Annotated in this window: 56 protein-coding genes and 4 tRNA genes (2 of these 60 cut by a window edge); 28 read left to right on the top strand and 32 right to left on the bottom strand. The window is 68.1% G+C overall.

Going from position 1 to position 55,553, the window contains the following annotated elements:
- Nucleotides 1–475 carry the 3' portion of a hypothetical protein gene (locus BLV57_RS42975; protein WP_143047163.1) on the top strand. 158 nt of this gene lie to the left of the window's left edge, so only the last 475 of its 633 coding nucleotides appear in the window; its start codon lies beyond the left edge, outside the window; the stop codon is at nt 473–475.
- 141 nt (nt 476–616) lie between these two features.
- Here the strand turns inward: BLV57_RS42975 and rplL are convergent, their stop codons facing one another.
- Nucleotides 617–1,003 (bottom strand): 50S ribosomal protein L7/L12, encoded by a 387-nt coding sequence (rplL, locus tag BLV57_RS27455; protein WP_091293558.1) that lies wholly within the window; start codon nt 1,001–1,003, stop codon nt 617–619.
- A 51-nt stretch (nt 1,004–1,054) separates the two neighbouring features.
- Nucleotides 1,055–1,609: a 50S ribosomal protein L10 gene (rplJ, locus tag BLV57_RS27450; RefSeq protein WP_091293556.1), complete on the bottom strand. Its 555-nt coding sequence runs from the start codon at nt 1,607–1,609 to the stop codon at nt 1,055–1,057.
- Between the two features lie 291 nt (nt 1,610–1,900).
- Here rplJ and BLV57_RS27445 point away from each other — a divergent pair, with 291 nt between their 5' ends.
- Nucleotides 1,901–2,734: a hypothetical protein gene (locus BLV57_RS27445; RefSeq protein WP_091293554.1), complete on the top strand. Its 834-nt coding sequence runs from the start codon at nt 1,901–1,903 to the stop codon at nt 2,732–2,734.
- Here the strand turns inward: BLV57_RS27445 and BLV57_RS27440 are convergent.
- The 6 genes from BLV57_RS27440 to BLV57_RS27415 all read right to left on the bottom strand — a co-directional run bounded on the left by BLV57_RS27440 (nt 2,731) and on the right by BLV57_RS27415 (nt 6,279).
- Entirely contained in the window at nt 2,731–3,504 is a 774-nt protein-coding gene (locus BLV57_RS27440; RefSeq protein WP_091293552.1) for an alpha/beta fold hydrolase, read from the bottom strand. The genes BLV57_RS27445 and BLV57_RS27440 overlap by 4 nt on opposite strands.
- Nucleotides 3,505–3,587: 83 nt before the next feature.
- Nucleotides 3,588–4,301, bottom strand: coding sequence for a 50S ribosomal protein L1 (gene rplA, locus BLV57_RS27435; protein ID WP_091293551.1), 714 nt, complete (start codon nt 4,299–4,301; stop codon nt 3,588–3,590).
- 87 nt (nt 4,302–4,388) lie between these two features.
- On the bottom strand, nt 4,389–4,823 hold the full coding sequence (gene rplK / locus BLV57_RS27430) for a 50S ribosomal protein L11 (RefSeq protein ID WP_091293549.1): 435 nt from the start codon (nt 4,821–4,823) through the stop codon (nt 4,389–4,391).
- A 79-nt stretch (nt 4,824–4,902) separates the two neighbouring features.
- Complete coding sequence (gene nusG / locus BLV57_RS27425; RefSeq protein WP_091293547.1) at nt 4,903–5,706, bottom strand: transcription termination/antitermination protein NusG; 804 nt, start codon at nt 5,704–5,706, stop codon at nt 4,903–4,905.
- Nucleotides 5,707–5,781: 75 nt separating this feature from the next.
- Nucleotides 5,782–6,180, bottom strand: coding sequence for a preprotein translocase subunit SecE (gene secE, locus BLV57_RS27420; protein WP_091293545.1), 399 nt, complete (start codon nt 6,178–6,180; stop codon nt 5,782–5,784).
- A gap of 26 nt (nt 6,181–6,206) precedes the next feature.
- A tRNA-Trp gene (locus BLV57_RS27415) sits at nt 6,207–6,279 on the bottom strand.
- 294 nt (nt 6,280–6,573) lie between these two features.
- Between BLV57_RS27415 and BLV57_RS27410 the strand changes: the two genes are divergently transcribed.
- A complete protein-coding gene (locus BLV57_RS27410) occupies nt 6,574–7,473 on the top strand; it encodes an SGNH/GDSL hydrolase family protein (RefSeq protein WP_091293544.1) in 900 nt (299 codons plus the stop codon).
- Here the strand turns inward: BLV57_RS27410 and BLV57_RS27405 are convergent.
- From BLV57_RS27405 to BLV57_RS27380, 6 genes are all read right to left on the bottom strand, one after another.
- Nucleotides 7,470–7,874, bottom strand: coding sequence for a MaoC family dehydratase (locus BLV57_RS27405; RefSeq protein ID WP_091293542.1), 405 nt, complete (start codon nt 7,872–7,874; stop codon nt 7,470–7,472). The genes BLV57_RS27410 and BLV57_RS27405 overlap by 4 nt on opposite strands.
- Nucleotides 7,871–8,320 carry a MaoC family dehydratase N-terminal domain-containing protein gene (locus BLV57_RS27400; protein WP_091293541.1) on the bottom strand — a complete coding sequence of 150 codons (450 nt, stop codon included), beginning with the start codon at nt 8,318–8,320 and terminating at the stop codon, nt 7,871–7,873. Before BLV57_RS27400 ends, BLV57_RS27405 begins: the two co-directional genes overlap by 4 nt.
- 128 nt (nt 8,321–8,448) lie before the next feature.
- A complete protein-coding gene (gene rpmG, locus BLV57_RS27395) occupies nt 8,449–8,613 on the bottom strand; it encodes a 50S ribosomal protein L33 (RefSeq protein ID WP_091293539.1) in 165 nt (54 codons plus the stop codon).
- Nucleotides 8,614–8,703: 90 nt separating this feature from the next.
- A tRNA-Met gene (locus tag BLV57_RS27390) sits at nt 8,704–8,776 on the bottom strand.
- 51 nt (nt 8,777–8,827) lie between these two features.
- Nucleotides 8,828–8,900: transfer RNA gene (locus BLV57_RS27385), tRNA-Thr, on the bottom strand.
- A 79-nt stretch (nt 8,901–8,979) separates the two neighbouring features.
- Entirely contained in the window at nt 8,980–11,664 is a 2,685-nt protein-coding gene (locus BLV57_RS27380; RefSeq protein ID WP_091293537.1) for a putative bifunctional diguanylate cyclase/phosphodiesterase, read from the bottom strand.
- 239 nt (nt 11,665–11,903) lie between these two features.
- Between BLV57_RS27380 and BLV57_RS27375 the strand changes: the two genes are divergently transcribed.
- The 3 genes from BLV57_RS27375 (at nt 11,904) to lon (ending at nt 16,211) form a co-directional block, all read left to right on the top strand.
- Nucleotides 11,904–12,854: a GNAT family N-acetyltransferase gene (locus BLV57_RS27375; RefSeq protein WP_091293535.1), complete on the top strand. Its 951-nt coding sequence runs from the start codon at nt 11,904–11,906 to the stop codon at nt 12,852–12,854.
- Nucleotides 12,855–12,896: 42 nt separating this feature from the next.
- Complete coding sequence (locus BLV57_RS27370; protein WP_091293533.1) at nt 12,897–13,754, top strand: SAM-dependent methyltransferase; 858 nt, start codon at nt 12,897–12,899, stop codon at nt 13,752–13,754.
- Nucleotides 13,755–13,838: 84 nt separating this feature from the next.
- Nucleotides 13,839–16,211 (top strand): endopeptidase La, encoded by a 2,373-nt coding sequence (gene lon, locus BLV57_RS27365; protein ID WP_091293531.1) that lies wholly within the window; start codon nt 13,839–13,841, stop codon nt 16,209–16,211.
- A gap of 46 nt (nt 16,212–16,257) precedes the next feature.
- Here the strand turns inward: lon and BLV57_RS27360 are convergent, their stop codons facing one another.
- Nucleotides 16,258–16,878: a DedA family protein gene (locus BLV57_RS27360; protein ID WP_091293529.1), complete on the bottom strand. Its 621-nt coding sequence runs from the start codon at nt 16,876–16,878 to the stop codon at nt 16,258–16,260.
- A 107-nt stretch (nt 16,879–16,985) separates the two neighbouring features.
- Here BLV57_RS27360 and BLV57_RS27355 point away from each other — a divergent pair, with 107 nt between their 5' ends.
- Both BLV57_RS27355 and BLV57_RS27350 read left to right on the top strand, forming a co-directional pair.
- Entirely contained in the window at nt 16,986–18,125 is a 1,140-nt protein-coding gene (locus BLV57_RS27355) for a sensor histidine kinase (RefSeq protein ID WP_091293527.1), read from the top strand.
- Nucleotides 18,116–18,760: a response regulator gene (locus BLV57_RS27350; protein ID WP_091293525.1), complete on the top strand. Its 645-nt coding sequence runs from the start codon at nt 18,116–18,118 to the stop codon at nt 18,758–18,760. The genes BLV57_RS27355 and BLV57_RS27350 overlap by 10 nt, the downstream gene beginning before the upstream one ends.
- Nucleotides 18,761–18,821: 61 nt before the next feature.
- Here the strand turns inward: BLV57_RS27350 and BLV57_RS27345 are convergent, their stop codons facing one another.
- Nucleotides 18,822–19,772 carry an SCO0930 family lipoprotein gene (locus BLV57_RS27345; RefSeq protein WP_091293523.1) on the bottom strand — a complete coding sequence of 317 codons (951 nt, stop codon included), beginning with the start codon at nt 19,770–19,772 and terminating at the stop codon, nt 18,822–18,824.
- 171 nt (nt 19,773–19,943) lie between these two features.
- Between BLV57_RS27345 and BLV57_RS27340 the strand changes: the two genes are divergently transcribed.
- Nucleotides 19,944–20,177, top strand: coding sequence for a hypothetical protein (locus tag BLV57_RS27340; protein WP_245757543.1), 234 nt, complete (start codon nt 19,944–19,946; stop codon nt 20,175–20,177).
- A gap of 221 nt (nt 20,178–20,398) precedes the next feature.
- Here BLV57_RS27340 and BLV57_RS27335 read toward each other — a convergent pair.
- Nucleotides 20,399–20,480: transfer RNA gene (locus BLV57_RS27335), tRNA-Tyr, on the bottom strand.
- 116 nt (nt 20,481–20,596) lie between these two features.
- Here BLV57_RS27335 and BLV57_RS27330 point away from each other — a divergent pair.
- A complete protein-coding gene (locus tag BLV57_RS27330; RefSeq protein ID WP_091293521.1) occupies nt 20,597–21,088 on the top strand; it encodes a YajQ family cyclic di-GMP-binding protein in 492 nt (163 codons plus the stop codon).
- Between the two features lie 36 nt (nt 21,089–21,124).
- Here BLV57_RS27330 and BLV57_RS27325 read toward each other — a convergent pair whose 3' ends face one another.
- Together BLV57_RS27325 and BLV57_RS44030 are read right to left on the bottom strand one after the other, a co-directional pair.
- The gene (locus tag BLV57_RS27325) at nt 21,125–21,451 is read right to left on the bottom strand and encodes a hypothetical protein (protein WP_143047162.1); all 327 of its coding nucleotides are present in this window, start codon (nt 21,449–21,451) and stop codon (nt 21,125–21,127) included.
- 420 nt (nt 21,452–21,871) lie between these two features.
- Entirely contained in the window at nt 21,872–22,063 is a 192-nt protein-coding gene (locus BLV57_RS44030; protein ID WP_245757542.1) for a hypothetical protein, read from the bottom strand.
- Between BLV57_RS44030 and BLV57_RS44025 the strand changes: the two genes are divergently transcribed.
- Nucleotides 22,062–22,262 carry a PASTA domain-containing protein gene (locus BLV57_RS44025; protein WP_245757541.1) on the top strand — a complete coding sequence of 67 codons (201 nt, stop codon included), beginning with the start codon at nt 22,062–22,064 and terminating at the stop codon, nt 22,260–22,262. The two genes, BLV57_RS44030 and BLV57_RS44025, sit on opposite strands and share 2 nt — an antisense overlap.
- Nucleotides 22,263–22,718: 456 nt before the next feature.
- Here BLV57_RS44025 and BLV57_RS27315 read toward each other — a convergent pair whose 3' ends face one another.
- Complete coding sequence (locus BLV57_RS27315) at nt 22,719–24,329, bottom strand: ABC-F family ATP-binding cassette domain-containing protein (protein ID WP_176968863.1); 1,611 nt, start codon at nt 24,327–24,329, stop codon at nt 22,719–22,721.
- Nucleotides 24,330–24,408: 79 nt separating this feature from the next.
- Here BLV57_RS27315 and BLV57_RS27310 point away from each other — a divergent pair, with 79 nt between their 5' ends.
- Entirely contained in the window at nt 24,409–25,092 is a 684-nt protein-coding gene (locus BLV57_RS27310) for a TetR/AcrR family transcriptional regulator C-terminal domain-containing protein (RefSeq protein ID WP_091293515.1), read from the top strand.
- Nucleotides 25,093–25,096: 4 nt separating this feature from the next.
- On the opposite strand, the gene BLV57_RS27305 is transcribed toward BLV57_RS27310, so the two are convergent.
- Nucleotides 25,097–25,543, bottom strand: a complete 447-nt coding sequence (locus tag BLV57_RS27305; RefSeq protein ID WP_091293513.1) for a pyridoxamine 5'-phosphate oxidase family protein — start codon at nt 25,541–25,543, stop codon at nt 25,097–25,099.
- 88 nt (nt 25,544–25,631) lie between these two features.
- Here BLV57_RS27305 and BLV57_RS27300 point away from each other — a divergent pair, with 88 nt between their 5' ends.
- Both BLV57_RS27300 and BLV57_RS27295 read left to right on the top strand, forming a co-directional pair.
- The gene (locus tag BLV57_RS27300; RefSeq protein ID WP_091293512.1) at nt 25,632–26,096 is read left to right on the top strand and encodes a winged helix-turn-helix transcriptional regulator; all 465 of its coding nucleotides are present in this window, start codon (nt 25,632–25,634) and stop codon (nt 26,094–26,096) included.
- Between the two features lie 234 nt (nt 26,097–26,330).
- Complete coding sequence (locus tag BLV57_RS27295) at nt 26,331–27,473, top strand: sialidase family protein (RefSeq protein ID WP_091293510.1); 1,143 nt, start codon at nt 26,331–26,333, stop codon at nt 27,471–27,473.
- Here BLV57_RS27295 and BLV57_RS27290 read toward each other — a convergent pair.
- The 3 genes from BLV57_RS27290 to BLV57_RS27280 form a co-directional block, all read right to left on the bottom strand.
- Complete coding sequence (locus BLV57_RS27290; RefSeq protein ID WP_091293509.1) at nt 27,470–27,814, bottom strand: DoxX family protein; 345 nt, start codon at nt 27,812–27,814, stop codon at nt 27,470–27,472. The genes BLV57_RS27295 and BLV57_RS27290 overlap by 4 nt on opposite strands.
- Nucleotides 27,815–27,895: 81 nt before the next feature.
- Nucleotides 27,896–28,486, bottom strand: coding sequence for a TetR/AcrR family transcriptional regulator (locus BLV57_RS27285; RefSeq protein WP_143047161.1), 591 nt, complete (start codon nt 28,484–28,486; stop codon nt 27,896–27,898).
- A gap of 6 nt (nt 28,487–28,492) precedes the next feature.
- On the bottom strand, nt 28,493–29,329 hold the full coding sequence (locus BLV57_RS27280) for an alpha/beta fold hydrolase (RefSeq protein ID WP_091294212.1): 837 nt from the start codon (nt 29,327–29,329) through the stop codon (nt 28,493–28,495).
- Between the two features lie 89 nt (nt 29,330–29,418).
- Here BLV57_RS27280 and rfbA point away from each other — a divergent pair, with 89 nt between their 5' ends.
- Nucleotides 29,419–30,300, top strand: a complete 882-nt coding sequence (gene rfbA / locus BLV57_RS27275) for a glucose-1-phosphate thymidylyltransferase RfbA (protein WP_091293507.1) — start codon at nt 29,419–29,421, stop codon at nt 30,298–30,300.
- Here rfbA and BLV57_RS27270 read toward each other — a convergent pair.
- The 4 genes from BLV57_RS27270 to htpX all read right to left on the bottom strand — a co-directional run bounded on the left by BLV57_RS27270 (nt 30,290) and on the right by htpX (nt 34,444).
- Nucleotides 30,290–31,606: an NtaA/DmoA family FMN-dependent monooxygenase gene (locus BLV57_RS27270; protein WP_091293506.1), complete on the bottom strand. Its 1,317-nt coding sequence runs from the start codon at nt 31,604–31,606 to the stop codon at nt 30,290–30,292. The two genes, rfbA and BLV57_RS27270, sit on opposite strands and share 11 nt — an antisense overlap.
- 1 nt (nt 31,607) lies before the next feature.
- Nucleotides 31,608–32,627 (bottom strand): LLM class flavin-dependent oxidoreductase, encoded by a 1,020-nt coding sequence (locus BLV57_RS27265; protein ID WP_091293504.1) that lies wholly within the window; start codon nt 32,625–32,627, stop codon nt 31,608–31,610.
- A gap of 42 nt (nt 32,628–32,669) precedes the next feature.
- Nucleotides 32,670–33,398: an MIP/aquaporin family protein gene (locus BLV57_RS27260; RefSeq protein ID WP_091293502.1), complete on the bottom strand. Its 729-nt coding sequence runs from the start codon at nt 33,396–33,398 to the stop codon at nt 32,670–32,672.
- A 185-nt stretch (nt 33,399–33,583) separates the two neighbouring features.
- A complete protein-coding gene (gene htpX, locus BLV57_RS27255) occupies nt 33,584–34,444 on the bottom strand; it encodes a zinc metalloprotease HtpX (RefSeq protein WP_091293501.1) in 861 nt (286 codons plus the stop codon).
- A 159-nt stretch (nt 34,445–34,603) separates the two neighbouring features.
- Between htpX and BLV57_RS27250 the strand changes: the two genes are divergently transcribed.
- Together BLV57_RS27250 and BLV57_RS27245 are read left to right on the top strand one after the other, a co-directional pair.
- Complete coding sequence (locus BLV57_RS27250) at nt 34,604–35,545, top strand: YncE family protein (protein WP_091293499.1); 942 nt, start codon at nt 34,604–34,606, stop codon at nt 35,543–35,545.
- 116 nt (nt 35,546–35,661) lie between these two features.
- Nucleotides 35,662–36,828, top strand: coding sequence for a BtrH N-terminal domain-containing protein (locus BLV57_RS27245; RefSeq protein WP_091293497.1), 1,167 nt, complete (start codon nt 35,662–35,664; stop codon nt 36,826–36,828).
- On the opposite strand, the gene BLV57_RS27240 is transcribed toward BLV57_RS27245, so the two are convergent.
- Complete coding sequence (locus BLV57_RS27240; RefSeq protein WP_091293495.1) at nt 36,825–37,799, bottom strand: DUF11 domain-containing protein; 975 nt, start codon at nt 37,797–37,799, stop codon at nt 36,825–36,827. The genes BLV57_RS27245 and BLV57_RS27240 overlap by 4 nt on opposite strands.
- Nucleotides 37,800–37,978: 179 nt before the next feature.
- On the opposite strand from BLV57_RS27240, the gene BLV57_RS27235 reads away from it, so the two are divergent.
- The 11 genes from BLV57_RS27235 (at nt 37,979) to BLV57_RS27185 (ending at nt 53,198) form a co-directional block, all read left to right on the top strand.
- Nucleotides 37,979–39,031 carry a Gfo/Idh/MocA family protein gene (locus BLV57_RS27235; RefSeq protein WP_245757540.1) on the top strand — a complete coding sequence of 351 codons (1,053 nt, stop codon included), beginning with the start codon at nt 37,979–37,981 and terminating at the stop codon, nt 39,029–39,031.
- Nucleotides 39,028–40,011 (top strand): SDR family NAD(P)-dependent oxidoreductase, encoded by a 984-nt coding sequence (locus BLV57_RS27230; RefSeq protein WP_091293493.1) that lies wholly within the window; start codon nt 39,028–39,030, stop codon nt 40,009–40,011. Before BLV57_RS27235 ends, BLV57_RS27230 begins: the two co-directional genes overlap by 4 nt.
- Before the next feature lie 20 nt (nt 40,012–40,031).
- A complete protein-coding gene (locus tag BLV57_RS27225; RefSeq protein ID WP_218134891.1) occupies nt 40,032–41,540 on the top strand; it encodes an MBL fold metallo-hydrolase in 1,509 nt (502 codons plus the stop codon).
- Between the two features lie 298 nt (nt 41,541–41,838).
- Nucleotides 41,839–45,867: a DUF4082 domain-containing protein gene (locus tag BLV57_RS27220; RefSeq protein WP_245757539.1), complete on the top strand. Its 4,029-nt coding sequence runs from the start codon at nt 41,839–41,841 to the stop codon at nt 45,865–45,867.
- Nucleotides 45,864–47,039, top strand: a complete 1,176-nt coding sequence (locus tag BLV57_RS27215) for a glycosyltransferase (RefSeq protein WP_091293489.1) — start codon at nt 45,864–45,866, stop codon at nt 47,037–47,039. Before BLV57_RS27220 ends, BLV57_RS27215 begins: the two co-directional genes overlap by 4 nt.
- Nucleotides 47,040–47,108: 69 nt before the next feature.
- On the top strand, nt 47,109–48,227 hold the full coding sequence (locus BLV57_RS27210; RefSeq protein ID WP_091293487.1) for a DegT/DnrJ/EryC1/StrS family aminotransferase: 1,119 nt from the start codon (nt 47,109–47,111) through the stop codon (nt 48,225–48,227).
- Nucleotides 48,227–49,207, top strand: a complete 981-nt coding sequence (locus tag BLV57_RS27205; protein WP_091293485.1) for a hypothetical protein — start codon at nt 48,227–48,229, stop codon at nt 49,205–49,207. The genes BLV57_RS27210 and BLV57_RS27205 overlap by 1 nt, the downstream gene beginning before the upstream one ends.
- A complete protein-coding gene (locus BLV57_RS27200) occupies nt 49,204–50,454 on the top strand; it encodes a glycosyltransferase (RefSeq protein WP_091293483.1) in 1,251 nt (416 codons plus the stop codon). The genes BLV57_RS27205 and BLV57_RS27200 overlap by 4 nt, the downstream gene beginning before the upstream one ends.
- Nucleotide 50,455: 1 nt before the next feature.
- On the top strand, nt 50,456–51,544 hold the full coding sequence (locus BLV57_RS27195; RefSeq protein ID WP_091293482.1) for a DegT/DnrJ/EryC1/StrS family aminotransferase: 1,089 nt from the start codon (nt 50,456–50,458) through the stop codon (nt 51,542–51,544).
- Complete coding sequence (locus BLV57_RS27190) at nt 51,541–52,086, top strand: acyltransferase (RefSeq protein WP_091293481.1); 546 nt, start codon at nt 51,541–51,543, stop codon at nt 52,084–52,086. Before BLV57_RS27195 ends, BLV57_RS27190 begins: the two co-directional genes overlap by 4 nt.
- On the top strand, nt 52,083–53,198 hold the full coding sequence (locus BLV57_RS27185) for a GNAT family N-acetyltransferase (protein ID WP_176968840.1): 1,116 nt from the start codon (nt 52,083–52,085) through the stop codon (nt 53,196–53,198). The genes BLV57_RS27190 and BLV57_RS27185 overlap by 4 nt, the downstream gene beginning before the upstream one ends.
- Here BLV57_RS27185 and BLV57_RS27180 read toward each other — a convergent pair.
- The 3 genes from BLV57_RS27180 to BLV57_RS27170 all read right to left on the bottom strand — a co-directional run.
- Nucleotides 53,195–53,560, bottom strand: a complete 366-nt coding sequence (locus BLV57_RS27180) for a hypothetical protein (protein ID WP_091293478.1) — start codon at nt 53,558–53,560, stop codon at nt 53,195–53,197. The two genes, BLV57_RS27185 and BLV57_RS27180, sit on opposite strands and share 4 nt — an antisense overlap.
- A 313-nt stretch (nt 53,561–53,873) precedes the next feature.
- On the bottom strand, nt 53,874–55,289 hold the full coding sequence (locus BLV57_RS27175) for a lipopolysaccharide biosynthesis protein (RefSeq protein ID WP_091293477.1): 1,416 nt from the start codon (nt 55,287–55,289) through the stop codon (nt 53,874–53,876).
- A protein-coding gene (locus tag BLV57_RS27170) for an ArnT family glycosyltransferase (protein WP_091293474.1) crosses the window boundary here: on the bottom strand, nt 55,286–55,553 show its final stretch. It continues 980 nt past the right edge of the window; the window shows 268 of its 1,248 coding nt (coding positions 981–1,248); its start codon lies off the right edge, out of view; the stop codon is at nt 55,286–55,288. Before BLV57_RS27170 ends, BLV57_RS27175 begins: the two co-directional genes overlap by 4 nt.

Raw genomic sequence — 55,553 nt, 5'->3', positions numbered from 1 at the left:
CTCTGAATCCGCAGCACAACCGGGAGTTAACGCACAAGGACGGCTTTCGAAGAAGATCGGCGAGGACGCCGGGTTCAGCGGCGAGGATGGGACTGCCCGAATCGTCACCTTCTCGATCGACAAGATCGTCGTCGATCCGAAATGCGATCAGTACATGACACGACCAGCCGGGCTGCACACTCTCGTGCTGGATATCAGGGTCGCGACCGGCAAACTGGCCGCAGGGGATATCGCACAGCTAGGCGCCACAATCAACCCGTTCGCATTTCAACAGGTCAGTGCCTCGGGCATAACGACGCCAGCACAGGCGTCCACTTGCAAGGCGACGTCCCAACGCCAACTCCCGGCAAATTGGGCGCCGAACTCGAAGTACTCGGGGCAGCTCGCATTGGACGTTCCGGAAGCCAATGGCGTGCTGGCGCTGATCCCTAGCGGTATGAGCGCACCCGGCGGCGGCTGGGAGTGGCAGTACTGATGACGATGTGGTGTTTGGGCCATCTGACGGCCCAAACACCACATCGTCGAACCTCGAGCGACACGAAACAAAAAGGGTGGGCACTCGTGATGAGTGCCCACCCTTTTCAGAAGTGGAGCCAGTCCGCCTAGGCGGCTGAAATCACTTGATGGCGATCTTGGCGCCGGCGGCCTCGAGCTTCTCCTTGGCGGCCTCGGCGGCCTCCTTGTCGACCTTCTCGAGCAGCGCCTTGGGGGCGGCCTCGACGAGGTCCTTGGCCTCCTTCAGGCCCAGACCGGAGACGACCTCGCGGACGACCTTGATGACCTGGATCTTCTTGTCACCGGCGGACTCGAGGACGACGTCGAACTCGTCCTGCTCCTCGGCGGCGGCCGGGGCGGCACCGGCGGGGCCGGCGGCGGCGACGGCGACCGGCGCGGCGGCGGTCACGTCGAAGGTGGTCTCGAACTCCTTGACGAAGTCGGACAGCTCAAGCAGCGTCAGCTCCTTGAAGGCGTCGATCAGCTCGGCGGTGCTCAGCTTAGCCATGATGGCTTCCTCTCTGAAAACGAACTAAAAGAGTTCGGGGTGGTGGGGTGTTCAGCTCTCGGCAGGTGCTTCGGCGGGTGCATCGCCGGACTCGTCCTTGCGCTTGTCTTCCAGCGCGGCGGCCAGGCGGGCGACCTGGGCAGCTGGCGCCTGGAACAGCGCCGCGGCCTGGGAAAGCTTCGCCTTGAACGCACCGGCGGCCTTGGCCAGCAGGACCTCACGGCTGTCGAGATCGGCGATCTGGGTGATCTCTTCGACAGTGAGGGCGCGGCCATCCATGTAGCCGCCCTTGATGACAAGCGCGTTGTTGTCCTTCGCGAAGTCGCGAAGCGCCTTCGCGGCGTCGACCGCTTCGCCGGTGACGAAGGCGATGGCGGTCGGGCCGACGAACAGGTCCTCGAGGCCCTCGACGCCGGCGTCCGTGGCGGCACGCTTGACGAGGGTGTTCTTCGCGACCTGGTAGTTGGCGCTGGTGCCGAGAGCAAGACGCAGCTTGGAAAGCTGGGCCACGGAAAGACCGGAGTACTGCGTGACAACGGTTGCCGAGCTGGTGCGGAAGTTCTCCGCGATCTCGGCGACGGCCGCCACCTTGTCGGGCTTCGCCATGGTCGCCTCCTCTCTTGGCTAGTGATCACTGGCCTGAAGGAGCCCCGAAACGACGAAAACGCCCCAGCGCAGACAGGCGCGGGGCGTCGAAATGCACACGTGGGTGCTAGCCTCGTTCCTCCTGCGCGGGCCGCCCGTGGCAACGGGACCTTCGTTCTCCACGCCAGGAAGCGCGGAAGAAAACCAGCGGTCTTCGGTAGAACCGTTGACCAGCATACGTCACCGCAGATCAGCCCTGTTTCGGCCCCCCTTTAACGGGTAAGCGGGCCCTGGAACGGGCATCATGTACGGGTGGCGGAACAGCGTGGAGACGACCAGCCGGGCCAGGAGCTCCAGCCGAGCACCCCGAGCTCACCGCAACCCCTCGACGAGGAGCAGCTGCGGCAATTCCAGCAGTTCCAACAGTTCCAGGACTACCTGAAGTTCACCGAAGCCCAGCGCCAAGGCGGCGGCGTCGTGCCCGCTCAGCCACAACCGTCCTGGCAGCAGGGCCCGCCCGGCGAGCTCGTGCCCGCGCCGCCACGCAAGATGAAGGCGCCGAAGTGGGCCACTTGGCTGGGCAAGAAGGTGCTGGCCTGGGTGATCGCGATCCTCCTGCTCGGCATCGCCGCCACCTGGGCGTACAACCACTTCTTCCCCAACGACGACGGCAAGACCTCCGCGGAGGTCGCCGCCGAAGGTGGCGGAACTTACAAAACGAACCAGATCCTCACGACCGCCTCGCCCTATGAGTCCGTTCGCCGGGTGTACAGCGGAATCGCGCAGCACGGCCCCGGCAAGAAGAGCATGGTCGACTACGTCTGCGGTCTGTTCGACGAACGCACGCAGCAGCAGTTCGCGAACGACCTGGGCTTCCCTGACTGCGCCCGCGCTGTCGAAGGACTCCACGCCGAGCTGCAGCCTGGCAAGGCGGACTCCTACGCGGAGTCGATCTCGCAGCGATCAGGCTGGAAGCCGGAGCCCAGCATCCCCGTCAGCTCCTGCGCTTACAGCATCTCCGGCGGCCCGGCATTGGGCGATTTCATGGTCAGCCAGGTCCAAAAGGGTCAGTGGCTGATCACCGGTCACACGCCGGGTCCCAAGGTCTGCCCGGCTCCGGCTCCGACGACCAGCCCGACCAACTAGACGTCCTGGGCCACCAGGAAATCGACCAAAGCCCTCGAGAACTCCGGCGACATGATCGCCGCCAGGTGGTCCCCCGGCACCCGGATCAGCCGGGCGCCCGCGATCGCCGCCGCCAGCCGCTCGGGCTCGGCGGCCAGCGGGTCCTGGTCACCCGCGAGGACCAGCGTCGGCACCGTGATCGCGGTCAGATCCATCTGCGTCGGCCGCGCCGCCCGCGCGACGGCGGCCAGCGCCTGACGGTCGGCGCCCAGCATGTCGGCCAGCACCCGGAAGGCCGCGCTGGCGGGCGGCAGCGAATGCGGCTCGTCGGTCAGCAAGGCGGCGCTGATCTGCTCGGGCGTGACCACGCGCGTGTCGACGCCGCCGAAGTCGACGATCCCCGAGCCGACTCCGCCGGTCGCCAGGCACCGCACGCGCTTGTCCACCGCGGTGACACCCAGCGCGATGATCGCGCCCATCGAGTAGCCGACGAGCGAAACCTCGTCCAGCTCAAGGAAATCGAGCAGCGCCGAGACGTCGTGAGCCATCGTGTCGTCGCTGTAGCGCGACTCCTCGTGTGGCTTCTCCGAACGCCCGTGGCCGCGGGCGTCGAGCGAGATCACCGTGAAGCCCGCCGCGGTGAGCGCGGCGACGACGCCCGGTCCCATCCAGTTCGCGTTCGTGTCGGCGGCGAAACCGTGCTGCAGCACCACGGGGCGGCGGCGAGAGCCGTCGCCGTCCCACTGGGTGAAGTTGAGCTGGAGCCCGTCGAACGAAGCGAAGGTCGGCATCCCTTTATCTCACACGAAAAAGGGCGGCCCCGCCGGAAGCGGGGCCGCCCTTTTTCAGTGATGTCTCTAACGATGTCTCTAACTTACGCGTCCTCGGAAAGCAGGTTGCGCGTGCGCATCGGGTCGACCGGGATGCCCGGGCCCATCGTCGTGGCGAAGGTGACCTTCTTGAGGTACTTGCCCTTCGCGGAGGACGGCTTGGCACGCAGGACCTCGTCCAGCGCGGCCGCGTAGTTCTCCACCAGCTTCTCGGTGTCGAACGAGGCCTTGCCGATCACGAGGTGCAGGTTGGCCTGCTTGTCCACGCGGAAGTTGATCTTACCGCCCTTGATGTCCGAGACGGCCTTCGCGACCGCGGGGGTCACGGTGCCGGTCTTCGGGTTCGGCATCAGGCCACGCGGGCCGAGGATGCGGGCGATACGACCGACCTTGGCCATCTGGTCCGGCGTCGCGATCGCGGCGTCGAAGTCGAGCCAGCCACCCTGGATGCGCTCGATCAGTTCGTCGGTGCCGACCGCGTCGGCGCCGGCGGCTTCGGCCTCGGCGGCCTTGTCACCAACGGCGAAAACGATGACGCGGGCGGTCTTACCGGTGCCGTGCGGCAGGTTCACGGTGCCGCGGACCATCTGGTCGGCCTTACGAGGGTCGACACCGAGGCGCATGGCGACCTCAACGGTGGCGTCCATCTTGGTCTTGGAGGTCTCCTTGGCCAGCTTGGCGGCCTCGAGCGGGGCGTACAGCCGCTCGCGGTCGACCAGCTCGGCGGCCGTGCGGTAGGCCTTGCTGTGCTTAGGCATTGCTTCTGTCCCTTAACTATCGAAACTGGATCAGTGTGGTGTGTGAGCCAGCACTTGGCTCTCCCACGTGGTGCTGGTGACGAAACGTCAGTCGACGACCGTGATGCCCATCGAGCGAGCAGTGCCGGCGATGATCTTCGCGGCCTGGTCGATGTCGTTGGCGTTCAGGTCGGTCTTCTTCGTGGTGGCGATCTCGCGGACCTGGTCCCAGGTGACCTTGGCGACCTTGGTCTTGTGCGGCTCGCCGGAGCCCTTCTCGACGCCGGCGGCCTTGAGCAGCAGCTTGGCGGCGGGCGGGGTCTTCAGCTTGAAGTCGAACGACCGGTCTTCGTACACGGAGATCTCGACCGGGACGACGTCCCCGCGCTGCGACTCGGTCGCGGCGTTGTAGGCCTTGCAGAACTCCATGATGTTGACGCCGTGCTGACCCAGCGCGGGGCCGACCGGCGGCGCGGGGTTGGCCGCACCCGCCTTGATCTGCAGCTTGATGATCGCCGCAAGCTTCTTCTTCTTGGGTGGCATTTCTGTGTGTCCTTCTTAACTGACTTGAGTCCCCCGCACACCTGCCAGTGCCCGGGGACTGCCGGCCGTCTCGCGGCCGTCAGATCTTGGAGACCTGGTTGAACGACAGCTCGACCGGCGTCTCCCGGCCGAAGATCGAAACCAGGACCTTCAGCTTCTGCCCGTCGGCGTTGACCTCGGAGATCGTCGCGGGCAGCGTGGCGAACGGGCCGTCCATGACGGTGACCGACTCGCCGACCTCGAAGTCGACCTCGACGGTCCCGCCGCCGAGCTGCGCCTCCGCCGAGGTGGTGTCGCCCTTGCCGGGCTTGGCCGGCGCGGTCTTCTCGACCTGCGGGGCGAGGAACTTCAGCACCTCGTCCACGGTGAGCGGCGACGGCCGCGAGGTGGCGCCCACGAACCCGGTGACGCCGGGGGTGTTGCGCACCGCGCTCCACGAGGCGTCGTTGAGGTCCATCCGGACCAGGATGTAGCCGGGCAGCACCTTGCGCTGCACCTGCTTGCGCTGGCCGTTCTTGATCTCGGTGACCTCTTCGGTCGGCACCTCGATCTGGAAGATGTAGTCCTCGACGTCCAGGGTCTGCGTACGGGTCTCGAGGTTGGTCTTGACCTTGTTCTCGTAACCGGCGTACGAGTGCACGACGTACCACTCGCCCGGCGCCGCGTTGAGCTCGGCGCGCAGCTGCGCGACCGGGTCGTCGGAGGCGGGAGCGGGTTCGGCGACCGCTTCGTCAGCGGCTTCCTCGGCGACGTCGGCGTCCTCCGCGGCCACCTCGACGGGCTCAGTGTGTGCGGAGTCCTCGTCGCCGAGGGCCGAGTGCACCTGCTCGTCGGAAAGCTCGGTCAGATCCTGACCGGCTGCTGTGCCGTTCTCGGAGGTCACGTTCCGTCCTCTCAACCTTGATCGCTATGCCGTGTTCGCCCCGGGCAGGGGCCCGCGTCGACGCCGCGGGCGCACTCAGCCGAACAGCCAGAACACGCCCTTAGCGAACAACAAGTCCAAACCACTGACCAGCGCCACCATGAAGATGACGAAGACCAGGACGACGGTCGTGTAGGTGACCATCTGCTTGCGCGTCGGCCAGATGACCTTGCGCAGCTCCGCCCAGACCTCGCGGGCGAACCGCATGAGGCGGCTCAGCGGGGAGGACTTCTTCTCCTTGCGGTCACGCTTCGGAGTGGGCCGGTCCTTCGCGTCGGCGCTCTTGTCCTTGGGTGCCTTGGCATCCCCGGACTTGCCCGACGGGCGCGCGGAGGCGCGGCGCTCACGCCGCTCAGCGGCGGTGGTCGGACGCGAAGCCTTGGGCTCCTGCTCCGTGTCCTTCTCGCCGCTGGTGTCGCTGTCGCTCACGACCACTCCTCCGCTTCACCACGTGGTTGACGCAGGGGTGACAGGACTTGAACCTGCAACCTGCGGTTTTGGAGACCGCTGCTCTGCCAATTGAGCTACACCCCTTTGGGACCCACCCTAGCGGTCCCGAGGACGCATTTCACCGTCCCCACCATCCTGGCGGGGATGACCGTAGTGCGTTCCAGACCAGAAGTCTACGGCAACCCGAAGTGGCCTTCGCAACCGCGCCCCACTAGCCCGCCTTACAGCAGCTCACCGGCCTGAAAGCCACATTTTTCAGACTTCCTTCCCCGGCGCGCCAGTGAAGATGCCGAGAGGGCGAAAAGTGATCGCGATCACAGCCGGTCGTCACCCGGTGCGTCGACGCGGGCGCGGCCGAGTTCGCGTAGAAACGAACGCGTGGGGAAGAAGAGCGGCGGAGGCTGCCTGCTGATCGTGGTGATCGCCGCGGCGGTGCTCGGCTTCGGCTACTACAAGTCGAAGCACGGATCCTCGGACGCTCCGCCGGACGGTCCGGCCACCGGCGGCGGCACCGGCCGGTACGTCGCGCTCGGTGACTCCTACACGTCCTCACCGAAGACGGGCGCCGCCGCGGGCACGCCCGCGGGCTGCGATCGCTCGGCCAACAACTACCCGCATCTGGTCTCGGCGAAGATCAATCCCGCCGAGTTCGTCGACGTGAGCTGCAGCGGCGCGACCACCGACCACATGGCGGGCAGCCAGGCGACCCGCAACGGCACCAATCCCCCGCAGCTCACCGCGCTGAATAAGGACACCACGCTGGTGACGCTCGGTATCGGCGGCAACGACGTCGGCTTCATCGGCATCGGCAGCACCTGCGCGACCACGAACCCGAACACCTCGCCCTGCCGCGACCGGCTGACCGCCGGCGGACACGACCAGCTCGCCGAGGGCATCGACGCGACGGCTCCGCGTATCGGCCAAGTGCTCGACAAGATCCATGAGAAGGCCCCCAAAGCCCGCGTGATCGTCGTGGGCTACCCGACGGTGCTGCCGGACGGGGACGGCTGCTGGCCGGCACTCCCGGTCGGCTCAGGCGATGTGGCGTACTTCCGCGAGGCGCTCGGGAAGATGAACGACATGCTCGCGGACCAGGCGAAGTCCCATGACGCGGGCTTCGCCGACACGGCGACGCCCAGCAAGGGCCATGACCTCTGCACGGCCGCGGACACGCGCTGGATCGAACCGGTCGTGCCCGCGGCCAAGGCCATCTCCCTGCACCCCAACGCGCGGGGTGAGCAGGGAATGGCCGATGTGGTGCTGAAGCTGCTCGACTAGAGGCGGACCACGGTCTGCGCCTTGCCGAGCACGGTCTTGCCGTCGAACTTGGCGGTGATGTCGACCCTGGCGGTGCCGTTGTCGCGGACCTCGGCGACCTTCGCGGTGAACTCGACGAGCGCACCCTCGGCGTCATCGGGCACGACGACCGGCCTGGTGAACCGGACGTAGTACTCCAGCAGCTTGCCGGGGTCGCCCAGCCAGTCGGTGACGATCCGGCCGGCGAGCGCCATGGTGAGCATGCCGTGCGAGATGACGTCCGGCAGGCCGACCTCCTTGGCGAACCGCTCGTTCCAGTGGATCGGGTTGAAGTCACCGGACGCGCCGGCGTAGCGCACGAGCTGCTCACGCGTGACGTGCACGGTCACCGGCGGCAGCTGGGTTCCGACCTCGACGCTCACGCTTCTTCCCTCCGGACCACGAGCTGGGCACGAGTCGTGCAGACGAGGTCACCGCCCTCGGCCGCGATGTCGGCGCGCAGGGTGATGAAGTCGTTGCCCGCGCGGTCCATGATGTCGTCGACGTAGACGGTCAGTGACAGCACATCACCGGCGTGGACCGGGCGCACGTGGTTGAACGACTGGTCGCCGTGCACCATCCGCGAGTAGTCGAGCCCGAGCTCGGGGTCGGAGACGACCACGTTGATCGCGGCCAGGTTGATCGTGGTGAGGAAGGTCGGCGGGGCGATCACATCGGGATACCCGGCCGCCTTGGCCGCTTCGGGGTCGCGGTAGATCGGGTTGGCGTCGCCGATGGCGTCCGCGAACTCCTTGATCTTCTCCCGGCTGACTTCGTACGTGCTGGTCGGCGGGTAACTCCGCCCGACGAATGATTGATCCAAGGCCACCCGGCGAGACTACCCGCCGCGACGTGCCCGCAAGCGGTGCGCGCTGGGCCGGTACGTCACCTCACGGCAAAAAGCCGCCCCGGTCGAAACCGGGGCGGCTCATGCGAAGCGTGGAAGAACCGCTTACGTCAGCGGGTCTCTTTGTGAGTCCGGTGCGTACCGCAGTTCGGGCAGAACTTCTTCATCTCCAAGCGGTCCGGGTCGTTGCGCCGGTTCTTCTTGGTGATGTAGTTGCGGTGCTTGCACTCTTCGCACGCCAGCGTGATCTTGGGTCGCACGTCAGTGGAAGCCACAGCATTTCCTTTTCTCTAAAGATCAAAGCAGTTCACAGCGGTCCGATGATCACTGTGGAGAAGGGCGGGGCCGTAAGGTCCTACCCAGCGTAGCGATGGCCGGACTTGAACCGGCGACACAACGATTATGAGTCGTTTGCTCTGCCAACTGAGCTACACCGCCCTGTACATGACCCAAGCCGCGACACGCGTGCGTATCGCGGCCAGATCACCGAGCCCCTTTACGGAATCGAACCGTAGACCTTCTCCTTACCATGGAGACGCTCTGCCGACTGAGCTAAAGGGGCCTGTTCTCGACTTGTTGCGCTGTAAAGATTACACAAGCCCTCAAGGCCCTTCTGCAGGGGGGTACCCATTCGAGAAACCTCAGGTCAGAAGGGTCAGAACCGTCTCCTGGTGCCTGCCGAGTGAGCGGGCCGTGCGAGCCTGCAGCCAAGCCTCCAAGCGGTCCTCGGGCAGCGGACGGGAGATCAGGTAGCCCTGAGCCACGTCACAACCCATCGCCTCGAGCTGGTCGCGCGCGACGTCCTCTTCGACGCCCTCCGCGACGACCGTCAGGCCGAGTGAGTGACCGAGTTCGACGATCGAGCGCACCACGGCGAGGTCGCCGAGGTCGGTCCCCATGCCGAGCACGAAGCTCTTGTCGATCTTCACCTGGTCGACCGGCAGTTGCCGCAGGTACGCCAGCGACGAGTAACCGGTGCCGAAGTCGTCGACCGCGAGTTCGACGCCCAGCGCCGACAGCTCGCGCAGGATCGGCAGCGCCTTCTGCGGGTCGGACATGACGCCCGACTCGGTCAGCTCGAACGTCACCAGCGACGGCGGCACGTCGAAGCGCTCCAGCGCCGCGGCGACCTTGGCCGGGAACTCCTCGTCTGCCAGGTTGCGCACGGAGATGTTGACCGCGGCCGAGATGCGCAGGCCCTCGTCGAGCCACTTGCGCACGCGCTTCAGCGACTCTTCGAGCACGAACTCCGTCAGCACGCCGATCAGGCCTGCCGCCTCGATCGCGGGCACGAACTCGTCGGGGCCGAGCCTGCCGAACTCCGGGTGCACCCAGCGCACGAGCGCCTCGACGCCGGCCACCTGGCGGTTCGGCAGCGAGATCTTCGGCTGGTAGTGCACCGAGACCTGGCCGTCCTCCAGCGACTGGCGGAACTGGGTGACCATCTGGAACCGGCGCATGAAGATCTGGCCCATGCTCGGCGCGTAGCCACGGACCTCTTCGCCGCCCTTGGTGGCACGGACGGCGACGTCGGCGCGCTGCAGCAGCACGTCGATGTCCATCAGCTCGCCCGTCTCCTCCGGCGCCGCGTAGCCGACCATCGCGTTGGCCTCGACCAGCAGCCGGTCGACCGGGTACGGCGCGGAAAGATCGTCACGCAGTCGCTCGGCGGCCTGGTGCGCGTTCTCGGGTGCGACGTCGACCAGCAGCGCCGCGAACGAGGCGCCTTCGAGCCGCGCGAGCGGGACGTCGGGGCCGAGCGCGTCCTTGAGACGGCGGCCCGCGGCGACCAGCATGCGGTCGGCCCAGGTGTACCCGAGCGCGTCGCTGACCGTGGAGAAGATGTCGAGATCGATGCGCAGCACGACCGAGTTCGGGAACTCGCGCAACGGCTCGCGGGCGACGTGCCGGAAGCCGAGGCGGTTGAGGTGGCCGGTCAGCGGATCGTGGTAGGCGTCGTGCCGCAGGGTGGCCAGCAGGCGCCGGTTGTCGAGCGAGGTGGCCAGGTGGCTCGCCATCGTGCCGAGCAGCTGCACGTCGTACTTGCCGAAACCACGCCAGCGCGAGAGCCGGTCGTGCGCCTCGACGACGCCGAGCAGCTGGTTCGCGCTGCGCAGCGGCACGACGAGTGCTTCCTGCGCGCCGCGGTCGAGCAGTGCCGCGCGGACGTCGGGATTCGCTTCGGTGATCCGGAAATGCCGGACGTGCGCGCCGGGCAGGCGCAGCAGTGGGTCGTCGCTGGCGGCGTCGCTGACCGGCAGCGCGTCGCCCGCGACGACGACGCGCATGGCGTCGGTCGGCTCGAGCCGCAGGCGCAGCACGACCCGGCCTGCGGCGAGCTGGTCCTTGATGCGTTCGGCGATCGTCGCCCACTCGCGGACGTCGACCCCGCCGACGAGGTCGTCCGACCGGCTCGCCGGGCGCGCGGCGGCCTGCTGACCGGAACGCGCGACCATCAGGCTCACGTCGGACAGCGCTTCCATATCGCGCTGCTCGCGCAGCAGATCCGAGTACGCCCAATACAAAGCGGTGAGACCGAGGAAGACCGCGAGCACGAGCGGCCAGGCTTCCGGGGTTCCGGAAATGACCAAGTAGCCGGACAAACCGACCGAAGCGTTCACGAAACCGACGACCAGGATGCGGCCGGTGAGCCGCAGCGCGGTGCTGACCCGCATCCGGCGGCGCAGCACGCGGACGGCGGCGAGCGCGAGCAGCGTGCTCACCAGCGGCGCGGTCAGCGTGCCCGCGAGCGCGGCGGGCCAAGGCATGAGCGCCGGATTGCCCATGGCCTGCTTGACCAGCCCAGCGACCGCGAAGGCGCCGGTGATCTCGAGCAGGAAGGCGCCCGCGTTGTAGAGGACGCGGCCCGCGACCTTGCGCGCCAGCAGTGTGCCGATGCCAGCGACGACATGCGCCGCCAGCACGACTTCGAATGGCGCGATGAAGAAACCGATGACCAGTGGGATCTCGGTGAACGAGATGGTCCAGGAAATGCCGCTGCGGACGTCGACGTTGATGCCGAGCTGTTCGGCGAGCAGGAACGCGAGCGCGAGCACCGCGCCGATCCACAGCAGGCTCGCGTCGCCCTTGAAGGGCAGCCAGGTGCCGACGGCGATGGCCGCGGCGATCCCGAAGGTCAGTACCGCGGCGGTGTAGACGCGAAAGCGCAGTTCGTCCGTGCGTGCTTCCGACATCGGTGCAGTTGGCGCAGGACCGGCCGCGGCCGGTCCTGGAGCTCCGGAACCTGATGTGACGGCGCCACCCCTGCTGCCCGAAGCGACCGAGGTGACGCCGGTCGGATCAGGCCTGCCGTTCAAGTCCGGCATGCGACCTCCTAACGAGGGCAATACTGTACCCCGGAGGGCGTACTCAAGTCCCTTTCGAGACAGTATGAGATCACCCCAGGGTTAACAATGGGCCAGCTGCGCTGACCTGCGTGGACCAGGGAGTGAAATTGGAGCGTTATTCGCGTTACGACGGTGGCTCGCCGTAGCCACGGCGAATCATCCGTAGGGGTGTTCTCTAGGGGCTTGGCTTCGGGTTCCGCACGGACTTCAATTGCCTCATGAAAGCCGATGTGATAGACGCGGAGCACGCGTCGAGGGTCACCAAGGTGGACTCGCTGCTCCCCGAAATCCCCGTCCTCAACGCCGATGACGTGCAGCTTGTCGGCGATCCCGAGTTGATCACGGTGAGTGTCGGCGACTCCGCGGGCTCCGGTCTCGCGACGTGTCGCTCCGTGCCGGAAGACTCGCCACGATCATCTTGGCAAGCGCTTACCGAGCACCGGCTGGAACTCAAACTGGCGGGCCCGGAACCGGTCGCGGCCATCTCCGCGCTCCTTGATCAGTGGGAAGTGCATCTCGCAAATGTCGCTCGAAAGAGTGACATCGAAACCGCCGCGGTGATCGCCAGGCCGAGCCGCGACACGATCGGCTCCGCGGAACTGCTGCAGCACGGTTTCGCCCCGGTGGTCGGGATCGCCGTCCGGCCCGCCGAACGCCTCGCGACGACCGGACCGGTCACCACTCCCGGCGTCCGCATCCGGCCGGCCGAACTCGGCGACCTGCCGACCGCCGTGCACCTGCAGCTCGAACTGCAGCGCTACGACGCGCAGTTCGGCATGACCACGATGCGCGCAGGCGCGGAAGAGATGGTCACCGAGGAACTGCGCGCGCAGCTCTCCGGCGAGCCGACCATGTGGATCGCCGAGTTGTACGGCCAGCCGCTCGGCATGGTCCGGGTGCAGTTGCCGGATCAGGCTTTCTGGATCTCCTCGTGCGTGAACGCGGCGCGCGTCGGCTATCTGTCGTCGCTGGCTGTCGCGGAGCCCGCCCGGTCGTCCGGTGTCGGCACCGCGCTGGCCAACCACGCGCACCAGGTGCTGGAAGAAGCGGGCGCGGAAGTCATGCTCCTGCACCACGCGCTGGCGAGCCCGCAGTCGACGCCGTTCTGGTACGCGCAGGGTTATCGCCCGCTCTGGACCTTCTGGCAGCGGCGGCCCGCTGTTCGGTAATCGTTGCCTGACAGGGGATTCGGCGCCACTACGCTGTCCGCCATGTCAGACCACCGCGACACCGCACCGAAGACGCCGGAGGGCGTGGACACCACGAAGCCGTCGGCGGCCAGGGTTTACGACTGGTATCTCGGCGGGACCCAGAACTGGGCCGTCGACCGCGAGTTCGGGCGGCGGGTGGAGCAGCTGTGGCCGCTGATCAAGCCGATCTCCCGGCAGAACCGGGCGTTCATGGGCCGCGTGGTGCGTGCGGCGCTGGACGCGGGCATCCGCCAGTTCGTGGACCTGGGCTCCGGCGTGCCGACGGTCGGCAACGTGCACGAGATCGTCGGCGACCGGCTCCCCGGCGGTGGCGCGAAGGTCGTCTACGTCGACTACGAGCCGGTCGCGGTCGCGCATTCGACGCTGATCTTGGAGCAGGACGAGGCCACCGAGTGGGCTGGCATCGCGCAGCAGGACATCCGCAAGCCGAACCAGGTGTTCGGCGACCCGACGGTCCGCCGCCTGATCAACTGGGACGAGCCCGTCTGCGTCCTGATGATCACGGTGATGCATTTCGTCGGCCCCGACGACGACCCCGAGGGCCTGATCGCCCAGTACCGCGACAAGCTCGCGCCGGGCAGCTGGATCGGCCTGACCCACGCGGCCTGCAAGGACAGCGCCCCGCCCGACCGGGCGGCGGAGGTCCGCCGGTTCGTCGACGCGTACAAGGACACGAGCAACCCGGCCTGGATGCGGACCGACGAGGAGATCCTGCCCTGGTTCGGCGGCTGGCCACTGCTCGAACCGGGGATGACCTCGCTCCCGGACTGGCGCCCGGTCGCCGAGCCGAACGCGATCGAGGCCCAGACCAGGCACTTCGCCTGGTGCGCCGTGGCCGAGAAACCCCGCTCAAGCTGATCGCTAGCAGCGAACACTCTTTTGGAAACAAACAGGACCTTCGGAAAGTTGAGCTAGTCAGACTCAACTACTGAGGAGTGCCTGATGAGTGAAAACCGCCTCCTGCCCGTTCTACCCCTCGACGACGACGTCGCACTGCCCGGCATGATCATCCCGCTGGACCTCTCGGACTCCGAGACGCGCGCCGCGGTCGAGTCCGCACAGGCAGGTACCCCTTCGTTCCCCGGCATCCGGTCGAACACCAAGGGCGAGGTACTGCTGGTCCCCCGCCTGCACGGCGAGTACGCCGAGTTCGGCGCGATCGCGACGGTCGAGCGCATCGGGCGGGTCCCTGGCGGCAAGACCGCCGTGCTGCTGCGCGCCACCAAGCGCGCGGCCGTCGGCCGGATCGCCGACGGGCCCGGCGCGGCGCGCTGGGTGCATGCCGACGACGCGACCGAGCTGAGCGGCGAGCGCGCGGTGAAGCTGGCCGCCGAGTACAAGGCCGTCGTGATCTCGATACTGCAGCAGCGCGGCGGCTGGCAGCTGATCGACGCCGTCCAGCAGGTCGAGGACCCGTCCGCCATCGCGGACCTGTCCGGCAACGCGCCGTACCTGAGCACCGAGCAGAAGCTCGAACTGCTCACCACGCTCGACGTCGCCGCCCGGCTGGAGAAGGCGCTGGACTGGAGCCGCGAGCACCTGGCCGAGCTCGAGGTGACCGAGACCATCCGCAAGGACGTCTCCGAAGGCATGGAGAAGCAGCAGAAGGAATTCCTGCTGAAGCGCCAGCTGGAGGCGATCCGCAAGGAGCTCGGCGAACTCGACGGCACCGCCGAGGACACGGACTACCGTGCCCGCGTCGAGGCCGCCGACCTGCCGGAGCACGTCCGCAAGGCCGCACTGTCCGAAGTGGACAAACTGGAGCGGACCTCCGACCAGTCGCCGGAGGGCGGCTGGATCCGCACCTGGCTGGACACCGTGCTGGAGATCCCGTGGAACAGTCGCACCACGGACGTCCACGACATCGCCGGCGCGCGTGCGGTGCTCGACGCCGACCACGCGGGCCTCGACGACGTGAAGGAACGCATCATCGAGTACTTGGCCGTGCGCAAGCGCCGCGCCGAGTCCGAGGTCGGCGGCCGCCGCAACGGGGCCGTGCTCGCGCTGGTCGGCCCTCCTGGCGTCGGCAAGACCTCGCTCGGCGCCTCCGTCGCGAAGGCGATGGGCCGCGAGTTCGTCAGGGTCGCGCTCGGCGGCATCCGTGACGAGGCGGAGATCCGCGGGCACCGGCGCACCTACGTCGGCGCGCTGCCCGGCCGTCTCGTTCGCGCGCTCAAGGAGGCCGGTTCGATGAACCCGGTCATCCTGCTGGACGAGGTCGACAAGGTCGGCGCCGACTACCGCGGCGACCCGACGGCCGCGTTGCTCGAAGTGCTGGACCCCGAGCAGAACCACACCTTCCGCGACCACTACCTCGAGGTCGAGCTCGACCTTTCGGACGTGGTGTTCCTGGCGACGGCCAACGCGCTGGAGACCATCCCCGGCCCGCTGCTCGACCGGATGGAGCTGGTCACCCTCGACGGCTACACCGAGCACGAGAAGGTCACCATCGGCCGCGACCACCTGCTCCCCCGCGAGCTGGAACGCGCCGGGCTGGCACCGGGCGAGGTCGTGGTGACGGACGCGGCGCTGAGCCGGGTCGCGGGCGAATACACCCGTGAGGCGGGTGTCCGCGACGCGAACCGGACCATCGCGAAGATCCTCCGCAAGGTCGCCACGAAGGTCGCGCTGGACGAGGCCGAACTGCCGGTCACCGTCGACGCCGCCGACCTGGACGGCTACCTCGGCAGGCCCAGGCACCTGCCGGAGTCCTCGCTGCCCGCCACCACCCAGCGGACGGCGATCCCCGGGGTCTCGACCGGGCTGGCAGTCACCGGCGCGGGCGGCGACGTCCTCTACATCGAGGCTTCGCTGGCGGACCCCGAGTCCGGCGCGACCGGGCTCACGCTGACCGGTCAGCTCGGCGACGTGATGAAGGAGTCGGCGCAGATCGCCCTCTCCTACCTGCGCTCGCACGGCGCGGAGCTCGAACTGCCGGTCGCCGACCTCAAGGAGCGTGGCATTCACCTGCACGTCCCGGCGGGCGCGGTGCCGAAGGACGGTCCTTCGGCTGGCATCACGATGGTCACGGCGCTGGCTTCGCTGCTCTCCGGCAGGGTCGTGCGCTCGGACGTCGCGATGACCGGTGAGGTGTCGCTGACCGGGCGGGTGCTGCCGATCGGCGGGGTCAAGCAGAAGCTGCTCGCCGCCCACCGGGCCGGGATGAAGACGGTGATCATCCCGCAGCGTAACGAGCCCGACCTCGACGACGTTCCCGCTGAGGTCCTGTCCCAGCTGGACGTGCACGCCGTGGCCAACGTTCGCGAGGTGCTGGAACTCGCGCTGGCGCCGGCTTCGGTCCCTGTCGCCGCCTAGCGGTCTGATTCGGCGGGCTTTATCCCTCGGGGTAAAGCCCGCTGTCTCATGCACGGGCCCGCAATCGTGCGGTCGCGAAGAGCGCGACGGCGAGCACGACCGCGCCGATCACGGCGTACTGGAAGTACGAGGCGTAGTCGTCCACCAGGTGCCAGTTCTGTCCCAGCAGATAGCCCGCGACGACGAACACCGTGTTCCAGCACAGGCTGCCGAGCGTGGTCAGCGCCAGGAACTTGGTGAAGCGCATGCGTTCTATCCCCGCGGGCAGCGAGATGAGACTACGGAAGATCGGCACCATTCTGCCGAAGAACACGGCTTTGGTGCCATGCCGGGCGAACCAGGCCTCGGTGCGGTCGAAATCGGCAGCCTTGACCAACGGTATTCGCGCGACCAGCGCTCGGGTGCGCTCGCGGCCGAGTAGCAGACCGAGTGCGTAAACGATGATCGCGCCAGCGACCGAACCGAGCGTGGTCCACGCGAGTGCGCCGGACAAGGTGAAAATGCCTTGGCTCGCGGAAAAACCGGCGAGCGGTAGTACGAGTTCGCTGGGAATGGGCGGGAAGAGGTTGTCGAGCCCGACGATCAGTGCGGCGCCTGGGCCGCCGAGCGAGTCCATGAGACCGACGGCCCAGCCGGCGAGGCCGCCGGGCGATGCGATGGTGTCCATGCACTCGAAGCTACGAAGAGGACCGTTCGCACACACTGCGGAACACCACAGAAAAGACTGTGGAAAACCGCAATACGCCGCCTGATCACCCCGGCTAACCTGCGGGTATGAAGGAATCCATGCCCCGCCGCGCACTGCTCGCGACCGGTGGCCTCGCGCTCGGCGGGGTCACCGCCGTCGTCGAGTTGTGCTTCCTCGTGCTCGGCGCGCCGATGCTCCTGACCTATGACGGCCGGGAGTCGCTGAGGACGAACGCGGCTGATCTGGCCAGGCTCGAGCAACGGCGCCTCGCGCGTTTCCTCAATGAGGAGCCCGCTTCCGACACCACCGACAGCCGCTCGATGCTGTACCTGGCCGCCCGGTCCACCGCCGGGCTGCTGGGGATCGGCATCTTCGCGCTCATCCTTTACGGAGCGGCTTCAGCGGTCATCCTCGCCGGGCAATACCTGAGCGGAAAGGGCCCGGGCGGCAGCAGACCCGCGGACTGGTACGAGCACCCGGTCGCCGTCGTGCTGTTCGGCCTGCTGCTGTTCTTCTTGGCGGTGCAAGGCCTTGCCGGTGTCGCGGCGCTGGAACGCAGGCTGGCCAGGTACTTCTTCGCGCCGACCGAGGCGGAGCTGCAGAACCGCAGGATCAGGGAACTCAGGATGAGCCGGATGCTCGTCGTGGACGCGCTCACCAACGAACGCCGCCGGATCGAGCGGGATCTGCACGACGGCGTCCAGCAGCGGCTGGTCGCGCTGGGCCTGCTGCTGGGCAGGGCACGGCGCGCCACCGATCCGGCGCACGCGGCCGACCTGCTGCGCCAGGCCCATGTGGAATCCCAGCTGAGCCTGATCGATCTGCGCGACGTGGCGTGGCGGGTGTATCCGATCGCGCTGGACGAAGGAGGCCTGCACACCGCGCTCGAAGCGCTCGCCGAGCGCTGCGGCATGCCGGTCCAGCTGAACTACGACCTCACCGGGGAGGTGACGCAGGCCATCGAACGGGTCGCCTACTTCGTCGCGTCGGAGGCGGTCACGAACACGGTCAAGCACGCGGCCGCGACCAAGGTCGAGATCGGGGTGTACCGGGCGGGTGACCGGGTGCACGTCCGGATCACCGACGACGGCCGAGGCGGCGCGATGACTTCGGGAAGCGGGCTGTACGGGCTGGCTCGCCGGGTCGGTGCCGTCGACGGTGAGTTCACTGTGGACAGTCCGGCCGGCGGCCCGACCGTCGTCGAGGCGGTGTTGCCGTGCGGCTGATCCTCGCCGAAGACTCCACGCTGCTGCGCGAAGGGCTGGTGCGGCTGCTCGCCGAAGAAGGACACGACGTCGTCGCCTCGGTGGCCGACGGGGAGGCGCTCGTTTCGGTGGCGGCCGCGTACCAGCCGGACGTGGTCATCACCGATGTCCGCATGCCGCCGACGCACACCGACGAGGGCTTGCGTGCGGCGTTGGAAATCCGGCGCCGCTGGCCGGGCATCGGAGTGCTGGTGCTCTCCCAGTACGTCGAAAAGCGTTATGCCGCCGAGTTGGTGACCGGGGAGAGCGAGCGAGTCGGGTACCTGCTGAAAGATCGTGTCTCCCAGGTCGGCGAGTTCCTCGACGCGCTGGACCGGGTCGGCGCGGGTGGCGCCGCGTTCGATCCTGAGGTCGTGCGACGTCTGCTGGCGAGGACCTCGCACACCGATCCGCTGGGCAAGCTCACGACACGAGAACGCGAAGTATTGGAGAAAATGGCTGAGGGACACATGAACTCGAGCATCGCGACACTGCTGCACATCTCGCAGAGCGCGGTGGAAAAGCATGTGAACGCGATCTTCGACAAGCTGGAACTCTCGCACAGCACGGGCTTCAGCCGACGGGTGCTGGCCGTGCTGCGTTACCTGGGCACATGAGAAACGCCCCGCCGAACTGCTGGCACAGTTCAGCGGAGCGCTTCCTTTTGGCGGGTTGCGATCAGTAGCCGTAGCCGCCGTTGTCCGCCGGAGCGGCGGCGGGCTGCTGCGGGGCAGCCGCCGGGGCGGTGCCGACCTTGCAGCCGGCGGGCTCGATCGCGAACCAGGTACCACCGACACCGTTGCCGTTGGCCTCGCCCGGCTTGGTGTCCTTCGAGTAGCGGTAGACGGCCCAGCCGCCGACCGTGACCTGCTCGCTGCCGTCCGCACGCTTCACCGAACCGACGATCTTGGGGTCGACACCCTGCAGTTCGACCTTGCCCTGGACCAGCAGCGGCGGCCAGGTCTTGGCGCAGTCACCGTTGCAGGTGGCCTTCGAGGGCTTCTTGCTGTCCTTCTCGAACAGGTAGAGGGTCATGCCGTTCTGGTCGGTGAGTACCTTGCCCAGCCCCGAAATCTCGGACGCCGAGAGCTTGGTGGTCTCCTTCTCCGGGGCGGGCGCGGGTGCCGGCGCGGCGGCCTGCCCGGCCTTGCCACCCTGCGGGGTCACGGCGAACCAGGTGTTGCCGACGCCCTGGCCCTTGGCCTCGCCCGGCTTGGTGTCCTTGGCGAACCGGTAGACGGCCCAGCCCTTGACGGTGACCTGCTCGGTGCCGTCGGACCGCTTCACCTTGCCGACCAGCTTGGCGTCCACACCGGACAGTTCCGGTGCCGCTTCACCGACGAGCAGCGGCGGCCAGGTCTTGGCGCATTCGTTCTCGCAGTTGGACTTCGGCGGGTTCGCCGTGTCCTTATCAAAGCGGTACAACGTGAATCCGCCCTGTTCGGTCAACACGTTGCCGACACCGGCGACGTCGGTAGCCGTCAGCTTCACCGAGGTCTCCTTGGCGACCTGCTGCACCGCGACCGGCGCCGCGTTCGTGGTCTCGGCCGGACCACCGGAGCAGGCGCTGAGCACGGTCAGCCCCAGTGCGCTGAAAGCGACGGCGGCGGCGATTCGGTTGCGGGACATGGGGCTTTCTCCTTCTGCTGTGGGATGGCCCCGCGCTCTCCGCGGCGACCGACACCATCCACACGCATGCGTCCAGAGACCGGTTCAAAGCTTTCCGGAAGTTTTTTCACCGACCGCTCAGCCTGCCGGTCAGTACGTGATCCCTTAGCCTCGAAAGAGGAGGTGGCAGACGTGAACAGCACCGTCAAGGCATGGACGATCGTGGCAGCCGCGACCATCACCTTCGGCGCACTCGTGCTCTCCTGGGGCTCCATCAGCCAGCAGGCGACCGCCGACGAACCGGATGCCAACATCGGCGCGGGCATCGCACTCGTCTTCGGCCCGTACATCGTGGGCGCCGGCCTGCTCGCGGGTGCGGTGGCGGCGATGACCGCCCTGTCCCAGCGCCGCTCGACGAAGCGCTAGCTCGTCGCGGCGGCCAAGCCGGAGTGCCTGTCCCCCTTCGCGTGGGCGGCAGCGAATCCAGCGATGTGGCGCGCGACACTCGGCAGGTGGCTCCGCGACGACCCGGGACGCAGCCGCGCCCGGCGCCCGTGCCCGCGAGCACCCGGATCGGCTGAAGCCGGACAAAACGAGACCGGCCCGGCGACCTGTTTTCGCAGGTCACCGGGCCGGTCTGGCTGGTGTGGCGAGTGAGGGATTCGAACCCCCGAAGGCAGTGCCGTCTGATTTACAGTCAGATCCCTTTGGCCGCTCGGGCAACTCGCCGTTGGCTGGCGGACCAGCCGTCGAGAAGAGTACCCAACCGCGTGGCGGGGTCGTCAACCGGGGAGGGGCTAGGGTGGAAAGCCCTGATAAGTTGCGAGTACGAGGTGTGAGAACACGTGGCGGATCCCTCTTTCGACGTGGTGAGCAAGGTCGACCGCCAGGAGGTGGACAACGCGCTGAACCAGGCGGCCAAGGAGCTGACGACGCGGTTCGACTTCCGCGGAACCGGCACCAAGATCGACTGGTCCGGCGAGGAGGCCATCGCGATCGAGTCGGAGACCGAGGAGCGGGCGCTGGCGGCGGTCGAGGTCTTCAAGGAGAAGCTGATCAAGCGCAGCATCTCGCTGAAGGCGTTCGAGGCCGACGAGCCCGCGCTGTCCGGCAAGATCTACAAGATCGGCGGCAAGATCATCCAGGGCATCGCCTCGGACAAGGCGAAGCAGATCGCCAAGTTCATCCGCGACGAAGGCCCCAAGGGTGTCCAGGCCCAGATCCAGGGCGACCAGCTGCGGGTCTCCGGCAAGAAGAAGGACCAACTGCAGGACGTCATCGCGCTGCTCAAGGGCAAGGACTTCGAGATCGCGCTGCAGTTCACGAACTACCGCTGATCGGGTAGGGCCGCCCGTGCGCGGGCGGCCCCCGCTTCACCGCACGTCATAGGGGTAGTCGACGTGGACACTGGCGCCGTTGCCCAGCACGAGCCAGCCGTGATCGTGTAGACCTTCGGCGTCGAAGGTGCACGTGTAGGTCTTGTCCTTGCCGAGCACGGTCGGCGGCCTGCCCTCGATCATCATCCCGCCGCGGCCGGACAGCTGTTCGCCGCTGTCGGGGTCGATGCTGCTCATCACGCCGCAGACGAACTGCGAAGCCTCAACGTTGGTTTCTTGATCATTTCCCGTCACAACGGTCATCGCGACTCGGACCGTGGGCGTCTTGTCGTACGCGGGCTTGCCTCTGGAAATCTTGTTCACCGTGATCTTCACGGCGCCGGGGCCGTCCGCGCTCGCGTTCCGCGAATACAGCGTGAGTGTCTCACCGACCTGCTTGAGGAGATTCCCAGACGCTGGATTGGTCTTCGGTGCAGGCTTCGGCTGGGACGAACTCGAGCTCGAAGTCGGTGGTGCGGATGTGGACGATGAGGTCACCGGTGCGGCGGGTACCGCAAGTTTCTCCGGTTGCTGTTGGGATGTGGCACAGGCCACCACTGTGGTCGTAGTGAGGGCACAAAGACACAAAGCGATTCGGTGCGAGCGCATGGTGGCCTCCCCGCTGACTGAAAGGGCTCGACTCCCCGATCACTCGGCTGCCACCTTCGTGTCGTTACGTGGCGATGCGGTTTCGCAACGTCCCTGGTCGGGTACCTGATCCCTTCCAGAACGCTTCGCCGGGACTCAGGGCGGGATACCCATGGCAGCGAAGAGAAGGTCTCGAAACGGCTGGGCCGCGCTGATCGGGTGCGCGTTGCTCGCCGGGTGCGGTACGCCGAGCGGGCAGACGCCGCCGGGCGGCTCGACGACGGAGAGTGCTCCGCGGTCGACCAGTGCGCGGGAGGCGTTGATCACCGTGCCCGATGTGGCCGGCATGAATCATCAGCAAGCGCAGGACACCATGCAGGCGGCCGGGCTCTACAACCTGCGTGAGGTCGATGGGAAGGGCCTTGGCCGGGCGCTGGTCGTCGACAGCAACTGGGTGCAGACGGGACAGTCGCCCGCCGCCGGGACCAAGGTGGCGCCGGACACCGTGATCACGCTGACCGCGATCAAGTACACCGACAAGCCGTGAATGCTCCCTCCGGCCACCCGAGTGGAAGCCAAAGTGGCATGGTCCGGGCGGCAGCTCAGGGGTCGTGAGTGGCGCGACCGGTTCTGGCCGACCCGTATTTGGTCACCTACGGCGGAATTCGCGGCGCCGCCTGGCGCGAGGGGAAGGTTTGCTGCGTTAGATGCAGCAAACCTTCCCCTCGCACACCCGATCACACCTCACGAGCCAAAATACGTCCCACAATGCACCTTTTGCCTGGTGCGCTGGCGAAACAAGGGTGGCCCTTGTCACGCTGGAGGTAACAAGGGCCACCCTTGTCACCTCCAGCACAAACTCCGGCAGCCCGGCCCTCGCCGTGCATGGTACGAACGGGGCTTTTGTCACCGTGAGCGCGACAAAAGCCCCGTTCGTGCGGATCCCGACGAGCACGACCCGCGTAGATCACCAAATATGGCCGGTTCTAACCGGCCGGAACACTCACGACGCGAGCAGTGGGGCGGCCTCCTTGAGTTCGCCGTCCAGGGTGAGCCAGCGGGTGAGGCCCAGGTCGCGCAGGAACGCGAGGTCGTGGCTGACCACCAGCAGGGCGCCCTGGTAGGACTTCAGGGCTTGGGTGAGCTGGCGGACGCTGGCCAGATCGAGGTTGTTGGTCGGCTCGTCGAGCAGGAGCAGCTGGGGTGCGGGCTCGGCCAAGAGCAGGGCCGCGAGGGTGGCGCGGAAACGTTCGCCGCCGGAGAGCGTCTCGGCCGGTTGGTCGGCGCGCCTGCCTCGGAAGAGGAAGCGGGCCAGGTGGGCTCGGATCGTGTTGTCGGTCGCGTTCGGGGCGAAGGTGGCGATGTTCTGGGCGACCGTCAGGGTGTTGTCGAGCAGGTCCAGGCGCTGCGGGAGGTAGCGCAGCGGGACCGTGACGGTCAGGTCGCCGGAGAGCGGCTTTAGCTCGCCCGCGATGGTGCGCAGGAGAGTGCTCTTGCCCGCTCCGTTTCGGCCGGTCAGTGCGATGCGTTCGGGACCTCGGATCTCGAAGGTCGCGTGGGCTCCGTAGCGAAGCTGGACCGATGAGAGTTTGAGTACGCCGCGGGTCGGCGGGACCGCGGTTTCGGGGAGGTCGACGCGGATCTCGTTGTCTTCGCGGACCGCTTCTTCGGCTTCGGCCAGGCGTTGCGCGGCTTCCTTGAGCTTTTCCTGGTGCATCGTGCGGTACTTGCCTGCGGACACCTGGGCCTCGCGCTTGCGGGCCATCATGATGACCTTGGGCTCGCGCTTGGTGTCGAACTTGTGCTGGCCGAAGCGGGCCCCGCGGTCGAGCTTGACCCTGGCCTCGGCCAGCTCGCGTCGCTGGCGGCGGACGTCGGACTCGGCTACGCGGACCATGCGCTCGGCCGCCTCCTGCTCGACCGCCACTGCCTCCTGGTACTCGGTGAGATTGCCGCCGTACCAACGGACCTCGCCCGCTCGGAGGTCGCCGATCTGGTCGACCTGGTCGAGAAGCTCGCGGTCGTGGCTGACGATCACCATGGCCGCGTTCCAGGACGCGACCGCCTCGTAGAACCTGCGGCGGGCGGAAAGGTCGAGGTTGTTGGTCGGTTCGTCGAGCAGGAGCACGTCGGGGCGGCGGAGGAATTGGGCCGCCATGGTGAGCAGCACCGACTCGCCGCCTGACAGCTCGCCGATGTGGCGATCCAGCGTGACGTGCTCGAGGCCGAGGCGGTCCAGGGTGGCGCGGGCGCGCTCCTCGACGTCCCAGTCCTCGCCGACCGCGGCGAAGTTCGGCTCGCTCGCGTCGCCGGACTCGATCGCTCGCAATGCCGCCCTGACCGGCGCGATGCCGAGCGCCTCGTCGACACGGACATGCGCGGCCAGTGCGACGTTCTGGGGCAGGTAGCCCAGGTCGCCCGAGACCTTGACCGAGCCAGCGCGCGGCGTGAGCGCTCCGGTGATCAGGCGCAGGAGGGTGGACTTGCCCGAGCCGTTCACGCCGACCAGGCCGGTGCGGCCGGTGCCGATGACCAGCGACAGGTCGTCGAACACGGGTGTGCCATCCGGCCAGGCGAACGACAAACCCGAGCAGACGATGGAGATGTTCGGCATGGACATGAGTACCCCTCCAGTTCTTCTACACCGTACAACACTCCTGTACAGTGTAGAAGTCTTTTTCGAAAGGGGCGTCATGGTCGGGAGCGTGTGGCTCACCTCAGGAAAGGGCCGCAAGTCACGCGATAGCGGCCTCGACCGGGACAAGATCGTCGCGACGGCGGTCCGCCTGCTCGACGCGCAAGGTGACGTCTCGATGCGAGCGCTGGCCACCGAGCTGAACGTCACGCCGATGTCGATGTACTGGTATGTCGCCAACAAAGACGACCTGCTCGAACTCGCGCTGGACACGGTGGCGGGTGAGATCGAGCTGCCGGAAGCCGATGACGACTGGCAAGCCGGACTGCGTGCGCTCGCGCAGGCTTGGCGGCGGACCATGGTCGGCCATCCGTGGGCGATCCGTTGCTATGGCGACTATTTGAACATCGGGCCGAACAGCATGCGCTTCACCCAGCATGCCCAGGCCATCATCGCCAGGTCTCCGCTTTCGAAGGCCGACCAGGCCTCCGCGCTGTCGGCCGTCTTCCAGTACGTCTATGGGTTCGCGACGAACGAGAGCCGCTGGCTGGAGTACGGCCGGAAGACGGGCCGCACGGTCGACGAGTTCGTCGACGACGTGGCCGCAAGCGTCGCCGAGGTTCCGTGGGTGAGTGTGCGGAGCGGGGTGGTGGAACAAAAACACAGCCAGAGCATGGCCGAGCTGCGCGACCGGGACTTCGACCGCGCGCTCGACTGGCTGCTTGCGGGCATGCTCGCCTGACCGCTCACTCCGAGCCGAAGTCGGCGCTCAGCCAGCGGTCCGGGCGGGCGGTGAACAGCACGAAGGTGCCCGTGGGGTCGGCGGTCTCGCCGTCGGCGAAGCCCTGGGCGTGGCCTTCGGGCAGGTAGCGGCTCGTGATCGCGAGGACGTCTTCGACGCGCGGCTCGCGGTCCGCCTTAAGTACCGAGCACTCGACCGTGACGTACTTGTACGGGAATTCGGCCTGCTGCACGCAGAAGCTCAGCTTGCCCGCGTCTTCCAGCAACCGGGTCTTGCGCGCGGTCCGCCCCTGCGTGCCAGTGAAGAAGGTGAGGTCGCCGCCGGGCTCGTAGGCGTACCAAACCGGCACCGTCAGGGGAGGGCGGTCGCCGTCGCCCTCCACGCTCAGCACTCCGATGCGGGGCTCGGCCAGGAAGTCTTCGCGTTCGGTGGTGGTGAGCGTGCGGGGCATCTCGGTCTCCTTAGTCAGTTCCTTGAGGGAACTTAAAGCTAGCAGATGTCAGTTCCTTAAGGGAACCCCTTGAGCTAAGATCGGTCTCATGCAGCGCACCCAGTTCGGCGAGATGGCTTGCTCGATCGCTCGCACGCTCGACGTGATCGGCGAGCCGTGGTCGCCGCTGATCCTGCGGGACGTCTTCGTGGGCATCTCGCGCTTCGAGCAGATCCAGCAGGACCTCGGCATCTCGCGCAAGGTGCTGACCGAGCGGCTGAAATGGCTGGTCGAGTGCGAGGTGCTGGAGCGCCGCGAGTACTCCAGCCGCCCGCCGCGCCACGAATACGTGCTCACCACCAAAGGCTCCGAGCTGTGCGACCTGCTGCTGACCATGGCGCGCTGGGGTGATCGGTGGACCGCTGGCGAGGCCGGGCCGCCTGTCCTCTTCCGGCACCACGCGTGCGGCGAGGTCAGCCATGTGGAGCCGACCTGCTCGGTGTGCGGCAAGCCGATGCACGCCACCGACGTCGATCCCTTGCCGGGACCCGGAGCGCCACGCCGAGCTTCTTGATCAACAAGAGCTTCACCACTCCGGGTCGCTTAATACACCCGGAAGTGGCCCGAAGTCGATCTTTGCTCACCTTCTTCTCCGGCCCCGCGGGTCCGGAGAACCGGATCGGGCGACAGCGTCCGGCCAGCACGGCGATCAGGCACGGCTACCGCGGGTCACACCGTGGAAAGGCCGCGCGAAACCGGCTTGCGGCAGTGGTCTAATCGCGCCGTTTCCGCCGAAGAAAGGTCCCCCATGAGACGCGGCATTTCGCTGCTGGTTTCGCTGATCGTCGGCGCTTCGCTGCTGACGCCGGTAGCGCACGCGCAGGAACGCAAGCAACTCGTTCCCGGCTTCGGCACCTACGCGAGGCTCGTCCGGCTCAGCCACTCGCAGGCCGGGCGCAACCGCATCATCGCGTCGCTCACCACGTCCTCGACCGTCGACAACTACACGACGATCATGGAGAGCACGGACGAGGGCGAGTCCTTCCACAAGATCAGCGAGATCCACGACCGCGACGGCGTCGACGGGATGTGCTGCGGGACGCTCTACGAGCTGCCGCAGATGGTCGGCAGGCTCCGCGCCGGCACGCTGCTGTGGGCGGCGAGCTACGGGCACAACGGCGGGTTCGACCGTCGCGTCAAGCTCAAGGTCTGGGCCAGCCGCGACTCCGGCCGCACCTGGTCGTTCCTGGCCGAGCCCGCAGGCTCGCACAACACCGACGGCATCTGGGAGCCGGAGTTCACCGTCGACGCGGCAGGCACGCTGTGGCTGCACTACGCCGACGAGAGCGAAGCGCCGCAGTACAGCCAGGTGATGAACCGCGTCTCGTCGACCGACGGCCTCAACTGGGGCACCAAGCAGCGGACGATGGCGATCCTGCCGCACCGGGTGCGGCCGGGGATGCCGATCATCCGGCGACTGCCCGACGGCCGGTACTACTTCGCCTACGAGATCTGCAACTACGGCGACCGCTACTGCGACCCGTACTTCAAGATCTCGGCCGACGGCGCCAACTGGGGCGACCCGGCCGACCCCGGCACCAGGGTCCAGACCGCGCAGGGCAACCACTTCCAGCACGCGCAGACGATCACGCTGTTCCCCGGCGGGGTGAACGGCACACGCATCCTGATGGTCGGCCAGATCTACGTCGACGCCGACGGCGATCCGCTACCCGGCAACGGCGCGACGCTGCTGGCGAACGACAATTTCGGCTCCGGGCCGTGGTACGAGATCGCCGCGCCGCTCAAGATCAGCGGGGTCTACAACAACTACTGCCCCAACTACAGCTCGACGCTGCTGCCGGTGGACAACGGCAAGAACGTCCTCGAAATCGCGAGCGAGTACAACAGCGAGGGCGTCTGCACGGCGTACTTCGCGAAAGGCCCCGCCTAGGAGAGCAGGCCCAGAGTCAGCGACGCCGCCGCGACGGCGAGGAACACGATGCCGCCGACGATGTCGCGCGAGCCCACCCGCAGGTGGGCGATGATCGCGCCGATGAAGTACAGCACGAGGCAGGCGGCGGCGAGGGTTCCCAGCAGCTGCACGGCGAATCCGGCCAGCAGCCCGGCGGTGCCCGCTGCCAGCAGCAGGCCCAGCACCGGTACCCACTTCCGGGGTATGCCCTTCATGTCCGCCTGGGCCTTGGGGTACTCGTGGCCGATCAGGTAGATGACGGCGGCGGCACCGGTGAACACCGCGGCGAGGATCGTGACTGTGACGTAGGCAGCGAACATGATGCTCAGGACGAGACGGCGGATCGATATGTGACGACCGGGATAAAGCCCGCTTTATCCCGGGGTGGAGTTAAGCCCGCTTTATCCCGGGGTTAGGCCGCGAAACCAAGCCATGAGGGCGAGTTCGGAGGCGGCTCGGGTGGCCACGGGGTCCTCGGCGTTGGCGATGAGCAGCGCCGCTTCGGTCACGGCGCTCAGCACGAGCTGCGCGAGCACGTCGACCGGGAGTGGCGGCAACGAGCCGGCCTCGACCGCGCCCGACAGGACCTCGGTGACCAGGCCGAGGCCGTGTTCGGCCTCGATCGCGCGCCACTCGGTCCAGCCGAGCACGGCGGGCGCGTCGGTCAGCGAGATCCGGCGCACCTCCTCGCGGCCGCAGGCGTCCAGGAAGGCGCCGAGCGCGATCACCATGCCGCTCGCGAGGTCGGGCGCGCCGGCCATGGCCGCGTCGACCTCGGCCGTGACCTCGCGCTCGACCTCCTCGAAGACCGCGCGGAACAAGCCCTGCTTGTCGCCGTAGTGGTGATAGAGCGCGCCGCGGGTCACGCCTGCCGCGCGCACGATCTCGTCGGCGGGCACGGCCGCGTAGCCACGCGTGGCGAACAGTTCACGCGCGGCCGCCACCAAGGCCGCCTTCGTGCTGTTCGACCGGTCTTCCTGGGTTCGTCGCATCGGCTCCTAATCTGCCATGAACGAGATCAGGTGCTTCGCCAAGGCCGCGGGCTGGTCTTCCGGGACGAACGTCCACGAGTCCTCGATCTCGACGACGCGCGCGTCCGGCAGTAGCTCGGCGATCCGGTACGCGGACGACAGCTTGAAGACGCGGTCCTCCCGCGCCCACGCGAGCAGCACCGGCTTGCGGAAGCGCGGGAATTCGACCGCGGCGGCCAGCGTGTGGCGCCGGTGCACGCCGCGCAGGAACTTGCCGAGGTCACGCCTGATCAGCCGGTTCTCCCGTGACGGGCGGAGATAGCCCTCGACCACGTCGGCCGGGATCGGCCGCTTCGCCACCAGGCCGAACGCGATCGGCAGCCGCTGGACCGCCTTGAACCGCACCGCCCGCGTGAGCAGCCACATGCTGCCCGGCACCCAGGCCAGTTTGGGCAACGAGCTGAACAGCGGCGGGAAGAACGCCTCGAACGCGTCCGACGGCGTGAGCACGACGCGGCCGACACGCTCGGGATGGTTCGCCATCAGGATCTGGGTGAGCGCTCCCCCGGTGTCGTTCGCGACGACCGTGACCTCGCGCAAGTCCAGCTCCGCCAGGAATTCCGCGATCAGCCTGGCCACACCGGGCGGCGTCAGATCCGCGTCGGCGTGCAGCGGCACCCGGTGCGCGCCGAGCGGCCAATCCGGGGCCAGGCAGCGGAAACCGGCGGCCACGACGTCCGGGATCACCGCACGCCACAGCCCGGAGTCGACCAGCAGGCCGTGCACGAACACGACCGGCGGCCCCTCCCCCTCGTCCCGATAGCGCAGAGTGCCCTGGCTCAGCCGGATCTCTTGGTTCGTCATGTCGTCCATGGTTACATACAAACAGTATGTATGTAAATGAGACCCGGTAGGGTGAACAAGCCAAGGGGAGACGACAGAAGGAGTCGCAGATGAAGGGGATCGTTCTGGCCGGGGGCAGCGGGACGCGCCTTCACCCGATCACCCAGGCGATCTCGAAGCAGCTACTCCCGGTCTACGACAAGCCGATGATCTACTACCCGATCTCGGTGCTGATGTTCGCCGGGATCCGCGAGATCCTGATCATCTCGACCCCGGCCGACCTGCCGAACTTCGAGAAGCTGCTCGGCGACGGCAGCCAGTTCGGCCTCAAGCTCTCGTACGCGGAGCAGGCCGCGCCGAACGGGCTGGCCGAGGCGTTCATCATCGGCGCCGACTTCATCGGTGACGACGAGGTCGCGCTCGTGCTCGGCGACAACATCTTCTACGGCCAGGGTTTCTCCAGCAGGCTGCAAAACGCCGTGTCCACAATGGACGGCTGCGTGCTGTTCGGCTACCCGGTCAAGGACCCGGAGCGCTACGGCGTCGGCGAGGTCGACGCGGACGGCAAGCTGCTCTCCATCGAGGAGAAGCCCGCGAAACCGCGCTCCAACAAGGCGATCACCGGCCTGTACTTCTACGACAACCAGGTCGTCGACATCGCACGCTCGCTCAAGCCGTCACCGCGCGGCGAGCTCGAGATCACCGACGTCAACATGACCTACCTGCGCGAAGGCCGTGCAGCGCTGGTCGACCTCGGCCGCGGTTTCGCCTGGCTCGACACCGGCACGCACGACTCGCTGCTGGAGGCGGGCACCTTCGTCCAGGTGCTCGAACACCGCACCGGCGTGCGCATCGCGTGTCTCGAGGAAGTCGCGCTGCGTATGGGCTTCATCGACGCCGACCAGTGCTTCGCGCTGGGCAGCAAGCTCGCGAAGTCCGGCTACGGCGAATACCTGATGAACGTTGCCCGTACGGCGGGCGCTACCGGCTGAAGAGGTGCTCGCGCAGGGTGCTCCCGGTGTAGTCGGTACGGAAAACGCCTAGCTCCTGCAGGTGCGGGACGACCTTGTCGGCGAACTCGTCGAGCCCACCCGGCGTCAGATGCGGCACGAGCACGAATCCGTCCGAAGCGTCGGACTGCACGTAGTCGTTGACCGTGTGCGCGACCTGCTGCGGCGTGCCGATGAACTGCTGGCGCGTCGTGGCCTCGATGACGAGCTCGCGGATGGAGAGCTTCTTCTCCTCCGCGAGCGCGCGCCACTTGCGCGCGGTCTCCACGTTGTCCTGGTGGAGTTGCACCCGGCCCCAGGTCAGCGGCTCGGCGTCGGGATCGGGGTCGACCTCCGGCAACGGCCCGTCGGCGTCGTATTCGCTGAGGTCGCGGCGCCAGACCTGCTCGAGGAACTGAATCGCGGTCGCCGGGCGGACCTGCTGGTAGCGGATCTCGCGGGCGTACTCGTGCGCCTCCTCCTCGGTGTCGCCGAGCACGAAGGTCGCCGCGGGCATGATCAGCAGGTCTTCGTGTGAGCGCCCGTAAGCGGCGAGGCGGCGTTTGACGTCGGTGAAGAACGCCTGGCCGTCTTCGAGCGTGCCGTGCCGCGAGAAGATGACGTCGGCGGACTTGGCCGCGAACTCGCGCCCCTCGTCGGAGTCGCCAGCCTGGATGACGATCGGCTGCCCCTGCGGCGTGCGCGGCAGGGTGAACTCCCCCTCGATGTCGAACTGCGGTCCACTGTGGACGAATCGGCCGACCTCGCGCACGAAGACGCCCTGCTGCTTGTCGCCGACCAGCGCGTCCGGCGCCCAGCTGTCCCACAGCTCGCGGACGGTGGTCAGGAACTCCTCCGCGCGCTGATAACGGTCCTCACGCTTGAGAAAACCACCGCGCCGGAAGTTCTGGCCGGTGAACGCGTCCGGCGAGGTCACCACGTTCCATGCCGCGCGGCCACCGGACAGGTGGTCCAAAGTGGACACCTGGCGGGCGACCTCGTACGGCTCGTTGAACGTCGACGACAGCGTGCCTGCGAGCCCGAGCCTGCTGGTCACCGCGGACAAGGCGGCGAGCACCGTGGTGGTGTTCGGCCTGCCGACCACGTCCGAGTCGAGGATCTTGCCAGCGTGCTCACGCAGGCGCAGGCCCTCGGCCAGGAAGATGAAGTCGAACTTGCCACGCTCGGCGGTGCGGGCCATGTGCTCGAACGAAGCGAAGTCGATCTGGCTGCCCGACCGCGGATCGCTCCACACGGTGGTGTTGTTGACACCGGGAAAGTGGGCGGCGAGCTTGATCTGCTTGGGCATCTCAGACTCCCTGGTACTGGTTGGCCGGCTTGGCCAGGCCGAGGTGGTCGCGCAGCGTGGTGCCGGTGTAGTCCTCGCGGATGAGGCCGGCGCGCCGCAGCTCGAGCACGGTCTCGTTCGCGAACAGCTCCAGGTCGTCCGGCAGCACGGCGGGCCGGATCAGGAAGCCGTCGACGTCCGCCGACCACTCCCGCAGCGCGGCGGCGAGCGCTGCGGGAGTGCCGACGAAGTCACGGCCGGGTGGCCGGAACTCCGTGCCGTGCAAGGAATCGAGCTGCTGTCGACGATCAAGCGCGTGCTGCTCGGTCTCGCCGAGCAGCACGGAGACGGTCGCGAGCACCTTTCCCTCGATGAGCAGATCCGCGTTTTCGCCATAGGTCGCGACCACGGGGTGCCCCTGCGGCGGCCGCGGCGTGATCGACGGGCCCTTCACGCTGAAGAAGGTGCCTTCGAAGTCGACGTAGTGCAGCTTGTCGCGGTCGATGAACCGGCCGGTCGGCTCGTCGCGGATGATCGCGTCGTCCTCCCAGCTGTCCCACAGCCGGGCGATGACGTCGATGACCTCGGTGTTCTCGACCTGCGCTGCCGAAGCCGACGGCAGCTTGCGCCTGCCGAAGTGCTTGACCTCGGCCTCGGTGCGGGACGGCACCGCCAGCACGCCTGCCCGGCCCTGGCTGACGTGGTCGAGCGTGGCGACCGCGGTCGAGACGTGGAACGGCTCGGTGTGCGTGGTCGTGACGGTCGGCACGAGGCCGATCGACCGGGTGACCGGCCCGAGCGCGGCGAACGTCAGCAGCGCGTCCAACCGGCCACGCACAGCGGACGACCCGCCCGGCTGCACGCCGAGCGAGTCGTCCAGGGTGACGAAGTCCAGCTTCGCGGACTCGGCGAGCCGCGCATAGGTCAGATAGTGGGCCGCGGTGAAGAGCGCGGCGGGCTCGACACCGGAGGCCCGCCAGGCCGCCGGGTGGTACCCGGCGCCGTCGATCGCCGCACCGAAATGGAGTTCCGAAGAAGCCATGGGCCCAGTGAACTCCCGTTTTCGCCGGACCGGCCCTGCTTCTCAGACCATGGGAGCCGGGAATACTTCGGGTTCCTCGACGGTTGCCGCCGAGCCGACGCGGTCGGCGACGAACGCCGCGACGAGCCCGCCGACGATCGGGCCGACCAGGTAGACCAGCAGCTGGCCCCAGGCGACCGTGCCGCCGGCCAGCGAGAGCACCGCGTCAGGACCGAACGTGCGGGCGAAGTTCACCGAAGCACCGCTGGCCGGGCCGAACGCCATGATCTGGGTGGCGAGCGCGAGGCCGATGCCGAGTCCGAACAGGCCCTTGGGCGCGGTCGGCGCCACGGCTAGCGCGAAGACCGCGGTGACCAGGATGGCCGCGCCGAGCGCCTCGGCGACGAGCGCGTGCCCGAAGTTGCCGCTGTAGGTGGTCGCGCCGAGTCCGGCGTCGATCGCGGCGCCGCCGTAGGACGCGTAAATGAGCGACGCGCCGAGCAGGCCGCCTGCTATTTGCGCGACGAAATAGGCGGGCACTTCGCGCCACGGGAATCTGCCGCGAGACGCCAAGGCGATCGTGACCGTCGGATTGCAATGCGCGCCGGAAACGGAACCGAAAGCGTAAATGGCGATGGCGAGCGCCAAACCGTGCGCGAGTGCGACTATCAATAGTCCTGGGCCGCCGGTCTTCGCCGCGCTGACGGCCACCGCCGCGCCGATACCGAAGCCACACAAGAGGGTCGTGCCTGCCAGTTCCGCGGCCATCCGGCGGATGAGACTGTATTCCACGTCGGGTGGGGACCTTTCTCTGCGACAGGGTCTGCTGGGGATGAACCCAAGGTGCCTGTCGCCGCCGCGGCCCGAATACCGCCGATCGAGCGGCGGCCTCTACGCCATCCGTGACGAGGTTTTCGCTGGTCGGGATGTTCTCGGCGGCGGTGAACCAAACCGCTTCGGTAGCCGTGAAAGAAGGGTCAGCTCCGGTGGCGCGCCATTTCCTCGAGCCGCTTGATGCGCTCGGCCATCGGCGGATGAGTGGCGAACATCCGCGAAAGTGACTCGCCGGGCCGGAACGGGTTCGCGATCATCAAATGCGACTGCGAGATCAGCGCCGGCTCGGCGACCAAGGGCGCGGCGCGGGTGCCGAGTTCCAATTTACGCAGTGCGGAAGCGAGGCCGAGTGGATCGCCGGTGAGTTCGGCGCCGGAGGCGTCGGCCTGATATTCACGCGAACGACTGACCCCCATTTTGATGATTCCGGCGGCGATCGGGCCGACCAGCACGAGCAGGATCGCGACGAACGGATTCTCGCCGTCACGGTTGCCGCCGAAGATCCCGGTGAACATCGCGATATTGGCGATGACACTGATCACGCTGGCCATCGCGCCCGCGACGCAGGAGATCAGGATGTCGCGGTTGTAGACGTGGGACAGCTCGTGCCCGAGCACCGCGCGCAGCTCACGCTCGTCGAGCAGGTCGAGAATCCCGCTGGTGCAGCAGACCGCGGCATGCCGCGGGTCGCGGCCGGTCGCGAAGGCGTTCGGGGCCTGCGTGGGACTGATGTAGAGGCGGGGCATTGGCTGGCGGGCGGTGGTCGCGAGCTCGCGGACGATCCGGTACATCGCGGGCTGCTCGGCCTCGGAAACCGGCCTCGCGTGCATGGCGCGCAGCGCCAGCTTGTCCGAGCTGAAGTACGCGAAGGCGTTGAAACCCAGCGCGACGATCAGGCCGATGATCAGCGCGCCCCGGCCGAAAAGCGAGCTGACGCCGATGATCATCGCGCTCAGCACGCCGAGCAGGAGCACGGTTTTGAGTCCGTTCTGATGCTTGTGCACTCTCGGCCGCTCCTCTCTCGCGATCCGTGGGTTACCCACCGGAAACAACGCGATCGGGGGATCTGAAGTTCCTTCACCCGCTGTCGCGCGAGGTCCGGGGTTAGGGTCCAACGGTGACGATCCGCAATCAGTGAACCACCGACCACAGGTGAGGCGTCGATGCTTCGGATGTTTGCCGCGCTGCTCACGGGTACCGCGCTGCTGGCCGCGCCTGCCCAAGCGTCGCAGGTCATCAGCATCGACGTGGGTGGCGAGCCGACGGCGATCGCGGTCAACCCGGCCACCGGGTACGCCTATGTGAGCGATCCGTCGACCGGCGCGATCACCGTGATCGACTCACGCAACGCGACCGTCTCGGCCATCATCCCGATCGGCGGCAGCCCGGCGGGCATCGCCGTGGACAGCACGACCAACCGGGTCTACGTCGCCAACCCGGCCAACGGGACGGTCGCCGTGGTCGACGCGGGCAACAACGTGGTGATCAGCACGATCAGCACGGGCGACGGCACGGCGTCCGTCGGCGTCGACGAGGCGGCGAACAAGGTCTACGCGGGCAGCCGCACCACCGGCGCGGTCTCGGTGATCGACGGGGTCAGCGCCACCCAGCTCACCCAGGTACCCGGCCGGGTACCGTCGCTCGCCGGGATCGCCGTCGACTCGGGCCGCAAGCTGGTCTCGTTCGCGAGCCCGGCCACCGACGGCGTCGAGGTGTTCGACGCGGTCACCAACGCCTTCATCGCGAGCGTGCCGGTCGGCAGTAAACCGGTCGGTGTCGCGGTGCACCGCGCGAGCGGCACGATCTACGTGGCGAACTCCGGCATCCACCACATGTCGCTCGTCGACAGCAACACCAAGACCGAGCGCAAGACGATCCTGCTGCGCAGCGAGGCGTCCTCGGTCGCGGTGCACGAGGGCTCCCACACGATCTACACCAACGGCGGCCCGAACGGCATCGTCAAGCTCGACGGCCTGTCCGGCGCGCTGGCGGGCGAGCTGCCGCTCGGCATCAACCCCGGCGACATCGCCGTCGACCAGAAGACGAAATGGGTCTACGTAAGCGATCCCCTCCACGGCCGGGTCTCACTGATCAAGGACTTCTGATCCGGGCTCGTGAGTGTTCCGGCCGGTTCTAACCGGCCAAAACACTCACGACCCCGGGTATTTGGGCGGGTTGACGCTCACGAGTTCTTGACTTGGGCGTGGCAAAATGTCTGGGTATGGAGAGCGAGTACCAGCTCAGAGGTGGCCGGCAGGCTGACGCGGCGGCTGTCGCCAACGTGCTGGCCGCGCGGGGAGCCGAGGTCAGCGAGGCGCTGGTGTTCGCCGTGTCCGGCGGGATCGGGGCCGGGTACATCCTGTTCGAGTTCGCGCGAGAGGTGGACGCGACGCTGGTCGTCGCGTTCCGGAACCAGTGGCAATACCCCAAGACCTGGCTTGAGTCCACAATAGACAGACTGGGACTCAAGGCGAACGTCCACACGACCGGCGGGAAACGTGGTGCGGCGAAACGGCTTTCGGCCGCGCTGAAGGAGAACGAGCCCGTCATCGTGCTGCCGGATCAGCAGACTCTCGGCTACCGGCACCTGCCGGAGAAGCTCAACGGCCACGGCGGGCACTTCGTGGTCGCGTACGGCGAAGAGGACGGCAGGGTCCTCGTCGACGATCGCAACCTCAAGCCGTTGACCGTCGAGCGCGCCCGGTTCGACGCCGCCCGCGCCCGCGTCGGGTCGTACAAGAACCTGCTCGTCAACATCGGACCTGGCCCGGTCGAAGACCTCGAGAAGGCCGTGCGCGCCGGCCTGAATGATTGCGTGCAAAGGCTTTCCGGCAGCTCGACCTCGTTCGCGCTGCCCACCTGGGACCGCTGGGCCAAGTCGATGACCGACGAGCGCGGGCCCAAGGGCTGGCCGACGGTCTTCGCCACCCGGCGCGGACTGGTCAGCTCGCTGCTGACCATCTGGGAAGGCGTCACCACCGCGGGCATGACCGGCGGGCACTCACGGGACCTCTTCGCCGACTCGCTCACCGAGGCGGGCGCGTTGCTGGACAACGAAGCGCTCACCGAGCAGGCCGAGCAGTGGCGGGCCATCGCGACCCAATGGGATGAGCTCGCCGAAGCCGCGTTGCCCAAGCATGTCACCGAGTTCGGGTGGATGCGGGACCTCACCGCCGCCGTGACCAAGGGCGTGCGCGGTGGTGACGAAGGGGTCGAGGCGGCCGCCGAGGCCGGCGCCGAGCTGTGGCGGGTGCGTGGGCACTACGACGCAGAGATCCCGTTCACCGATGAACAGGTGAACGGGATCTTTACCGACCTCGGTTCGCGGCTCCGGGAGATCCATGCCGCCGAGGTCGCGGCGGTCAAGGATCTGACCGAAGTGCTTTAGCGGCGGGCAGCGGGCTTCAGGTTCTTCGCGACCACCTTGAGGTTCGCGAAGCTCTGCATGACCGAAGCCGCGACCTTGGCGGCGCCGCCGCCGCCCTGGTAGCAGTTCACCAGCAGCGGGGTGACCACCGTGCAGGTCGTCGTCACCGAATCGTTGGCCGGGTTCGGGTCACGCGAGTCCGACGAGGTCCGCGAGGTCTTGAACTCGAACGGCAGGCCGACCGTCAACAGTCCGAACGGGACCGAGAAGTTCGCGGTCGAGCTGCTGCCGTTCGCCACCCCGTTGAACGTGCAGACGGCCTTGCCGGCGCTGGGCGCGCAGGCGCCACTGGCGGTGGCGGAGAGGCCGAGTGGCAACGTCGTCGTGATCTTGGCGTTACGGATCACGCCGGGGCCGCCGTTGGTCACCTTCACCGCGAAGTCGAACCGGCCGCTGAGCAGACCGGGGTGCGGGGTGACGTTGACCGAGACGGCCGCGTCCGCGCTCGCGTCGATCGTGATCGTCGGCCCGGTCACCGGCTCCGACCCGTAGTTGCTGCCGACCAGCTGGCCGCGCAGCGTCTCGGTGAGGTCGGGCGCGTTGTCGGCGACCTTGAAGGTGAACGTCGTGACGCCGCCGGTGTGCTGGTCCATCGCCTCGGCGAGCACGAACTTGTACCCGCCGGTGGTCGGGACGCACGAGCCCGCGACCGAACCCGAGCAGCCCTGCAGCGTGGTGTAGGTCTGCAGCGCGTCCGGCAAGGTCACCAGCACGGCCGCCGGGTGCAGCACGGTGAAATCGTTGATGTTGTTGATCGTCTCGGTGACCGTGAAGGTGTCGCCGGGATGAACTACGGACTGCGAAACGCTCAACGCGACCTCGGGGAGCGGGTCGGCGAGCGCGGGTACTGCGGTGAGCACCGACCCGGCCCCGGTGAGGAGAGCCAAGCCGGCGATGGCGCTGGTGCGCCGGAGGAAGGGCTTCGTCGTCATTGCGGATCCTCGCTTCAGGCGTGGCGTGGGCGGCCGCGGCTAATCATGATTCGCCCATTCGGCGTGGGTCGTTACACCCACCAACGGAGCAAGTAGTTGGGTGAGTTGTAACAGCGGGCGGTGGCTCCGCGAATCAACGGTCGTCGTGGCCGTTCGTGCCCGGGAAAACGGGGATCGTTTTGTCTGCCGCCATCGGGCTTGCCGTTATCGGCGCCGGTTACTGGGGACCCAACCTGGTCCGGAACGCGCAAGCAACTTCCGGACTGAGACTCGAATATCTGTGTGACCTCGACGCCGAACGCGCGCGCCGGGTGCTCGGCGGCTATTCGACCGTCCGGGTATCCGACTCACTCGAAGAAGTGCTCGCCGATCCGGCGGTGCACGCCGTCGCCATCGCGACACCCGCCGCCACCCATTTGCCGGTGGCGATGGCCGCGCTCGAAGCGGGCAAGCACGTACTCGTCGAAAAGCCGTTGGCCGCCAACTACGCGGACGGCCGCAAACTGGTCGAGGCCGCGGATTCCCGTGGCTTGAAGCTGATGCTGGACCACACCTTCTGCTACACGCCCGCCGTGCGGCACCTGGCCGAGATCATCGCCGGCGGCGAGCTCGGCACCATCCAGTACCTCGACTCGGTGCGCATCAACCTCGGGCTCGTGCAGCCCGACGTGGACGTGCTGTGGGACCTCGCCCCGCACGACCTGTCGATCTTCGACGCGATCCTGCCGCCGGACATCCACGTCACCGAGGTGGCCGCGCACGGCTCCGACCCGATCGGCGCCGGAAAGGCCTGTGTGGCGCACCTCACGCTGCGGCTGAGCCATGGTGGCATGGCTCACGTGCACGCGAACTGGCTTTCCCCCACCAAGATCCGGACGATGGTCATCGGCGGATCGGCGAAGACGGTCGTCTGGGACGACCTCAACCCGAGCCAGCGACTGTCCATTTACGACAGAGGCGTCGACAGGTCGCCCGCCGGGGAACTCACCGAGGAGAAGCGGGCGCGGACGATCGTGTCGTACCGGGTCGGCGACATGGTCGCGCCCGCGCTCGGTGAACGCGAGGCACTGCGCGCGGTGATGGCCGAGTTCGCGGAGTCGATCACCCAGGATCGGCGGCCGCTCACGGACGGCCACTCCGGGCTGCGAGTGCTCGCGTTGCTGGAAGCGGCGTCGGAAAGCCTGCGCCGTGGTGGAGTCTTCGTTGACGTCAAACAAGAGGAGCGAGTGTGACCGCGGCGCAGCCGATCGAAGGACAGCGATTCCTGGTCACCGGCGGGGCCGGGACCATCGGCTCGGCGGTGGTCGACCAGCTCGCCGCCGCGGGCGCGGCCGAGATCGTGGTGCTGGACAACCTGGTGCGCGGCCGCCGGGAGAACCTCGCCGAGGCCGTCGAGGCGGCGGGTGACCGCGTCCGGCTGGTCGAGGGCGACATCAACGACCCCGGCCTGGTGCACGAGCTCACCGACGGCAAGGACGTCGTCTTCCACCTCGCCGCGCTGCGGATCACCCAGTGCGCCGAGCAGCCGAGGCTGGCGCTCGAGTCCCTGGTGGACGGTTCGTTCACCGTCTACGAGGCCGCCGCGGCCAAGGGCGTCAAGAAGGTCGTGACCTCCTCGACCGCGTCGGTGTACGGCCTCGCGGAGGTCTTCCCGACCACCGAGCGCCACCACCCGTACAACAACGACACCTTCTACGGCGCCGCCAAGGCGTTCAACGAGGGCATGCTGCGCAGCTTCCACGCCATGTACGGCCTCGACTACGTCGCGCTGCGGTACTTCAACGTCTACGGACCGCGGATGGACGTGCACGGGCTGTACACCGAGGTGCTCATCCGCTGGATGGAGCGCGTCGCGCGCGGCGAGGCCCCGCTGATCTTCGGTGACGGCGCGCAGACCATGGACTTCGTGCACGTCCACGACATCGCGCGGGCGAACCTGCTCGCGGCGCGGGCCGACGTCACCGACACGGTGTACAACATCGCCAGCGCCCAGGAGACCAGCCTGCGTGAGCTGGCGCTCGCGCTGCTCGCGGCGATGGGCTCCGACCTGGAGCCGGAGCACGGCCCGGAGCGCAAGATGGGCGGGGTGACGCGCAGGCTCGCGGACATCTCCGCCGCCGCCCGCGATCTCGGCTGGCAGCCGGAGATCGGGCTCGACGAGGGCCTGCGCGGCCTGGTCGACTGGTGGGCGAAGAGCACCGCGAACGCATGAGTGATCGGGGAACACAGAGCATGTCCAGCATCCGCTATCTCGGTCACGCCGGGTTCGTCGTCGAGCACGCGGGCACCAGGCTGCTGATGGACCCGTGGTTCTACCCGGCGTTCCTGCAGTCCTGGTTCCCGTACCCGGACAACCGCGCGCTGCTGCCGGACGTGGTCGGCGGCGGGTTCGACTATCTCTACGTGTCGCACGCGCACGAGGACCACTTCGACGAGAAGCTGCTGGACCAGCTCCCCCGCGACATCACTGTCCTGGTGGCGAAGTATCGCTCGAAGATCATGGTGAAGCAGTTCAAGGCGCTGGGCTTCGAGAACGTGGTCGCGCTCGACCACAAGGAGTCCTACGAGCTCGCCGAGGGCTTCACCGCGACGATCTACCTGGACACCAGTCACAAAGAGGACAGCGGGCTGCTGCTCGACATCGGCGGCTACCGCTTCCTCGATCTCAACGACTGCAACACTCCGATGTCCGAGCTGCCCTCGGAGATCGACCTGCTGGCGGCCCAGTTCTCGGGCGCCATGTGGTACCCGAACTGCTACGACTACCCCGCGCGGGTGATGGCCGAGAAGGTCGCCGGTGTGCGCGACGACCTCATGGACACGCTGTACCGCAAGGTCAAGCTGACCGGGGCCAAGGCGTTCCTGCCGTCGGCGGGTCCCGCCTGCTTCCTCGACCCCGAACTCGCGGCGTACAACGACCGTGACGCCACCATCTTCCCGGTCTGGGACCAGGTGGCCGACGGGTTCACCGAGGCCTGCCCGGAGGCCGAGGTCATCCGGATCGGGCCGGGTGACCACATCGAGATCGACTCGGGCAAAGCGGTTGCCCATCGGGGTCCGGAGTCCAAACTGGACGAAGACCTCGACGCGTACCGCGAGCGGCGGCGTAACGAGTGGGAAGCGTTCTACGCCGGCCCCGAGCCGCGGGTCACGATGGAAGAGATCGAGAAGTACTTCGGCACCCTGCAGCAGTGGAACAAGCGGTTCCTGGGCGACTACAGCAAGGACATCCGGCTCATCGCGGGCACGGACAACTGGGACGTCCGGCTGGGCAAGCTGGCCGAGCACTTCGTCATCGAGGGTGAAGAACCGTATGACCCCGCGTACACACTGCTGGTGTCACCGAGGGTGCTCCGCCTGATCGTCGACGGTAAGACCGGTTGGGAAGAGGCACTGCTTTCGATGCGCCTCGGACTGCATCGCGAACCCGATGTATTCGATCTCACATTCATGGGCCTGCTCCGTTACGGAAACCACCCGGCGCAAACCATGCAGATGCTCCGTGAGCGGCAGAACACCGAAACGATCGAACGTGACGGCCTGCGCATCCAGCGTTTCTGTCCGCACGCGGGCGAGGACCTGACGTTCGCCGAGATCGGCGACGGCAAGATCGAATGCCCGCGCCACCACTGGATCTGGGATGCCCGAACGGGCAGCTGTGTGGACAAGGCGTCGATCGATCTGCGTGTCGAGGTGCTCGACCCTGAGTCACCGGTGCTGGCGCCGCGGAACGTCACCTGATCGGCGGCTGGTGCGCAACAACCCGGCTGTGGGAATTCACAGGTTGGCGGTAACGAGAACAATGCGTGAAGACGCATGTGCGAATTAGTGTGTTACCGAACTGTGGCAGTTGAAAAACCCGCTGGGGCAGGAATTCTGTAACGAGAGCGCGGTCACCGTCGATTTCGCAACCGACCAGATGCGGGAACCGAATACGGTGACTGGAGCAATTGTGATGCTATCGTTCCCATTCCGGCTGCCCAGATTAAGACGCGGCCGGACCGCCAGGGGGACCGCTCTCTCCGCGACCATGGGGGTGGTGGCCGGCCTACTCATGGCGGTTCCGGCTTCGACGCTACTAGCGACCCCCGCGGCCGCTGCTCCGTGTACCGCGCCCGTCACCAACAAGGTCGCGTGCGAGAACACCCAGCCCGGCACGCCGAACTGGATGGTCGAGTCGTTCGATGACACCATCCACGGGTTCACCACCGACATCAGCTCGGCGCCCGGTGGCACCGTCACGTTCAAGGTGAACACCAACGCGGTCAACTACCACATCGACATCTTCCGCCTGGGTTACTACAACAACGCCGGCGCGCGATTCCAGCAGACGCTGACACGAACCGGTGCACAGGTGCAGCCCGCCTGCCAGTCCGAGCCGTCCACCGGCCTCGTCGACTGTGGCAACTGGGCGCCGTCCGTCACCTGGAACGTGCCGTCGACGGCCGTCTCCGGGCTCTACTACGCCGTTCTGCGCCGTGACGACACCGGCGGCGAGAACGAGATCGCGTTCGTCATCCGCGACGACACCAGCACCTCGAAGATCCTGTTCCAGACGTCGGATTCGACCTGGCAGGCCTATAACGCCTATGGCGGACAGACCGGGCGCGCGCCGAACGGCACCGTCTACTCAGGACAGGGTGGCAACAGCCTCTACACCGGCACCGGCCCCGGCGCCCAGGGCTCCGCGTACAAGGTGAGCTACAACCGCCCGCTCTACGGCCAGGGCGACGACAACTACATCTTCAACGCCGAAGTCCCGATGCTGAAGTTCCTCGAGGCCAACGGCTACGACCTGAGCTACACCACCGATGTCGACTCGGCGCGGCGCGGCAACCTGATCACCAACCACAAGGTGTTCATGGCGGTCGGCCACGACGAGTACTGGTCGGCGGAGCAGCGCAACAACGTCGAAGCGGCCCGCGCCGCGGGCGTCAACATGGCGTTCTTCACCGGCAACGAGATCTTCTGGAAGACCCGCTGGGAACCCAGCATGGGACAGTCCACAAACGACTGGCGCACGGTGGTCTGTTACAAGGAGACCAAGGCCAACGCCAAGATCGACCCGAACCCGGCCTGGACCGGCACCTGGCGTGACCCGCGCTTCAGCCCGCCGTCCGACGGTGGAAAGCCGGAGAACTCGCTGCTCGGCCAGATCTTCACGGTCAACGGCCGCCGCACCGACTCGATGAGCGTGCCGTCGGCGTACGGGAAGATGCGGCTCTGGCGCAACACCCCGCTGGCCACCATGGCGCCGGGCAACGTCTACACCTTCGCGCAGGGCACGCTCGGCTACGAGTGGGACACCGTGGAGGACAACGGCTTCCAGCCGCCGGGCGTCGCCCAGCTCTCGCGCACCACGGTGAACATCACCGAGGGCAACTACGTGCTCAAGAACTATGGTGACCTCTACGGCACGGGCACGAAGACGCACGCGCTCACCTACTACCGCTACCAGCCCAGCGGCGCGCTCGTGTTCGGCGCGGGCACCGTGCAGTGGGCCTGGGGCCTCGACGACAAGCACGCGTTCGAGGGCGAGAACGGCAGCGGCCCGACCTCCGACGTCCGGATCAAGCAGGCGACCGTGAACCTGCTGGCCGACATGGGCGTCCAGCCTGGCACGCTGCAGGCAGGGCTGACCGCGGCGACCGCGAGCCTCGACACGCTCGCGCCGACGGTCGCGATCACCAACGCGCCGCCGACCACGGTCGGCAACAACTACACGTTCACCGGCACGGTCATCGACAACGGCGCGGGCCAGGTCGCGGGCGTGGAGGTGTCGACCGACAACGGCGTCACCTGGCACTCGGCGACGTGGAACGCGGGCAGCACCAGCTGGAGCTACACCTTCGTGCCCGCCACCGCGGGCACCCCGGTGATGAAGGCGCGCGCGGTCGACGACTCGGCGAACCTGTCCGCCGCGGTGTCGGCCCAGATCACGGTCAACGCCAGGACCTGCCCGTGCAGCATCTGGACCGACCAGACGGTGCCCGGCACCACCTCGACGGCCGACAACGGCCCGGTCGAGGTCGGCGTGAAGTTCCGCGCCAGCTCGGACGGCTACGTCCGCGGCATCAAGTTCTACAAGGGCGCGAACAACACCGGCACGCACACCGGTTCACTGTGGACGGCAGGCGGGCAGCTGCTCGGCACCGGCACCTTCGTCGGTGAGACCACGAACGGCTGGCAGACACTCGCGCTGCCGACCTCGGTCGCGGTCACGGCCGGCACCACGTACATCGCGTCGTACTACGCGCCGACCGGGCACTACGCGTCCGATCTCGCCTACTTCACCGACAAGAGCGCGTCCCTGGATCCGCTCACCGCGTTGAAGAGCGGCACCGACGGCCCGAACGGCGTTTTCCGCTTCGGCTCGTCCGGGTTCCCGAACCAGTCCTATTCGGACACCAACTACTGGGTGGACGTGGTCTGGGCGCTCGACCCGGGTCCGGACACCCGCGCGCCGGTGATGCTCTCGACCTCGCCGGCGACCGGTGAGAGTTCGGTCGGCCTGAGTTCGCCGGTCTCGGTCACCTATGACGAGAACATCGCGCCGGGTTCGGTGTCGTTCTCGCTGACCTACTCCGGCGGGTCGGAAGCCGGGTCGATCTCGGTGACCGGCGGCAAGGTGACGTTCACCCCGAGTTCCACTTTGGACCCGGGCACGACGTACACGGCGACGATGCACGCCTCGGACGCCTCCGGTAACCAGGCGAACACGGTCACCTGGACGTTCAAGACCGGCTCGCCGCGACCGGCGGCCTGTCCGTGCACGATCTGGGACGACTTCACGCATCCGGCGAACCCGGCCGACCCGTACGACTCCGCGGCACTCGAACTCGGCACCAAGGTGCGGTTCGACGCCAAGGGCCAGGTGCTCGGCGTCCGGTTCTACAAGGGAACGGGCAACACCGGCACGCATACCGGCTCGCTCTGGTCGTCGACCGGGACGAGGCTCGCGACCGGGACGTTCACCGGCGAGTCCACGATCGGCTGGCAGACGCTGACCTTCAGCACCCCGGTCAACGTGCAGGCCAACACGACCTACGTGGTGTCCTACTACGCACCGAACGGGCATCCGGCCGGTGACAACGGCGGGTTCGACACGGAGAAGTCGTACCAGGCGATCCATGGCCTGGCGGACGGTGTGGACGGCGGCAACGGCGTCTACAAGGCGGCCGTCGGCGGCGGGTTCCCGACCTCGACCTACCGGGCCAGCAACTACTGGGTCGACGTGATCTACCAGAACGGGCTCAACGGCGACACCACGCCGCCGACGGTCACGGCGCGCACTCCGGCGCCGGGCGCCACCGGCACGCCGCTGGCGGGCACGGTCAGCACGACGTTCAGCGAACCGGTGGACCTCACCAGCGCGCAGTTCTCGCTGTCCGACCCGGGATCGGCGAAGCTAGCCGGCTCGCTCGCACTGTCCGCCGACCAGAAGACGGTCACGTGGACTCCGGCGGCCAGGCTGGTGGCCGGGACGACGTACGCGGCGAGCATGAAGATCGCCGACGCGAACGGGAACCCGATGCCTGCCGCGTCGACGTGGACCTTCACCACCGCCACGACCCAGACCTGTCCTTGCACACTGTTCAGCGCGGCGACGACACCGACGATCCTGTCGGCCGACGAAACGACCTCGCTCGAACTGGGTGTCCGGTTCAGTTCCTCGGTCAACGGCACGGTCACCGGCGTCAAGTTCTACAAGGGAACGGGCAACACCGGCACGCACACCGGTTCACTGTGGACGACCGACGGCACGCAGCTGGCGACCGGCACGTTCACCGGTGAAACGGCGTCGGGCTGGCAGACGCTGACGTTCTCCTCACCGGTGGCCATCACGGCCGGGCAGAACTACATCGCTTCGTACACCGCGCCCAACGGGCATTACTCGGCGGACGCGTTCTACTTCGAGCAGACCGGGGTGAGCAGCGCACCGCTGAGCGCGCCGGCGACCGGAGGCGACACGCCGAACGGGGTGTACAAGGTGGGGCCTGGCTTCCCGACCTCGACCTACCGAGGCGGCAACTACTGGGTCGACGTCGTGTTCTCGCCGAGCGCATGACGGATGCGGGTACCCCGGGACGGCGGCTGGTGGTCGTCGTCTCGGGGGTGACGTGGGACGGGGTCAAGGGCTCCGAACGCCAGCTGGCGGAGGCGTTGCTGGAGTACGCGGACATCCTGTGGGTCGACCCGCCGGTGTCCCCCGCGACCCCCGATCGCTATCGCGGGGTCGCGGCCTCGGCCGGGCGCCAGTGGCGGCCGGTGCTGCGAGAGGTCACCGCCGGGATCCAGCGGCTCACGCCGGTCGCGTTGCCTGGCCTGACCAGGCCCGGCATCCGGTCGACGACCTGGCCGCTGGTCCGGGCCCAGCTGAGCTGGGCGCTGTGGCGGCTGCGCAGGCGGCCGCGCGCGGTGCTGGCGTGCTCACCGCACGACGTGCTCGGCCGCTGGGGTTCGTCCACTATGGACGTTCTCTATGGCACGGACGACTGGGTCGCCGGCGCCGAGCTGATGCGGCTCGACCGCGACCGTGTCGCCCGCGAGGAGCGGAAGTCGTTGCGGCGCGCGGATCTCGTGCTGGCGGTCGGCCCGGAACTGGCCGCGCGCTGGCGCGGGCTCGGGCCGGAGCCGATGCTGTTCCCCAACGGCTGCGCACCGGACGCCTACCTCGCCGAGGTCGAACCGGCGGTGTTGCCGGACGGTTTCCCGGCTCCGGTCGCGGGACTGTCCGGCCAGCTGTCCGACCGGATCGACCTGGCGCTGCTGGAAGCCGTCGCGGACACCGGGATCGGCCTGCTGCTGGTCGGCCCACGCGACCCCGGCTGGCATCCGTCTCGCGTGGATTCCTTGCTGGCCAGGGAAAACGTGCACTACGTCGGCGCGGTGCCGTTCGACGACCTGCTGCCGTATCTCGCCAGGTTCGACGTCGGGCTCACCCCGTACGCGGACTCGGCGTTCAACCGCGCGTCCTTCCCATTGAAGACGCTGGAGTACCTCGCCGCCGGGAAACCGGTGGTGAGCAGCGAGCTACCGGCGAGCAAACGGCTCGCCGACGAAACCGACGAAATCCGATTGGCCGATAGTCCTGCCGCATTCGCCGAGGCGGTGCTGGCAGCGGCCAAAGAGGCGCGTGACCCCGCGGCGGTGTCGGTGCGCCGTGGGGTCGCGCGTGCGCACTCGTGGTCGGCCCGCGCGGGCAAGCTCGCCGGGTTGCTCGGGCTGAAGGACTCGTAACAACGGCCGTCGTGGCACCGATTCCGTATTCGAGCAAACGACAAAAGGGGAGCCGACTTGATTCCGGTTATGCGGCCGTTCTTGGGTGAGGAAGAGGCCGAGGCGGTCGCGGAGGCGGTCCGCTCCGGCTGGGTGGCGCAGGGCCCCCGCGTGGCCGAGTTCGAGCAGGCGTTCGCCGCGCACACCGGCTCCGCGCACGGGGTCGCCGTCTCGTCCTGCACCACCGCGCTGCACCTGGGCTTGTACGTGCTCGGCGTCGGGCCGGGCGACGAGGTGGTGGTGCCCTCGTTCAGCTTCATCGCGAGCGCGAACGCCGTTCGCTACTGCGGCGCGACGCCGGTGTTCGCCGATGTCGACGTGGTCACCGGCAACCTGACGGCCGAGACGGTCGCCGCGGTGCTCAGCACGCGTACCAAGGTCGTCATGGCCGTCCACCAGGGCGGACTGCCCGCCGACGTCGACGCGATCCGCGCCGCCTGCGGCGACATCCCGGTGCTCGAGGACGCGGCCTGCGCGGCGGGCGCGACCTACCGTGACCGGCCGGTCGGCGCCGGCGCGCTGGCCGCGTGGTCGTTCCACCCGCGCAAGCTGCTCACCACGGGCGAGGGCGGCATGATCACCACCGACGACGCCGACCTCGCCGCGCGGCTGCGCAGGCTGCGTGAGCACGGCATGAGCGTCTCGGCGGCGGACCGGCACGCGGCCGCGGGCAAGGCCATCGTCGAGCAGTACCTCGAAACCGGGTTCAACTACCGGATGACCGACATCCAGGCCGCGATCGGCCTGGTCCAGCTGCGGAAGCTGCCCGCGCTCGTCGAGCAGCGGCGTGCGCTCGCGGCGCGCTATCACGAGCTGCTGGCGAAGGTGCCCGGCGTTCGCGCGGTGCGGGATCCCGCTTACGGGACAACGAATTTCCAGGCGTTCTGGGTGTTGCTCGACGACGATGTGCCCGTCGAGCGCAACGACGTGCTCACGCGGCTGGCGGCCGAAGGCATTTCCGCGCGCCGCGGGATCATGGCCTCGCACCTCGAACCGGCGTACGCGGGCCACCCGCATGTCGCGCTGCCGTCGACCGAGCGGCTGACCAACCGGTCGCTGATCCTTCCGCTGCACCATGAGCTGACCGACGCGGACCAGGTGCGCATCGTGGACGTGCTCGCGGCGGCGCTCGAACCGGCCACGGTCTGATGAGCGCGGGGGGAAATCCGGATCGCCTGCTGGCGTTGTGCGCCGAGGCGGTCGAGCGGATGGGGCTCGATCTCAGCGGCCGGGTCGTGGTGACCGAAGCGGCGACCGGCGCGTATGCCGTGACGCCGTTGCTGGCCGCGATGGCGGGCGCCGTCGAGGTTCGTGCGCTGTCGAAGGACAGCCGGTACGGCTCCGCGCAGGACGCCGAGGACGCGATCATCCGGCTGGCCACGCGTGCGGGTGTGCGGGTGCGGTTCAGCCGGGTCAAGGACGCCGCGTTGTTCGACGGCGCGGACGTGGTGACCAACAGCGGGCATCTGCGGCCGCTCGATGCCGAGACGATCTCGTGGCTGCGCCCGGGTTCCGCGATCAGCCTGATGTACGAGCCCTGGGAGCTGCGGCCCGGCGAAGTCGATCTCGACGCGTGTCACGCTGGTGGAATCCCCGTCGCTGGCCCGAATGAGCATCATCCGGCGATCGGCGTGTTCGCGTATTCGGGCGTGATGGCCGTGAAGCAGTTGCTCGACGCGGGCGTGCCCGTGCTCGGGAGTCGCGTGCTTCTGTTGTGCGACAACGTGTTCGCGTCGGACATCGAGCAGGGCATCACGGCTTTGGGCGGGCAGGTCACGACCGCCGCGAGCCTCGACGGCGCGCCTTCGGGTCGCCTCGACGCTGTCATCGTCGCGCTCTCGCCTGGGCCTGAGCCAGTGCTCGATTCCGTTGCGGTCAAGCGAATCCGCGAGGAGCACCCGGGTGCGGTGCTGATCCAGTTCTGGGGTGACATCGAACGCGACGACCAGGCGGTCTGGCCGCCGTCGGCGCCGGATCCCGGGCATATGGGGATCCTGCCGTCCGCGGTCGGCGCCGACCCGATCGTCGCGTTGCAGACCGGCGGGCTGAAGGTCGGCGAGCTGCTGACCCGAGGCGGTCCGGTGACCGAAGCCGAAGAAGCGTTGCTGCTGAGGGTGGAGCCCCGATGAGAATCCTGGTTTACCCGCACGCGATGGAGATCGGCGGCTCGCAGCTCAACGCGCTGCAGCTGGCGGGCGCCGTCCGCGATCTGGGGCACTCCGTCGACGTGATCTCCGAGCCAGGCCCGCTGGTCGACTATGTCCACGAGCTGGGGCTCACGCACCACGAAATCCCGGCCGAGCGGCGCCGTCCGTCGCGCGGCGTGTCGCGGCGGATCGCCGAGATCATCGCCGACCGGGACATCGACCTGGTGCACGGCTACGAATGGCCGCCGGTGCTGGAAGGCCTCGCGGCCACCGGGCTCGGGCGCGGCGCGCTGGTCGGCACGGTGCTGTCGATGTCGGTCGTGCCGTTCTTCCCGCGCACGGTCCCGCTGCTGGTCGGCACCGAGCAGATCCGCGAGGCGGCCGTCGCCGCCGGGCACACCCGGGTCTCGCTGCTGGAGCCGCCGGTGGACACCGACGGCGACCACCCCGGCGTCGACGGGTCGGCGTTCCGCGCCGAGCACGGGTTCGACGACGACGTCACGCTGGTCGCGATGGTCTGCCGCCTGGTGCCGGAGCTGAAGCTCGAAGGCCTGCTCGCGGCCTGCGACGCCGCCGGTCAGCTGGCCAGCGCCGGGCGCAAGCTGCGGCTCGCGATCGTCGGCGACGGGCGCAGCCGCGACGAGGTCGCCGCGCGCGCGGCCCGCGCCAACGACGCGGCCGGGTACGAGGTCGTCACGCTCACCGGCGAGGTCTCCGACCCGCGGCCCGCCTACGCGGCGGCGGACATCCTGATCGGGATGGGTGGCTCGGCGCTGCGCGGCATGTCGTTCGGCAAGCCGCTCGTCGTGGTCGGCGAACAGGGCTACAGCGAGCTTTTGACGCCTGCGACGGCCAGCACCTTCCTGCAGGCGGGCTGGTACGGCCAGGGTCCGGGTTCGCGCGGCTCGGGCGTCACCGCGCTGCGCGAGGCGCTCGACACGCTGGTCGACTCGCCGGAGCGGCGCGCCGAACTCGGCGGGTTCGCCCGCGAGCTGGTGGTCGACCGGTTCAGCCTGCGTGGCGCGGCCAAGTTCCTCGAGCGGGTGTACGCGGCGGCGCTCGCGCAGCCGACGCCGCGGCCCCGGCTGGCCGCCGACAGCGCACGCAGCGCGGCCGGGCTGTTCGGCTACAAGGTCCAGCGCAAGATCCAGCAGTTCCGCGGCACCGCCCGTACCGACGACGCCAACGCCACCCCGGTGCTGGCTCAGCGTTCCTCGAAGGAGAGTTGAGATGACCTCAGTACCGCTGGTCGATCTGGCGGCACAGCAGGAGCAGGTGGCCGACGAGGTGGCCGTTGGCTGGGCCGAGGTGCTGAAGACGACCGCGTTCGTCGGCGGCCCGCAGGTCTCGGCGTTCGAGTCCGAGTTCGCCGCGTTCTCCGGGGTCGAGCACTGCGTCGGCGTCGCCAACGGCACGGACGCCTTGGAGCTCGCGCTGCGCGCGCTCGGCGTCGGGCCCGGCGACGAATGTGTGGTGCCCGCCAACACTTTCATCGCGACCGCCGAGGCCGTGGCGCGCACCGGCGCGACCCCGGTGCTCGTCGACTGCGTCGAGGACACGCTGCTGATCGACGTCGACCAGGTGCGCATCGGCCCGAAGACCAAAGCGCTCATCCCGGTGCACCTCTACGGCCAGACCGCGCCGGTCGAGAAGCTGCGAGACCTGGGCGTTCCAGTGCTCGAAGACGCCGCGCAGGCCCAGGGCGCGCGGCGGCACGGCGTCACCGCCGGCGGGCTCGGCGACATCGCCGCGACGAGCTTCTACCCGGGTAAGAACCTTGGCGCGTATGGGGATGCGGGCGCGGTGCTGACCGGCTCCGCGGAGCTGGCCGCCCAGGTCCGGTTGCTCGGCGCGCACGGCTCGCCGCGTAAGTACGAACACCCGACCTTGGGGTTCAACAGCCGCTTGGACACGCTGCAGGCGGTCGTCCTGTCGGCGAAACTGCGTCGCCTCGAAGCCTGGAACACCGCACGCCGCGAGGCCGCGTCCCGGTACACCGCGCTGCTCAGCGAGGTGCCCGAGGTGCGCACCCCGGTCGTGCTCGACGGCAACGAGCCGGTCTGGCACCTCTACGTCGTCCGCGTCGCGGACCGCGATCGCGTGCTGGGCGAGCTGCACGCGGCGGGCATCGGCGCGGGCATCCACTACCCCACCCCGGTCCACCTGAACGGCGCGTTCAGCTCACTCGGTCAGGGCATCGGCGCGTTCCCGGTCGCCGAACGCGTCGCGGGCGAGCTACTGTCGCTGCCGCTGTTCCCGGAGATCACGCAGGCTCAGCAGGAGTACGTGGTCGAGACGCTGAAGAAGGCGATCCGATGACCGGAGTCCGTGTCCACCCCAACGGCCTCTGCGAAAGCGACGAGGTCGGCGACGGCACCCGCGTCTGGGCGTTCGCGCACGTGCTGCCCGGCGCGAAGGTCGGCCGCGACTGCAACATCTGCGACGGCGCGTTCGTCGAGGACGGAGCGGTGCTGGGCGACCGCGTGACGGTCAAGAACGGCACCCTGGTCTTCAGCGGCGTGACCTGCGAGGACGAGGTTTTCCTCGGCCCGAACGTGTTGTTCACCAACGACCTCCGCCCCCGCGCCCACATCCGCAAGGGCCCGGACGAGCTGGTGTCCACTGTGGTCCGTCGCGGCGCCTCACTCGGCGCGGGCACGGTGGTCGTCTGCGGCACGGAGATCGGCTCGTACGCCTTCGCGGCCGCGGGCTCGGTCATCACCCGCGACGTGCCGGCGCACTCCTTCGTCGCGGGCAATCCCGCGCGACACAAGGGCTGGGTCTGCGAGTGCGGCTTCCGGCTGAACGACTCGCTGAAATGCGAGGACTGCGGCAACAGCTACCCGGACCTCGCCCCGTGATCATCCGCGAAGCCCGCGACGACGACCTCGACGCAGTCTGGCGACTGCGCCGAATCGCCTTCGGCAGCAGCGGCCCTCGCCCCACGGCCTGGCCCGCCTCGGACGAGCGCCGCCTAGTGGCGGAAGAGGACGCCGTCTACGGCTACCTCCGGATTCGCCGCTTCGGTCAGTACTTCGGCGGCCGGGTCGTCCCGATGGGCGGCCTGGCCACGGTCGCCGTCGACCCCCACGCCCGAGGCAAAGGCGTCGCAAGCGGCCTCCTCGACGCGGCGCTCGTGCGGATGCGCGAAGACGGCCAGCCACTGTCCACTTTGTTCACCACGGTCCCGTCCCTTTACCGGGGGCGTGGTTGGGAGCAGTCCGGCGTCATCGAGCACGCGGAGATCCCGGTCGACGCCTTCCGCGCGCTCCCGGCCTCCCCGGTGATTTTGGCCCCGGTCGACAAATCGGCGTTCGACGCCATGACGGCCTGCTACCGCTCAACGGCCGTCGACGGCCTGCTCGACCGCACCCGCGAAGACCTGCTGGACAACGACTTTGCCACGCTGGCCTACACGGGCGACTCCCTCACGGGCTACCTCGACCTGCAACGCCTCCCCGACCGCGTCATCTACGCCCGCGAGCTCATCGCCGGCGACCCGGCGACCGCGACCGCGCTCCTGCGTTCGCTCGGCTCGTGGTCCGGCCTGATGCAAACGGTCCGCCTGCGCCTGACGGACCCCTCGATGCTCGCCCTAGTACTCCCCACGGCTTTCAGCACGACGACCGAGCCCTGGTACCTGCGCGTGGTCGACTTCCAGTCGGCGATAGCCGCCCGTGGCTGGCCTGCGGCTTTGTCCTTGTCCGACGGCGTCGCGGCCGAGCTGGAGATCGTAGACCCACACGCGCCCTGGCACGCGGGCCGTCACCGCCTGATCATCGATGGAGACCAGGTCCGCTGCGAGCCCGGCGGCTCCGGCACGGTCGTCATGCACGCCCGCGCCCTCGGCCCCTGGTACGCCGGAGTCTCCTCAGTTACGTTGCGCGCGGCAGGCCTCATGACAGGCACCCCGGCTCCCGCCTTGGACCTGCTCACCGCCAACAACGGCGCCCGAATGCTCGACGACTTCTAGCGCGTCTCGATCGTCGCGGGCACTCCGAAGCCGGTGGCCTTCCCGAGGATGTCGTTGGCCGCGGACTCTTCGCCACTGCTGATCACCCTCACGGCCACGACCGACTTGTCGGGATCGGGGCACGGCCTGCCGGCGACGACCTCGACCCCGCTACCCGCCTGCACGAGCTGGTCGTACAAGCGCGCGTGGTCAGCGATCGCCTGTGTCACCTGAGCCCGGCTCGGCAACTGGTCACACGCGGGGATCGCGTACTGGTGGCCTTGCAAGCCCGCCGGAAACCCGGTGAGCACGGCTCCACCCACGCCGACCACAGCCACCGCGGCCACGCCCGCGACGAACAGCAACGCTGGTTTGATCTTCACGCGTTCCACGATAGTGCGGGCATCGCTTCACCGGGCTCGGTTTCCCTTTATCTCCCCTATGCGTCTTTGGGTCTGCTGCCGCGCCCGAGCCTCGGCGCGAGTGGAAGCTTTGCTCCGTTGGACGCAGAAATCCTTCCACTCGCTCGGGCTCACCTTGGCACGTGACAAGGGCCGCCCTTGCAACGCTCTGGGTGACAAGGGCCACCCTTGTCACCCAGACCGCGCCCCGGCCCGTGCGCGCATGTGTTCCCGCAGGTCAGCAGGGGTCGTGAGTGGTACGGCCGGTTCTAACCGGTCTAAACACTCACGACTCTCAGCCCAGGTGGCGGAGCTCCGCGCGGAGTGGCCAGACGAAGGGGGCGTAGACCAGCGCGCAAGCCAGCCCGCCCACGACCAGCAGGAGCGCCGAAGGCGCGAAGGCCAAGCGCAGCAACAGAAGCACCGCGACCATGGCAGCGCTCCCCAGCACCGGCCGAACCAACGGCCGCACCAGCGAAGCCAGGTGCACCCCGGTCCGTCCGACGGCCACAGCGAAGGCAGGCAGCGCGACCAGCAAGGCCACGGCCGCATGCGCCACCGCGACCCCCTCGATCCCGCCGAAGTGGGCACCGACCGGCAGAGCCACAGCCAGGGCCGCCAGCCAGCCGCCCTGCAGCCACATCGTCGTCCGCGACCGTCCGAGCGCGACCAGGTAGTCGTAGGCCAGCTCACAAGCCACCCGCACCAGAGCGAGCACCGCGAGCCACTGCAGCGCCGCGGCCGAAGCCGCCCACTTGTGACCGTACAAAGTGGACACCAGCGGCAGCGCGAGCAATCCGAGCAGCACGCACACCGGCAACGTGAACACCGCCAGCAGAGACGTGAACCGTGCGAAAGTTGCCTCGCGCGCCTCGCGATCGTCTTGCAGTGCGGCGAAAGCGGGGAGCGAGACCCGGCGGACGACCATCGAGAACATGTTCACCGGCCAGCTCGACAGGTTGAACGCCTGCAGGAAAAACCCGAGTGCGATCGCGCCGAGCATGCGGCCCGTGACGATGTAGTGGATGTTCAGCATCGCGAACACCAGTAGGCTTCCGCCGGCCAGTGGCAGCCCGAACACGAGCAGCTCACGGGCCAGCGATCGGTCGAACCCGAACCGAGGCCACATGCGCACCAGATAGCAGAGCATCACGCCGGACAGCACGTTCCCGGTCAGCTGGCCGACCGCCAAGCTCCAGGCGCCGTTGCCCGCGACCGCCATGCCGACCGTCACCGCGGTCGTCAGCACCAGGTTCAGCGAGTCGACGACCAAGCGCGAACCCTGCTTGAACTCACGGTTCGCGAGCTGGACGGCGGCGGCCGTGATGCCGTCGACGACCACCGTGGCGCACAGCAGCCGCACCACGCCGGTCGCCTCTGGCGCGCCCATGGCGGCGGAAAACACCGGCGCCGTAACGAAACATGCCGCATACAGCAGGACACTCGACAGCACCGAGATCGTCGTGACCGTCGGGGCGATGCGCTTCGGGTCGCCGGGCCAGCGGACGATCGCGATGCTCACGCCCAGCTCGTTCAGCGACAGCATCGCGGTCAGCGCGACCAGCGCGACCGCGTAGACGCCGAAGTCCTCAGGGGCCAGCAGCCGGGCCAGCACGATGCCGGTCAGGAAGGTGCCGAGCCTGCCGACCACGGTATTGAGCAGGCTCAGGCCCAGGGCTCTTCGTACCTTGGAAGACTCTTTAGTGGTCACGAAGGCTCCTTAACCCGAGCACGCAAGATCTGGACGAAGGCGGCCGAAGCGAGCAGGATCGTCAGGCCATCCAGCGGCACCCGGAACCGCAGCCGCGTGAAGAACACGGCCAGCAGCAACAGGTTCAGCACGATCAAGCCCGCGGCGAGTTTCTCTTCCGGCGACAGCCGCCGCCAGAAGAAGACCCGCCACAAGGCCAGCAGAAGAATCGGATAGTAGGTCACCGCGAGAAGCAGGTCGGCGGTCCGGTTGCCCTGCCCCGAA

The organism is Amycolatopsis xylanica, from assembly GCF_900107045.1.
Classification (GTDB): Bacteria; Actinomycetota; Actinomycetes; order Mycobacteriales; family Pseudonocardiaceae; genus Amycolatopsis; species Amycolatopsis xylanica.
This window is presented reverse-complemented; position numbering and strand designations above follow the sequence as displayed.

Excerpts from the sequence above, each read along its gene's own strand:
- BLV57_RS27190 (WP_091293481.1), top strand. The coding sequence starts at position 51,541 with ATGACCGGAGTCCGTGTCCACCCCAACGGCCTCTGCGAAAGCGACGAG.
- BLV57_RS27285 (WP_143047161.1), bottom strand. The coding sequence starts at position 28,486 with ATGCGACGAACCCAGGAAGACCGGTCGAACAGCACGAAGGCGGCCTTG.
- rplL (WP_091293558.1), bottom strand. The coding sequence starts at position 1,003 with ATGGCTAAGCTGAGCACCGCCGAGCTGATCGACGCCTTCAAGGAGCTG.
- BLV57_RS27195 (WP_091293482.1), top strand. The coding sequence starts at position 50,456 with ATGACCTCAGTACCGCTGGTCGATCTGGCGGCACAGCAGGAGCAGGTG.
- BLV57_RS27310 (WP_091293515.1), top strand. The coding sequence starts at position 24,409 with ATGGTCGGGAGCGTGTGGCTCACCTCAGGAAAGGGCCGCAAGTCACGC.
- lon (WP_091293531.1), top strand. The coding sequence starts at position 13,839 with ATGAGTGAAAACCGCCTCCTGCCCGTTCTACCCCTCGACGACGACGTC.
- BLV57_RS27375 (WP_091293535.1), top strand. The coding sequence starts at position 11,904 with ATGAAAGCCGATGTGATAGACGCGGAGCACGCGTCGAGGGTCACCAAG.
- BLV57_RS27315 (WP_176968863.1), bottom strand. The coding sequence starts at position 24,329 with ATGCCGAACATCTCCATCGTCTGCTCGGGTTTGTCGTTCGCCTGGCCG.
- BLV57_RS44030 (WP_245757542.1), bottom strand. The coding sequence starts at position 22,063 with ATGCCGGCCACATCGGGCACGGTGATCAACGCCTCCCGCGCACTGGTC.
- BLV57_RS27360 (WP_091293529.1), bottom strand. The coding sequence starts at position 16,878 with ATGGACACCATCGCATCGCCCGGCGGCCTCGCCGGCTGGGCCGTCGGT.
- BLV57_RS27200 (WP_091293483.1), top strand. The coding sequence starts at position 49,204 with ATGAGAATCCTGGTTTACCCGCACGCGATGGAGATCGGCGGCTCGCAG.
- BLV57_RS27380 (WP_091293537.1), bottom strand. The coding sequence starts at position 11,664 with ATGCCGGACTTGAACGGCAGGCCTGATCCGACCGGCGTCACCTCGGTC.
- BLV57_RS27305 (WP_091293513.1), bottom strand. The coding sequence starts at position 25,543 with ATGCCCCGCACGCTCACCACCACCGAACGCGAAGACTTCCTGGCCGAG.
- BLV57_RS27205 (WP_091293485.1), top strand. The coding sequence starts at position 48,227 with ATGAGCGCGGGGGGAAATCCGGATCGCCTGCTGGCGTTGTGCGCCGAG.
- BLV57_RS27345 (WP_091293523.1), bottom strand. The coding sequence starts at position 19,772 with ATGTCCCGCAACCGAATCGCCGCCGCCGTCGCTTTCAGCGCACTGGGG.
- BLV57_RS27240 (WP_091293495.1), bottom strand. The coding sequence starts at position 37,799 with ATGACGACGAAGCCCTTCCTCCGGCGCACCAGCGCCATCGCCGGCTTG.
- BLV57_RS27290 (WP_091293509.1), bottom strand. The coding sequence starts at position 27,814 with ATGTTCGCTGCCTACGTCACAGTCACGATCCTCGCCGCGGTGTTCACC.
- BLV57_RS27295 (WP_091293510.1), top strand. The coding sequence starts at position 26,331 with ATGAGACGCGGCATTTCGCTGCTGGTTTCGCTGATCGTCGGCGCTTCG.
- rfbA (WP_091293507.1), top strand. The coding sequence starts at position 29,419 with ATGAAGGGGATCGTTCTGGCCGGGGGCAGCGGGACGCGCCTTCACCCG.
- rplJ (WP_091293556.1), bottom strand. The coding sequence starts at position 1,609 with ATGGCGAAGCCCGACAAGGTGGCGGCCGTCGCCGAGATCGCGGAGAAC.
- BLV57_RS27355 (WP_091293527.1), top strand. The coding sequence starts at position 16,986 with ATGAAGGAATCCATGCCCCGCCGCGCACTGCTCGCGACCGGTGGCCTC.
- BLV57_RS27225 (WP_218134891.1), top strand. The coding sequence starts at position 40,032 with ATGTCCAGCATCCGCTATCTCGGTCACGCCGGGTTCGTCGTCGAGCAC.
- BLV57_RS27265 (WP_091293504.1), bottom strand. The coding sequence starts at position 32,627 with ATGGCTTCTTCGGAACTCCATTTCGGTGCGGCGATCGACGGCGCCGGG.
- BLV57_RS27215 (WP_091293489.1), top strand. The coding sequence starts at position 45,864 with ATGACGGATGCGGGTACCCCGGGACGGCGGCTGGTGGTCGTCGTCTCG.
- rplA (WP_091293551.1), bottom strand. The coding sequence starts at position 4,301 with ATGCCTAAGCACAGCAAGGCCTACCGCACGGCCGCCGAGCTGGTCGAC.
- BLV57_RS27245 (WP_091293497.1), top strand. The coding sequence starts at position 35,662 with ATGGAGAGCGAGTACCAGCTCAGAGGTGGCCGGCAGGCTGACGCGGCG.
- BLV57_RS27210 (WP_091293487.1), top strand. The coding sequence starts at position 47,109 with ATGCGGCCGTTCTTGGGTGAGGAAGAGGCCGAGGCGGTCGCGGAGGCG.
- BLV57_RS27280 (WP_091294212.1), bottom strand. The coding sequence starts at position 29,329 with ATGACGAACCAAGAGATCCGGCTGAGCCAGGGCACTCTGCGCTATCGG.
- BLV57_RS27300 (WP_091293512.1), top strand. The coding sequence starts at position 25,632 with ATGCAGCGCACCCAGTTCGGCGAGATGGCTTGCTCGATCGCTCGCACG.
- rplK (WP_091293549.1), bottom strand. The coding sequence starts at position 4,823 with ATGCCACCCAAGAAGAAGAAGCTTGCGGCGATCATCAAGCTGCAGATC.
- BLV57_RS27370 (WP_091293533.1), top strand. The coding sequence starts at position 12,897 with ATGTCAGACCACCGCGACACCGCACCGAAGACGCCGGAGGGCGTGGAC.
- BLV57_RS27440 (WP_091293552.1), bottom strand. The coding sequence starts at position 3,504 with ATGCCGACCTTCGCTTCGTTCGACGGGCTCCAGCTCAACTTCACCCAG.
- BLV57_RS27250 (WP_091293499.1), top strand. The coding sequence starts at position 34,604 with ATGCTTCGGATGTTTGCCGCGCTGCTCACGGGTACCGCGCTGCTGGCC.
- BLV57_RS27270 (WP_091293506.1), bottom strand. The coding sequence starts at position 31,606 with ATGCCCAAGCAGATCAAGCTCGCCGCCCACTTTCCCGGTGTCAACAAC.
- BLV57_RS44025 (WP_245757541.1), top strand. The coding sequence starts at position 22,062 with ATGAATCATCAGCAAGCGCAGGACACCATGCAGGCGGCCGGGCTCTAC.